The organism is Mycolicibacter senuensis, assembly GCF_002101885.1.
Classification (GTDB): Bacteria; Actinomycetota; Actinomycetes; order Mycobacteriales; family Mycobacteriaceae; genus Mycobacterium; species Mycobacterium senuense.
Map to the genome: position 1 here is coordinate 1 of NZ_LQPS01000035.1, position 57,671 is coordinate 57,671.

General features: G+C 68.6%; 43 protein-coding genes and 1 pseudogene (1 of these 44 running past the window's edge). 30 read left to right on the top strand and 14 right to left on the bottom strand.

All coding sequences use genetic code 11. The features are described from left to right. The 4 genes from AWC24_RS09810 to AWC24_RS09825 all read left to right on the top strand — a co-directional run. On the top strand, positions 1-2,966 hold a 2,966-nt coding region (locus tag AWC24_RS09810), incomplete at its 5' end, for an SDR family NAD(P)-dependent oxidoreductase (protein WP_133055713.1). Then, positions 2,966-8,422, top strand: a complete 5,457-nt coding sequence (locus tag AWC24_RS09815; protein WP_085084403.1) for a type I polyketide synthase — start codon at positions 2,966-2,968, stop codon at positions 8,420-8,422. The genes AWC24_RS09810 and AWC24_RS09815, both read left to right, overlap by 1 nt. Beyond that, positions 8,419-12,834: a type I polyketide synthase gene (locus tag AWC24_RS09820; RefSeq protein WP_085084405.1), complete on the top strand. Its 4,416-nt coding sequence runs from the start codon at positions 8,419-8,421 to the stop codon at positions 12,832-12,834. Before AWC24_RS09815 ends, AWC24_RS09820 begins: the two co-directional genes overlap by 4 nt. 28 nt (positions 12,835-12,862) lie before the next feature. Continuing rightward, positions 12,863-14,116, top strand: a complete 1,254-nt coding sequence (locus AWC24_RS09825) for a phthiocerol/phthiodiolone dimycocerosyl transferase family protein (RefSeq protein WP_085084407.1) — start codon at positions 12,863-12,865, stop codon at positions 14,114-14,116. Here the strand turns inward: AWC24_RS09825 and AWC24_RS09830 are convergent. After that, positions 14,109-14,939, bottom strand: a complete 831-nt coding sequence (locus AWC24_RS09830) for a class I SAM-dependent methyltransferase (RefSeq protein WP_085084409.1) — start codon at positions 14,937-14,939, stop codon at positions 14,109-14,111. The two genes, AWC24_RS09825 and AWC24_RS09830, sit on opposite strands and share 8 nt — an antisense overlap. Positions 14,940-15,003: 64 nt before the next feature. Between AWC24_RS09830 and AWC24_RS09835 the strand changes: the two genes are divergently transcribed. From AWC24_RS09835 to AWC24_RS09860, 6 genes are all read left to right on the top strand, one after another. Next, positions 15,004-15,681 carry a flavodoxin family protein gene (locus AWC24_RS09835; RefSeq protein WP_085084411.1) on the top strand — a complete coding sequence of 226 codons (678 nt, stop codon included), beginning with the start codon at positions 15,004-15,006 and terminating at the stop codon, positions 15,679-15,681. Positions 15,682-15,694: 13 nt separating this feature from the next. After that, the gene (locus AWC24_RS09840) at positions 15,695-16,204 is read left to right on the top strand and encodes a DUF2505 domain-containing protein (protein WP_085084413.1); all 510 of its coding nucleotides are present in this window, start codon (positions 15,695-15,697) and stop codon (positions 16,202-16,204) included. Next, positions 16,201-16,929 carry a nitroreductase family protein gene (locus AWC24_RS09845; protein ID WP_085084415.1) on the top strand — a complete coding sequence of 243 codons (729 nt, stop codon included), beginning with the start codon at positions 16,201-16,203 and terminating at the stop codon, positions 16,927-16,929. The genes AWC24_RS09840 and AWC24_RS09845 overlap by 4 nt, the downstream gene beginning before the upstream one ends. Before the next feature lie 184 nt (positions 16,930-17,113). Further along, a complete protein-coding gene (locus AWC24_RS09850) occupies positions 17,114-18,661 on the top strand; it encodes a hypothetical protein (RefSeq protein ID WP_133055714.1) in 1,548 nt (515 codons plus the stop codon). A gap of 357 nt (positions 18,662-19,018) precedes the next feature. Continuing rightward, positions 19,019-20,659, top strand: coding sequence for a hypothetical protein (locus tag AWC24_RS09855; RefSeq protein WP_085084419.1), 1,641 nt, complete (start codon positions 19,019-19,021; stop codon positions 20,657-20,659). A gap of 153 nt (positions 20,660-20,812) precedes the next feature. Beyond that, positions 20,813-22,168 (top strand): hypothetical protein, encoded by a 1,356-nt coding sequence (locus AWC24_RS09860; protein WP_085084421.1) that lies wholly within the window; start codon positions 20,813-20,815, stop codon positions 22,166-22,168. 53 nt (positions 22,169-22,221) lie between these two features. On the opposite strand, the gene AWC24_RS09865 is transcribed toward AWC24_RS09860, so the two are convergent. Next, entirely contained in the window at positions 22,222-23,265 is a 1,044-nt protein-coding gene (locus AWC24_RS09865) for a PE-PPE domain-containing protein (protein ID WP_085084423.1), read from the bottom strand. 171 nt (positions 23,266-23,436) lie between these two features. Here AWC24_RS09865 and AWC24_RS09870 point away from each other — a divergent pair. Further along, positions 23,437-24,240: pseudogene (locus tag AWC24_RS09870) on the top strand (SDR family NAD(P)-dependent oxidoreductase); the annotation flags it as partial. Positions 24,241-24,315: 75 nt separating this feature from the next. Further along, entirely contained in the window at positions 24,316-25,101 is a 786-nt protein-coding gene (locus tag AWC24_RS09875; RefSeq protein ID WP_085084627.1) for an alpha/beta hydrolase, read from the top strand. 16 nt (positions 25,102-25,117) lie between these two features. Here the strand turns inward: AWC24_RS09875 and AWC24_RS09880 are convergent, their stop codons facing one another. The 5 genes from AWC24_RS09880 to AWC24_RS09900 all read right to left on the bottom strand — a co-directional run bounded on the left by AWC24_RS09880 (position 25,118) and on the right by AWC24_RS09900 (position 30,291). Then, positions 25,118-25,930, bottom strand: a complete 813-nt coding sequence (locus tag AWC24_RS09880; RefSeq protein WP_085084625.1) for a phthiotriol/phenolphthiotriol dimycocerosates methyltransferase — start codon at positions 25,928-25,930, stop codon at positions 25,118-25,120. 70 nt (positions 25,931-26,000) lie between these two features. Then, positions 26,001-26,831: an SDR family NAD(P)-dependent oxidoreductase gene (locus tag AWC24_RS09885; RefSeq protein ID WP_085084424.1), complete on the bottom strand. Its 831-nt coding sequence runs from the start codon at positions 26,829-26,831 to the stop codon at positions 26,001-26,003. After that, entirely contained in the window at positions 26,828-28,186 is a 1,359-nt protein-coding gene (locus AWC24_RS09890) for a cytochrome P450 (RefSeq protein ID WP_085084426.1), read from the bottom strand. Before AWC24_RS09890 ends, AWC24_RS09885 begins: the two co-directional genes overlap by 4 nt. Before the next feature lie 154 nt (positions 28,187-28,340). After that, positions 28,341-29,108: a phthiotriol/phenolphthiotriol dimycocerosates methyltransferase gene (locus AWC24_RS09895; protein ID WP_170307869.1), complete on the bottom strand. Its 768-nt coding sequence runs from the start codon at positions 29,106-29,108 to the stop codon at positions 28,341-28,343. 85 nt (positions 29,109-29,193) lie between these two features. Next, positions 29,194-30,291, bottom strand: a complete 1,098-nt coding sequence (locus AWC24_RS09900; protein WP_234807320.1) for an AurF N-oxygenase family protein — start codon at positions 30,289-30,291, stop codon at positions 29,194-29,196. A gap of 232 nt (positions 30,292-30,523) precedes the next feature. Between AWC24_RS09900 and AWC24_RS09905 the strand changes: the two genes are divergently transcribed. The 5 genes from AWC24_RS09905 to ileS all read left to right on the top strand — a co-directional run bounded on the left by AWC24_RS09905 (position 30,524) and on the right by ileS (position 39,839). Beyond that, the gene (locus tag AWC24_RS09905) at positions 30,524-32,020 is read left to right on the top strand and encodes a flavin-containing monooxygenase (RefSeq protein ID WP_085084430.1); all 1,497 of its coding nucleotides are present in this window, start codon (positions 30,524-30,526) and stop codon (positions 32,018-32,020) included. A gap of 77 nt (positions 32,021-32,097) precedes the next feature. Continuing rightward, positions 32,098-35,169: an MMPL/RND family transporter gene (locus AWC24_RS09910; protein ID WP_085084432.1), complete on the top strand. Its 3,072-nt coding sequence runs from the start codon at positions 32,098-32,100 to the stop codon at positions 35,167-35,169. Between the two features lie 132 nt (positions 35,170-35,301). Continuing rightward, the gene (locus AWC24_RS09915) at positions 35,302-35,886 is read left to right on the top strand and encodes a hemerythrin domain-containing protein (RefSeq protein ID WP_407663419.1); all 585 of its coding nucleotides are present in this window, start codon (positions 35,302-35,304) and stop codon (positions 35,884-35,886) included. 39 nt (positions 35,887-35,925) lie between these two features. Continuing rightward, entirely contained in the window at positions 35,926-36,384 is a 459-nt protein-coding gene (locus tag AWC24_RS09920; protein ID WP_234807321.1) for a hemerythrin domain-containing protein, read from the top strand. A gap of 275 nt (positions 36,385-36,659) precedes the next feature. Next, positions 36,660-39,839, top strand: coding sequence for an isoleucine--tRNA ligase (gene ileS / locus AWC24_RS09925; protein ID WP_085084438.1), 3,180 nt, complete (start codon positions 36,660-36,662; stop codon positions 39,837-39,839). A gap of 41 nt (positions 39,840-39,880) precedes the next feature. Here the strand turns inward: ileS and AWC24_RS09930 are convergent, their stop codons facing one another. Continuing rightward, the gene (locus AWC24_RS09930; protein ID WP_085084440.1) at positions 39,881-40,447 is read right to left on the bottom strand and encodes a class I SAM-dependent methyltransferase; all 567 of its coding nucleotides are present in this window, start codon (positions 40,445-40,447) and stop codon (positions 39,881-39,883) included. Between the two features lie 40 nt (positions 40,448-40,487). On the opposite strand from AWC24_RS09930, the gene AWC24_RS09935 reads away from it, so the two are divergent. Beyond that, complete coding sequence (locus AWC24_RS09935; protein WP_085084442.1) at positions 40,488-41,843, top strand: DNA polymerase IV; 1,356 nt, start codon at positions 40,488-40,490, stop codon at positions 41,841-41,843. A 52-nt stretch (positions 41,844-41,895) separates the two neighbouring features. On the opposite strand, the gene AWC24_RS09940 is transcribed toward AWC24_RS09935, so the two are convergent. Beyond that, positions 41,896-42,837 carry an asparaginase gene (locus AWC24_RS09940; protein WP_085084444.1) on the bottom strand — a complete coding sequence of 314 codons (942 nt, stop codon included), beginning with the start codon at positions 42,835-42,837 and terminating at the stop codon, positions 41,896-41,898. Between the two features lie 41 nt (positions 42,838-42,878). Between AWC24_RS09940 and lspA the strand changes: the two genes are divergently transcribed. Together lspA and AWC24_RS09950 are read left to right on the top strand one after the other, a co-directional pair. Continuing rightward, positions 42,879-43,502, top strand: a complete 624-nt coding sequence (gene lspA / locus AWC24_RS09945; RefSeq protein WP_085084446.1) for a signal peptidase II — start codon at positions 42,879-42,881, stop codon at positions 43,500-43,502. Between the two features lie 33 nt (positions 43,503-43,535). After that, positions 43,536-44,456, top strand: coding sequence for an RluA family pseudouridine synthase (locus AWC24_RS09950; protein WP_085084448.1), 921 nt, complete (start codon positions 43,536-43,538; stop codon positions 44,454-44,456). A 1-nt stretch (position 44,457) separates the two neighbouring features. On the opposite strand, the gene AWC24_RS09955 is transcribed toward AWC24_RS09950, so the two are convergent. Continuing rightward, positions 44,458-45,219 (bottom strand): methyltransferase domain-containing protein, encoded by a 762-nt coding sequence (locus AWC24_RS09955; RefSeq protein ID WP_085084450.1) that lies wholly within the window; start codon positions 45,217-45,219, stop codon positions 44,458-44,460. An 8-nt stretch (positions 45,220-45,227) separates the two neighbouring features. Beyond that, a complete protein-coding gene (locus AWC24_RS09960; protein ID WP_085084452.1) occupies positions 45,228-45,455 on the bottom strand; it encodes a dodecin family protein in 228 nt (75 codons plus the stop codon). A 137-nt stretch (positions 45,456-45,592) separates the two neighbouring features. Here AWC24_RS09960 and dnaE point away from each other — a divergent pair, with 137 nt between their 5' ends. From dnaE to AWC24_RS09975, 3 genes are read left to right on the top strand one after another with little or no spacing between them, the layout of a single operon-like run. Beyond that, complete coding sequence (gene dnaE / locus AWC24_RS09965; protein ID WP_085084454.1) at positions 45,593-49,132, top strand: DNA polymerase III subunit alpha; 3,540 nt, start codon at positions 45,593-45,595, stop codon at positions 49,130-49,132. A gap of 22 nt (positions 49,133-49,154) precedes the next feature. Next, entirely contained in the window at positions 49,155-49,595 is a 441-nt protein-coding gene (locus AWC24_RS09970; RefSeq protein WP_085084456.1) for a hypothetical protein, read from the top strand. Then, positions 49,592-49,966: a DUF5615 family PIN-like protein gene (locus tag AWC24_RS09975; protein WP_085084458.1), complete on the top strand. Its 375-nt coding sequence runs from the start codon at positions 49,592-49,594 to the stop codon at positions 49,964-49,966. The genes AWC24_RS09970 and AWC24_RS09975 overlap by 4 nt, the downstream gene beginning before the upstream one ends. 6 nt (positions 49,967-49,972) lie before the next feature. Here AWC24_RS09975 and AWC24_RS09980 read toward each other — a convergent pair whose 3' ends face one another. After that, the gene (locus AWC24_RS09980) at positions 49,973-50,425 is read right to left on the bottom strand and encodes a PPOX class F420-dependent oxidoreductase (protein WP_085084460.1); all 453 of its coding nucleotides are present in this window, start codon (positions 50,423-50,425) and stop codon (positions 49,973-49,975) included. 54 nt (positions 50,426-50,479) lie between these two features. On the opposite strand from AWC24_RS09980, the gene AWC24_RS09985 reads away from it, so the two are divergent. Continuing rightward, positions 50,480-50,878: a MerR family transcriptional regulator gene (locus AWC24_RS09985; RefSeq protein WP_085084462.1), complete on the top strand. Its 399-nt coding sequence runs from the start codon at positions 50,480-50,482 to the stop codon at positions 50,876-50,878. Positions 50,879-51,429: 551 nt separating this feature from the next. Further along, on the top strand, positions 51,430-52,077 hold the full coding sequence (locus AWC24_RS09995; RefSeq protein WP_085084466.1) for a hypothetical protein: 648 nt from the start codon (positions 51,430-51,432) through the stop codon (positions 52,075-52,077). A gap of 10 nt (positions 52,078-52,087) precedes the next feature. On the opposite strand, the gene AWC24_RS10000 is transcribed toward AWC24_RS09995, so the two are convergent. Then, entirely contained in the window at positions 52,088-52,921 is an 834-nt protein-coding gene (locus AWC24_RS10000) for a class I SAM-dependent methyltransferase (RefSeq protein WP_085084468.1), read from the bottom strand. Between the two features lie 88 nt (positions 52,922-53,009). On the opposite strand from AWC24_RS10000, the gene AWC24_RS10005 reads away from it, so the two are divergent. Next, on the top strand, positions 53,010-53,795 hold the full coding sequence (locus AWC24_RS10005; RefSeq protein ID WP_085084470.1) for an enoyl-CoA hydratase/isomerase family protein: 786 nt from the start codon (positions 53,010-53,012) through the stop codon (positions 53,793-53,795). Between the two features lie 92 nt (positions 53,796-53,887). Continuing rightward, a complete protein-coding gene (locus AWC24_RS10010; RefSeq protein ID WP_234807322.1) occupies positions 53,888-54,358 on the top strand; it encodes a DUF488 domain-containing protein in 471 nt (156 codons plus the stop codon). A gap of 27 nt (positions 54,359-54,385) precedes the next feature. Here the strand turns inward: AWC24_RS10010 and AWC24_RS10015 are convergent, their stop codons facing one another. Beyond that, positions 54,386-54,586: a hypothetical protein gene (locus tag AWC24_RS10015; protein ID WP_085084474.1), complete on the bottom strand. Its 201-nt coding sequence runs from the start codon at positions 54,584-54,586 to the stop codon at positions 54,386-54,388. A gap of 145 nt (positions 54,587-54,731) precedes the next feature. Here AWC24_RS10015 and AWC24_RS10020 point away from each other — a divergent pair, with 145 nt between their 5' ends. The 3 genes from AWC24_RS10020 to AWC24_RS10030 all read left to right on the top strand — a co-directional run. After that, positions 54,732-55,169 (top strand): nitroreductase family deazaflavin-dependent oxidoreductase, encoded by a 438-nt coding sequence (locus AWC24_RS10020; protein ID WP_085084476.1) that lies wholly within the window; start codon positions 54,732-54,734, stop codon positions 55,167-55,169. Between the two features lie 28 nt (positions 55,170-55,197). Next, positions 55,198-56,487, top strand: a complete 1,290-nt coding sequence (gene ilvA / locus AWC24_RS10025; RefSeq protein WP_085084478.1) for a threonine ammonia-lyase IlvA — start codon at positions 55,198-55,200, stop codon at positions 56,485-56,487. Between the two features lie 81 nt (positions 56,488-56,568). Next, positions 56,569-57,671: the 5' portion of a threonine/serine exporter family protein gene (locus AWC24_RS10030; protein WP_085084480.1), read on the top strand. The gene runs 268 nt beyond the window's last position; 1,103 of the gene's 1,371 nt are visible here — the first part of the coding sequence; its start codon is at positions 56,569-56,571; its stop codon lies beyond the right edge, outside the window.

The window sequence follows — 57,671 nt, forward strand, 5'->3', positions numbered from 1 at the left end:
AGCCGGCGTTGGTCAGTCAGGCCATCACCGCCGCGGCACGCGATCACGGCACGTTCATCGAGATCAGCCCCCACCCGTTGTTGACGCACTCGATCATCGAGACGGTCGAGGCCGCAGCAGCCGAACCGGCGACCGTGACGTCGACACTGCGCCGCGGCGACGACGAAACGCTCAGCTTCCACCTGCACCTCGCCGAACTCGGCTTCGGCGGCGCCGGCAGCAAGACCGGTGGCTTCGCCGAACTGCCCCCCGCCCCGTGGCAGCACACCCACCACTGGATCTACGGGCCGGTCGGCGGCGGCCAGCCGACCGACATCCACCCATTGCTCGGCGCGCACGTCGAGATGCTCACCGGCCGCGACCACATCTGGCAGACCGAACTGCGGCCCGAACTGCTGCCGTGGCCGGTCGAGCAGATCCAGGGACAAACCGTATTGCCGGCAGCGGCCCTGATCGAAATGGCGTTGGCAGCGGGCAGCCAAGCACTCGGCAGGCCCGTCGAGTCGATCGCGGTGACCGGCCTGGAGATCGAGCAGCCGCTGGTGCTCGATGGCGGGGTGCAGGTCACCACCCAGCTCAGCGGTGTGGACGCGCAGCCCCGCCTCGAGATCCACGCCCGGGCCGCCGGCGAAGCGTGGTCGCGCTATGCCGTCGCCGACATCACACCGGCACCGGCGGAGCCGGTGGCGGATGCGCCGTCGGGCCAGGGCGTGCTCACGGTGCCCGAGGGCGCCACCACCCATCCCGCCTACCAGCTGCACCCGGCGCTGCTCGATGCCGCGTTGCATGAGCTGGCCGCCTCGATCCCGGCGCCGGAGTCCGACGCGGGTTACGCGCCGACGGCGGTGGCCGCGGTGCGGGTGCTCGGCCGGATGGGCCGTCAACTGCGTTGCCACACCGAGCTGACCAGCCGCGACGACACCGCGGCAGTGTGCCGGATCGTCCTGACCGATGATTCGGGGGCCGTGCTGGCCGAGCTCGCCGGCGTCGAACTGCGTCCGGTCGACCCGCGCTCACTGCGGGTGCCGCTGGAGCAGAAACTGTTCGTCACCGAATGGATCGAAGCCGCGGCGCCGGAGCCCACCGGCGCGCCGGCCGGCAGCTGGCTGCTGCTGACCGAGCCCGACGCCGCCGGCGACGGCGACGGCGGAACGAAGCGCCTGGCGTCGGCATTCGCGGCACGGCTGGCCGGCCCGGACCGCAAGGTCATCACCGCACCGTTCGCCGACCAACCGGCACTGACCGAGGCGGTCGCGCAAGCCGGCGCCGATCCCGCGCACCCGCCGGCCGGCATCGTGGTGGTCCTCGCGCAGCACGGCGCAGACATCGCCGACCCGCAAGCGCTGGCCCGTGCCCGCGACCTCATCTGGACCGCGTCCACCGCGGCCCGGGCGGCAGTGCAGGGCTGGTCGGGGGCCAACGGTGCCCGGCTGTGGCTGGTCAGCCGGGGCGGGCTGGCGGTCGGCGCCGGCGAGCCGGGCGACCCCGCCGTCGGCGCACTCAAGGGCGTGGTCCGCACCTGGCGGTTCCCCGGCGAACTGGCCCGGGTGCTCGCCGATGAACCGGACCTGGCCGCCACCCTGGTCGACCTGGACGCAGCCGACGACGTCGACGCGGTGGCGGGCATGCTGCTGGCCGAACTGCAGGCCCCGCTCCGCGACGACATCATCGGCTGGCGCGCCGGCCAGCGCTACACCGAACGCCTCACCCGGGCCTCGCTCGGCGAGGCCGCGCAGGCCTCCGACGCCGGCCACGCCAAGGTCCGCGCCGACGGCTCCTACCTGCTCACCGGTGGTCTCGGTGGGCTGGGGACGGTCGTCGCGCGCTGGCTGGTGTCGCGCGGCGCCGGGCGGATCGTCCTCAACGGCCGCAGCGAGCCCTCCGAGCAGCAGCGGGCCGTGCTCGACGAACTGGCCGCCGGCGCCGAGGTCGCCTACGTCGCCGGCGACATCAGTTCACCGGGGGTGGCGCAACGCCTGGTCGCCGCCGCCGAGGAGACCGGCCGGCCGCTGCGCGGCGTCGTACACGCCGCCGGTGTGCTCGGCGATGGGCTCGTGACGGCGGTGACCCCCGAGAGCCTGGAGGGCACCTGGTCGGCCAAGGCGCTCGGCGGCGCGCTGCTGCATGCCGCCACCGCGGATCGTCCGCTCGACTGGTGGGTGGGTTTCTCCTCGATGGCCGCCCTGCTGGGGCTACCCGGTCAGCTCGGCTATGCCACCTCCAACGCGTGGCTGGACGCCCTGATGACCTGGCGGCGCGCGTCCGGGCTGGCGGCGACCGCCGTCAACTGGGGCCAGTGGTCCGACGTGGGTATCGGACGCTCGATGAGCCTGAGCGTGCTCGATCCGATCAGCCCCGCCGAAGGCGTCGAGGCACTGGACGCGGTGCTCGACGCCGAGTCCCTCGGGCCCCGGGTCGGGGTGGGCCGATTGCGCATCGACCGGGCCGTTGCCACCTCGCCGGAGTTCCGGGACCTGACCTTCTTCGAAGACCTGGTCGGCGATGCTTCGACGGTGGGTGCCGGGGAGGGCAGCGGCAGCGCCGCGGACCGGGGTGACGCTGGGGCGCCGGACTGGGCGCAGATCCCCGCCGACAAGCGACACGACGAACTGGTGGTCCGGCTGCGGGCTATCCTGGCCCGCGAGCTTCGGACCTCGGCGGCAGCGGTCGACGTGGACCAGCCGTTCCCGGAGATGGGTCTCGACTCGATGATCGCGATGACGGTTCTGAAAGAGACGCAGCAACTGGTAGGGGTGGATTTGTCGGCGTCGATGCTATGGAATCACCCCAGCATTTCAGCTTTGGCGACGCATCTGGTGGGATTGTTGGCATCTCGGTACGCCCCGCAGGACGAAGCAGCACAAGATGACGGTCATCTGACGTTCGACTCCTCCGGCGGTGTGCTGGACGAGTTGTTCGATCAGGTCGAGTCGGCATCGACCGGGAGCGAGAGCGGTAGTTTTTGATGACGGGACCTTCCAAGACGTCGATCTTCAACAGGATGTCGGCCATGGGCGCCGACAAGCGGGGGGCGCTGACCGAGCAGTTCGAGAAGGCGTCCCGGATCGCTGCCGCCGAGCCGATCGCGGTCGTCGGGATCGGCTGCCGGTTCCCCGGTGAGGCCTCCGGCCCGGACGCCTACTGGGACCTGCTGGCAGGCGGCCGCGACGCCATCACCGAGATCCCGCCGGACCGTTGGGATGCCGACGAGTACTACGACCCGGACCCACTGGTCCCGGGGCGCATGTCGTCGAAGTGGGGCGGCTTCATCTCCGATGTCGCCGGTTTCGACGCCGACTTCTTCGGCATCTCCCCGCGCGAAGCCGAGGCGATGGATCCGCAGCAACGGCTGATGCTCGAGGTCGCCTGGGAGGCGCTCGAGCACGCCGGCGTGTCGCCCGAACAATTGGCGGGCATCCGCTCCGCGGTGATGATGGGTGTGTATTACACCGAATACCAAGGGATTTCAGCGTCCAACCCGAATGCGATCGACGGTTACTCGGCTACCGGCAACGCGCACGCCGTCGCGGTCGGCCGGATCGCCTACCTGTTGGGTCTGCGCGGACCGGCGGTGGCGATGGACTCGGCGTGCTCGTCCTCGCTGGTCACCATCCATATGGCCTGCCAGAGCCTGCGAATGCGCGAAAGCGACCTGGCCCTGGCCGGCGGGGTCAGCCTCATCCTGCGGCCCGAAACCCAGATCGCCATGGCGAAGTGGGGAATGCTGTCGCCGCGCGGGAGGTGCCACACCTTCGACGCCGGGGCCGACGGTTTCGTTCGCGGCGAGGGCGCCGGGATCGTGGTGCTCAAGCGCCTGGCCGACGCGATCCGCGACGGCGACCGGGTGGTGGCCGTGGTGCGGGGCTCGGCGATCAACCAAGACGGTAGGTCCAACGGGCTGACCGCACCGAACACCATCGCCCAGAGCGACGCGATCACCCGCGCGCTGCGCAGCGCCGACGTCGCGGCGAATTCGGTGAACCTCATCGAAACCCACGGCACCGGAACCGGCTTGGGCGACCCGATCGAATTCGAGGCGCTCGCCGAGGTCTACGGACGCGGTGCCGACAAGTGCGCGCTGGGCGCGGTGAAGACCAACATCGGCCACCTGGAGGCCGCGGCCGGGATCGCCGGCTTCATCAAGGCCGCGCTGTCGGTGCAACGCGGGCAGATCCCGCCGAACCTGCACTTCTCCAAGTGGAACCCGGCGATCGACCCGTCCCCGACGCGGCTGTTCGTCCCCACCGAGATGACACCCTGGCCGGCGGCCGAGGGCCCGCGACGTGCCGCGGTGTCGTCGTTCGGGCTGGGCGGGACGAACGCGCACGTCGTACTCGAGCAGGGCCCGGACCCGGCACCCGCGCCGGCGCCGGCCGACCCGGTGGCCACCCTGGTGGTCTCGGGCAAGACCGATCAGCGGGTGGCGGCCTGGGCTGCGACGCTGGCCGACTGGCTGGCCGGCCCCGGCGCCGCGGTGCCACTGGCCGACGTCGCCAACACCCTCAACCACCACCGCAGTCGGTACGCCCGGTTCGCCACGGTCTGCGCCCGCGACACCGAGCAGGCGGTGGCCGGGCTCCGCGCGGTCGCCGGCGGCTACCCGGCGCCCGGCGTGGTCGGCGCCCGCGGCGCCCGGGCCGGCAAGGGCACCGTGTTCCTGTACTCCGGTCAGGGATCGCAGTGGGCCGGCATGGGCCGTCAGCTGCTGACCGAGGAGCCGGCGTTCGCCGCCGCCGTGGACGAGCTGGAACCGGACTTCGTCGCGCAGGTCGGGTTCTCGCTGCGCGGCGTGCTGGAATCCGGTGAGCCGGTGGTCGGCATCGACCGCATCCAGCCGGTCCTGGTGGGCATGCAGCTGGCGTTGACGGCGCTGTGGCGCTCCCACGGGGTCGAGCCGGACGCGGTGATCGGGCATTCGATGGGGGAGGTGGCCGCCGCCGTGGTGGCCGGTGCGCTGACCCCGGCCGACGGCCTGAAGGTGATCGCCACCCGTTCGACGCTGATGGCCCGGCTGAGCGGCCAGGGCGCGATGGCGCTGCTGGAGCTCGATGCCGATTCAGCCGAGAAGCTCGTCGCCGAGCACTCCGACATCACCGTGGCGGTGTATGCGGCCCCGCAGCAGACGGTCATCGCCGGCCCGCCCGACCAGGTCGACGCGGTCATCGCGGTGGTCGACGCCCAGGGCAAACTGGCCCGCCGCGTCGAGGTGGACGTGGCATCGCATCACCCCACCGTGGACCCGATCCTGGGCGAGCTGGCCACCGCGCTGGCCGACGTGAAGCCGTCGGCCCCGCAGCTTCCGCTGATCAGCACTGTCGGCCAAACCGGAAGTGACACACCGGGATCATTCGATGCCGACTACTGGGTGCAGAACCTGCGCAACCCGGTGCGGTTCAGCCAGGCCGTCACGGCGGCCGCGGCCGGTCACGGCACCTTCATCGAAGTCAGCCCGCACCCGCTGCTGTCGCATGCCATCAACGGAAACCTGGAGTCGGCGCGGCCCGCTGGCGACGGCATCGTGACCGGCACCCTGTTGCGCGACCAGCCCGAAGCGCTGAGCTTTCACACCAACCTGGCGACCGTCGCGCCGCCGGCGGCCGCGGCGCCGCAACCCGATGGTGGGGTCGGGCGCGCCGAGCTGCCGCCGCGCCCCTGGCAGCACGTGCGGTACTGGGCCGGCGTGACCGCGGCGAACCGGCACTCGGCCGACGCGCATCCGCTGCTGGGCGTACACGTCGAGCTGCCGTCGGGCCACGGCCACGTCTGGCAGGCCGACGTGGGCACCGACGTCGTGGCATGGATGGCCCACCACAAGGTCCATGGCCAGGTCGTCATGCCGGCCACCGGCTTCGCCGAGATGGCGCTTGCCGCGGCCGGTGAGGCGCTGGGCCTGCCCGCGTCCGCGGTCGCCGTGGACCGGGTCGAGGTCGAGCAGATGCTGCGGGTCGACACCCGGACCGAGGTGACCACCCGACTGCTGCCCGACGGTGAGGGCTCCGACGAACTGCGGATCGAGATCCACTCGCGCGCGCCCGGCGGCGCCTGGTCGCGCCACGCTGTCGCCCGGGTCGCGGCAGCCGCCCCGGAGTCGGCCGCCGCGCAGCGCCCGGCATCCGGCGGGGGCGGAACCGCGTTGTCACCGGCGGACCTCTACACCGCGTTGCGCCGCACCGGTCTGCAGCATGGACCGGCGTTCGCCGCGCTGACCCGCATCGTCCGCAAGCCGGGCGGCGGCTCGGAGGCCGAGATCGTGTTGCCCGACGAGGCGACCGCGCACCGGGGCTATCGGATCCACCCGGTGATGCTCGACGCGGCGCTGCAGTGCCTGGCCGCGGCGCTGCCCGACGAGTCGCTGAGCGGATCGGGCCCGGCGGCCGAGGAAGCCACCTACCTTCCGGTCGCGGTGGAGAGCATCCGGGTCTTCGGCGAGGTGGGCCGGCGGGCCCGCGGCTACGCCGAACTGGTGAGCCACGACGACGGCGGCATCCTGGGCCGGGTCACCTTGACCGACGACACCAGGACGATCACCGCCGAGCTGTCCGGCATCTACCTGCAGCGCGTGCAGCGTCGCACGGTGCCGTTGCCCCTGAGCCAGAAGATCTTCGACACCGAGTGGATCGACGCCGACGTGCCAGGGGCACCCCCGGCGGCCGCCGACGGCAGCTGGCTGGTGCTGACCGAGGGCGACGAAAGTCGGGCGTTCGCAACCGAATTCGCCGACCGATTCGCCTCGGACAATCGCCGGGTGATCACCGCGGACCTGACCAGCGAGCCGGCCGTGCGGGAGGCCTTCGCCCAGACCGCCGGCGACCCGGACCGGCCGCCGGTCGGGGTGCTGGTCTTCGCCGACAACGGTTCCTTCGACGCGGCCGCTGCGGCCGAGCGCGGCCGCGAGCTGGCCTGGTCGGTTGCCGCCACGGTGCGCACCGTCGTCTCCGGCTGGCACGGCACCGCACCCAGGTTGTGGCTGGTCGGCCGCAACGGCCTGACCGTAGGTGCGGAAGAGTCGAACGAGCAGGGCGACCCGTCCATCTGTGCGCTCAAGGGGCTGGTGCGGGTGCTGGCCTACGAGCACCCGGACCTGCGGACCGGTGTCGTCGACCTGGACGCGGCCGCGGATCCGGCGGCGGCGCTGATCACCGAACTGGGTCTGGCGGGCACCGACGACGTGGTGGCCTGGCGCGGGGAGCGGCGCTACGCAGAACGCCTCAAGCGGGCCACCCTGGAGGCGACCGGCGCCCCGGCCGTGCGCTCCGATGGCGCCTACGTCCTGACCGGTGGCCTGGGCGGCATCGGCCTGGTCGTGGCGCGGTGGCTGATCGACCACGGCGCCGCGCGCATCGTGCTCAACAGCCGCTCGCAGCCCTCCGACGAGCAGCGCGGGGTGCTCGACGAGCTCGCCGAACGGGCCCAGATCGCGGTGGTCTCCGGTGATCTCGCCGCCCCGGGTGTCGCCGAGAGCCTGGTGGCCGCCGCGACGGAGACCGGGTATGCGCTGCGCGGTGTCGTCCACGGCGCCGCCGTCATCGACGACCAGATCGTGGTCGGTATCGATCACGACACCCTCGAGCGGGTCTGGACGCCGAAGGCGACCGGAGCGCTGCGCCTGCACGAGGCGACGGTGGGAGAGCCCGGCCAGGACCTGGACTGGTGGGTCGGGTTCTCCTCGACGTCGTCGCTGCTCGGGGCACCCGGACAGGCCTCCTATGCCGCGGCCAGCGCCTGGCTCGACGGCCTGGTGGCGTGGCGGCGGGCCGCCGGACTGCCGGCGATCACGATCAACTGGGGCCAGTGGTCCGGCGTCGGAGTCGCCCAGGAGCTCAAGTTCAGTGCGCTGGACCCGATCGACCCGGCCGAGGGCATGGAGGCGCTGGAGGCGATTCTGGGCGGCGACCTGGCCCGGGTCGGGGTGGCGCGGTTGCGCCTGGACCGGGTCGCCGCGGCGTTCCCGGAACTGCAGCAACTCGGCTACTTCGCGACGCTGGCCGCCGAGCTCGACCTCGACAGCGAGGACGACGACTGGCCCGGCCCGGAGGGCCTGAAGCAACTCGACGCCGCCGAGGCCGCCAAGGCGGTCGTGGGCCGGCTGGGTTCGCGGATCATGGCCATCATGGGTTATCCCAAAGGCAGTGCGATCGACCCCGCCCGGCCGCTGACCGAGCTCGGCATGGATTCGCTGATGGCGGTGCGCATCCGCAACACCGTCCGCGGCGACTTCGGGGCGGAGCCGCCGGTTGCGCTGCTGCTGCAGGGCGCCTCACTGACCGACCTGGCCGCCGACCTGATCCGCCAACTGGGCCTGGCCGCGCAGGAGAATGCCGACGGCGCCGGCGATGTCGGCGGTGTCCGGAGCCGCGCCCAGCAGCGTGCCGCGGCACGGCAACGGGCGGCGTCGCGGCGAAAAGTAGGAGACCGAACGTGAGCACCCACAACGAACTGCCCCCCAACGCGATCGCGGTCGTCGGGATGGCCGGGCGGTTTCCCGGCGCCCGCAGCCTGACCGGGTTCTGGAACAACCTGCGCAACGGTACCGAATCCATCGTCACGCTGTCCGAGGACGAGCTGCGCACCAACGGCGTGAGCGACAAGGCGCTGGCGAACCACAACTATGTGCGGCGGGCGGCGTTGCTGGAGGGTATCGAGGAGTTCGACGCCGGCTTCTTCGGTTTCACACCGCTGGCCGCACGCACTATGGACCCGCAGCACCGGCTCTTCCTGCAGACCGCCTGGCACGCCCTGGAAGACGCCGGCTACCGGCCGGGGGAACTCGAGGGGTCGGTCGGGGTCTACGGGACCAGCACCACCAGCGGCTACCTGCTGCACAACCTGATGTCGCACTACGACCCGAACCTCATCATCGGTCAAGGTGTCAGCTTCGAGATGGTCAACCTGTCGTTGCAGAACGACAAGGACTATCTGGCCACCCGGGTGGCCCACCAGCTCAACCTGCGGGGCCCGGCGCTGTCGGTGCAGACGGCGTGCTCCTCGGCGCTGGTCGCGGTGCACCTGGCCTGCCAGAGCATCCTGGGCGGCGAATGCGACATGGCGCTGGCCGGCGGTTCGTCGCTGCGGATTCCGCACCACGTCGGCTACTGGCACGAACCCGGCTCGATGGTCTCGGCGACCGGGCACTGCCGGCCGTTCGACGTGCGCGCCGACGGCACCATCTTCGCCAGCGGTGTCGGCGTGGTGGTGCTGAAGTCCCTGGAGGCGGCCGTGGCGGACGGTGACCGCATCCACGCGGTGATCCGCGGTTCGGCGCTCAACAACGACGGCGCCACCAAGATGACCTACGCGGCACCCACCGCCGCCGGGCAGGCCGACGTGATCGCCGAAGCGCACGCGGTCGCCGAGGTCGACGCGTCCACCATCAGCTACGTCGAATCGCACGGGACCGGCACCCCGCTGGGCGACCCGATCGAAATCGAAGGCCTGCGACAGGCTTTCGCCGTCTCCGACGAGCAGCGCTCGGGCCCCTGCTATGTCGGATCGGTCAAATCCAACATCGGGCACCTGGAATCGGCGGCCGGCATCGCCAGCCTGATCAAGACCATCCTGTGCCTCAAGCACCGAGCGATACCCGGCACGCTGCACTACACCAGCCCCAACCCCGAACTGCACTTGGACTCCGGGCCGTTCCGGATCCGCAGCGAGTACGGGCCCTGGGAAACCGAGCAGTCCGTCCGCCGAGCCGGGGTCAGTTCCTTCGGGGTCGGCGGCACCAACGCGCACGTCATCGTCGAAGAATGGCCGGAAGAGTCGCCGGTGGGCGCGGCACCCCAGCCCGGCCCTCAGGTGCTGCTGCTGTCGGCGCGCACCGCCGAGGCACTGCAGCAGGGGCGCTCGGAGCTGGCGGCCGAACTGGCCGGTGCCGACGCCGAGGCGCCCAGCCTGCCCGACGTCGCCTACACATTGGCCCGCCGGCACCCGGAGAACCTCCGGTTGGCCGCCGTGGTCGCCGACCGGGCCGACGCGGCCACCGTGCTCGGCGCCGAGGAGAGCGAGAACGTCTTCGTCGGCGAGGGCTTGGACCGCCCAGCCGATGCGCCCGACACCGACCGGGTGGTGTTCTTGTTCCCGGGCCAGGGCGCACAGCACATCGGGATGGCCCGCGGGCTCTACGACACCGAACCGGTGTTCGCCGAGCACTTCGACCGCTGCATCGCCGGCTTCGACGCAGAGTTCGGCTTCGACCTGCGCGCGGTGATCTTCGAGGGCACCTCCCGTGACCTCGAACGCACCGATCGCACCCAACCGGCGCTGTTCACGGTCGAATACGCGCTGGCGAAGCTGGTCGAAAGCTACGGGGTGCGCCCGGCGGCGCTGGTGGGCCACAGCATCGGCGAATACGCCGCGGCCACCATCGCCGGTGTCTTCGACCTCGACACCGCGATCAAAGTGGTCGCCATGCGGGCCCGGCTCATGCATGCCGCGCCGCGCGGTGTGATGGTGGCGGTGCCACTGAGCCCCGACGCGGTCGGCGCCTACCTGACCGCCGACGTCGACCTCGCCGCGGTCAACGACCCGGACGGTTGCGTGGTGGCCGGCGCCGAAGACGCCATCCGCGCGTTCACCGAGGCGCTCAAGCAGGCCGGGATCAACGCGCGCCGGGTGCGCACCTCGCACGCGTTCCACTCCCGGCTGATGGAGTCGATGATCCCGGAGTTCACCGGTTTCCTGTCCCGGCAGACGTTGCGCGAACCGCAGATCCCGCTGCTGTCGAACCTGACCGGCACTCAGATGGCGGCCAGCGAGGCCACCAATCCGGCGACCTGGGCACGCAGCGTGCGGGCGACCGTGCGCTTCGCCGACGAGATCGACACCCTGCTGGGCGACCCGCACCGCGTCCTGGTGGAGGTGGGCCCCGGGGCCACGCTGACCGCTTCGGCGGCCCGCCATCCGAAGTTCGCCGGCGGGCACCGAACCGTCCGGCTGATGCGCCACCACGCTCAGAACCGCGACGACCGGGACACCTTCCTGCTGGCGCTCGGCCAGTTGTGGGCTGCCGGCGTCGAGGTGGACTGGTCTGGCCTGCGCGGCGACTACCAGCCCAAACGTGTCACGGTTCCGGGTTATCCGTTTGAGCGCCAACGGCATTGGCTGGAGCACAACGCCGGCGCCACCTGGGTGTCCGGGGCCGCCTCGAACAACGGTGCCGCGGCGACCGGCTCGTCCGGAGCCGACGGCGCCGGCGGCTCGGCCGGGGCGTCCATGGACGCGACGCTGCAACGCATCTGGGCGGTCTGCCTCGGTGTCAGCTCGGTGGACCGCAACGCCAATTTCTTCGACATCGGCGGCGACTCGCTGGTGGCGATCAGCGTCGCGATGGCCGCCTCCCACGAGGGACTGGACCTGACCCCGCAGGACCTCTACGACAACCCGACGGTGTCGGCGCTGGCCAAGGCACTGACTGCCCGCTACGCCGCGGGCGGGTTGGCCCGCCAGTCACCCGGCGAGGTCGAGCACCCGCCCGTTCCGCCGAACATCACGTACTTTTTGGAGCACGGTGTTCGCGAGCACGGCCACTGGCGCATCCCGCTGATTCTTCGGCTGCGCCCCGATGTCTCCGTCGACGACGTCCGCGCGGTGCTCACCGCGGTGGTCAATCACCACGACGCCCTGCGGTTGCGCATCACCGAGCGGGCCGGAACCTGGGAACAGCAGGTAGCCGAACCCGGCGAGTTCGGCGAGATCAGCACGCATTCGCTGCCGGAGGGTCTCACCGCCGAGCACGATGCGGTGCGCACCATGCTGGCCGAGCACATCGGCGAACAGGATCTGTCCTGCCCGCCACTGACCGCCCTCTACATCCGGGGTGCCGCAGGCGACGTGTGCTATCTGGCGCTGAGCCTGCACGCGATCGTCGGCGACGAGGCATCCCGCGACATCCTGCTGACCGACATCTTCACCGCGTTCGGTCAGCAGCTGGCGGGCAACGACATCGAACTGCAGCCGGTCGGCGTCGGATGGGCCGAATGGTCGCAACGCTGCGCGGGGCTGGCCACCCACCCGGCGGTACTGGAGAGCCGCGAATTCTGGTTGCGGACAACACAAGCCGCAACCCTGCGGCTGGGCGCCGACGTCGCCGAGCCGCCGGGGACAGCCGATCTGGCCAAGCTCACCTCGGCGCTGGCGGCGGCCGACGTCAGCGAGATCGACGACGCCCGGCGCCGGCTGCGGCTGCCGATCGACGAGATCCTGCTGGCCGGGCTGAGCCGCGCGGTGGCAGCGGCCGTCGGCGAGGGCACCGTCGCCGTCGACATGGCGGGAACGGGCCGTTCGGTGCTCAAACCCGATGTCGACCTGCGGCGCACCGTCGGATCGTTCACCACGATCTACCCGGTCACGCTGAACTGCTCGATCGCCGGAGGGTCGGGCGCGCGCGGGCTGCTCGACGAGATCCACCAGACCCTGGGGGCGGTACCGCACTACGGGATCGGCTACGGGCTGCTGCGCTACCTGTATGCGCCGACCGCGCGGTTGTTCGGCTCGGCGGCTCCGGCCCAGATCCACTTCGCCTACGTCGGGGCGATCCCCGAGCTGCCGGCCGCGCAGGACGCGCCCGTGCAGTTCGACCCCGACACCGCGATGCCGGTGCGCGAGGCGCTTGCGGGCCTGGGACATGCGCTGGAGCTGCGGGCCTACCGCTCCGCTGGGGTGCTGCACCTGGACTGGTGGTATGACAGCCGCCGCATCGAGGAGACCACGGTGCGCGCTATCGCCGACGCGTTCTCGACGGCGGTGATGGATCTGGTCGCCGAAGCCATCGCCGAAGACGAGATGGCCTCGGCCGACGCCGAAGACGGGGAAATGACCCTGGTCGAGCTGTCTTAGCCGTTCAGGATTAGGAGAGAACCGGAAAGTGTTTGCCACGTCGGTCATTCGGAAGCTCGCGACCAGTGAGGAGATGCTCGCCGAGACCCACAACTTCGTGGGCCTAGCCGCGCACGTCACCGGTCCGGTCGACATCGACCTGCTCTCGGAGGCCTACGAGGCGCTGCTGGAGGCCCATCCGATCCTCACCGGGCGGCTGGAGCGACTGCCCGACGGCCGGCATCAGTTCGTCACCGACGACCTGATGCCCGACGGCATCGAGGTGATCGAACTCGCTCGCCCCGACGCCCAACCGCCGGCCCCGCATTTCGATCAGACGGAGTCGCTGGTTGCGCTGCGGGTGATCATCGCCGACGGACAGGCGCAGCCGACCCTGTATGTGCATCACGCGGTCGCCGACGGTCACCACATGTACGCGCTGATCGAAGAGATGCTCTCCTACTACACCGACCTGGTCACCACCGGAAGGGTCGGCGCGATCAACGTCGAACCGGCGCCGCAGTCGATCGAGGCGGTGCTGGCCGACCGCGGGATCGAGAAGCAGCAGCGCTCCGGCATCGAGCGGTTCATGCCGGCGCTGTTCGGCTACGACCTCCCGCCGACCCGCCGGGCCGTAGCGACTGAGACGCCGTCGTCGCCGGTGCGGGTTCCGATGGCGTCGTGCCGGCTCTCGGAGAGCCAGACCAACGACGTGGTCGCCTTCGGCCGCGCCCACGACCTGAGCCTGCACGCGGTGCTGTCGGCGGCGGTGCTGATGGCCGAATGGCAGTTGCGGGGCAAACTGAGCATCCCGGTGCCCTACGTCTACACCGTCGACCTCAGATACTTTCTCTCACCGCCGGTTTCGGCCACCGGATGCACCAACCCGATCGGTCTGGCCACCTATCTCGCCGAGATCGACGCCAAGACGGACTTGGTCGCGATCGCCCGGGACATCGCCGAGAACTTCCAGAACGACCTGGACGAGGGCGTCGTCCAGCAGTCCCGGCTGCACTTCAGCCCGCAGTACGTCGGAAATCCGCCCGGCCTGCCCGATGTCGTGGTGCTGAGTAACAACGGCTTGGTTCCACCGGTGCGGACACCACCGGGTGTGGAGGTGACCAGCACCCACGGCGAACTGTATTTCGCGGTGAGCGCCGGGATCGACATCTATTTCACCCAGATCTTCGCCGGCCAACTCAACATCGAATACCACTCGCACGGGCCCGAGCCGGAACGCTCGGTGGAGGCGATCCGCTCGCTGCTGTGCGAGATCGCCGAGCGGCATGCGAGTGTCAGCTGAGGCGGCCGAAAGCGTAGCGGTGATACTGCAGCATCTTCCGCAGCGGCGGCACCGCGCGAGCCACCCGGCTGGGGCGCCGGAAACCGGCCGGCACCCGGTTGAAGGTCTCGGCGTCGAAGAGGTTGGCGGCGGCCAGCAACCGGAGCCCGCTCACCGACTCCAGAATGTCGTTGGGGCTGTTGACGGCCCAGTGCAGCGTGGCACCGGACTGACGCTGCAGCCGGTGGCTCTTCTGCGACTTGATCCCGAACCAGTTGTAGAAGTCGATCTGCAGTTCGCCGGCGGGGAACCTCTCGACGACGCTCTGCAGCAGCGCCACCCCGTCGGATTCGGTCAGATACATGCTGATGCCCTCGGCCAGCAACAGCACCGGGCGATCAGCGGGAATCTCCTCCAGCCAGGACGGGTCGGTCGCCGAGGTCGCCATCAGGTGATAGCCGGGGCGGTCGGGGTAGATCTGCTCGCGCAACGCGATCACCGGCGGCTGGTCGACGTCGTACCAGGCCACCTCCGGGCCCGGATCGATCCGGAAGACCCGGGCATCCAGGCCGCAACCCAGGTGAATGACGGTGGACCGCGGGTGAGCCGCCAGGAACTGGCGCGCCCAGATGTCGTACTGGGCGGTGCGCACCGTCACCAGGGGCGCCCACCGGCCGGGAGCTTTGAGCGCCTCCCAGTCGAAATCGATGCGCTCGACCGCCTCCTTGGCGTATTGGTCGCCCAACACCGGGGAGTCGAAATCGGCGTCGAGGGCCTTGAGGTACAGCGTCGTCAACATGGTCTGTGCGGCGCCGTGCAGGTCGACGGGGATCTTGTCTGCCACGTCGGCGAGCCTAATACCCTGGACGGGAACCGGATGCATCGCACGGTCGAAGGAGGAGGCGGATATGGCGGGTGAGGCCAACGGCCGTGGGCAGGCGCCGCGGGTGCTGCTGCTGTACTACAGCTACACCGGACAGGCGCTCAAGGTGCTCGAGGCCGCCGGTGAGGTGTTCGCCGAGCGGGGCTGCGAGGTGACCAAGGCCGCTATCGAGTTCACCGATCCGCGCTACGCGCAGCGATTCTCGCGGTTCCCGATGCGCCGGGTGTGGCCGGACATGCTCAGCGTGCTGAAAGCCCAGCAGCAGGGCGAGACGGGCCAGATCCGCACACCCGACGCGGTGCGCGACGGCGACTACGACCTGATCTGCATCGGCTCACCGACCTGGTGGAAGGCGCCCGCCATGCCGATCCGGTCGTTCCTGCAAACCGACGAGGCGCGAAAGCTACTGGACGGCAAGCCGTTCGCGGTGTTCACCGTGTGCCGGGAGTACTGGCAGGAGAACTACGCCGAGGTCTGCCGGCTCGGTGAGGAGTGCGGTGGCCGTTACACCGACGAGATCCACTTCACCTATCCCGGCGACCCGCTGCGCTCGATGCTGTCGCTGACCAGTTACCTGGGCAGCGGGCGTTACCGCAACCGCTACCTGGGGCTGCGCCTCCCGCCCACCAACGTCCAGCCCGAGCAACTCGACCGGGTGCGCACGTTCGCGGCGGGCCTGGCGAGCCGGCTGTTCGGCAAGTAGAGGAAAGGTAGGCATGCCCCGTTCCTTCGACATCGTGTTCGAGTCGCCGGCGACCGTCGAACAGGTGCAGTCCGCATTCGGCTCGCGCGACTACTGGCTGGCGCGAATCGACGCCTTCGAGGGCGAGAAGACCCTGGACTCGCTGACCGTCGACACCACCGGCACGGTCCGGGTCGTGGTCACCGAAGACCTGCGTCACGGTGCGTTGCCGGGCATGCTCACCAAGATCTACCGCGGCGACCTCAACATCGTGACCACCGAGGTCTGGACGCCCACCGGCGACGGCCGGGTGAGCGGCGACATCGACGTGGCGGTGGTCGGGGCGCCGGGCCGCGGCGGGGGAACCGCATTGCTGCAGCCGGCCGGCAGTGGTTCGCGGATGGACCTCACCGGGACCATCGAGTTCAAGATGCCGCTGGTGGGCGGCCCTATCGAGAGCTTTTTGGCGAAAGAGTTCGCCCAGGGGATCCCCGAGATCCAGCGATTCACCGCCCGGTGGCTGACCGAAGGGGCCGGACGATGACGGCGCCGGACGCCCCGCGTTTCACCCCGGCCAACGTACCCGCTGCGGCCGAGGCGCTGGCCCGGCTCGACATGCCGCTGGGCGAGGCGATGATGACCCAGCGTGCGGTGCGCCGGGTCTACTCCGAACCGGTCGACGACGCGGTGGTGCTCAAATGCATCGAGCTGGCGCTGCGGGCCCCCACCGGCAATGACGGGCAGAACTGGGAGTTCATCGTCGTCCGCGACCGCCGCGTCAAGGAGGAACTGGCCAAGCGCTATCGGCAGGCGTGGAAGATCCAGCGTGACGTGGTGTTGCGGCGCCGGCTCAAGACCGACGAATCGATCGCCGGCATCGCACGGGCGATGGAGTGGCAGATCGACCACTTCGCCGAGATCCCGGTGCTGGTGGTGGCCTGTCTGCGGTTGGGGGCCCGCGAAGGGCGACTGCCGGTGGTGCGGATGCCGCACATCGCCGAGTCGGCCTACTGGGGGTCGATCTATCCCAGCGTCCAGAACCTGCTGCTGGCGGCCCGGGCGATGGGACTGGGCGCCTCACTGATCACGCTGCCGTTGTGGAGTCAACGGGCGGCGCGGCGCATCCTGGGCCTGCCGCGCGAGATCACGCCGTGCTGCATCGTGCCGCTGGGCTGGCCCCGCGGGCGTTACGGTCCGACCACCCGCCGGCCGGTCGGGGAGGTCGCCCATCTCGACGGCTACGGTAACCGGGCTTGGCTGGAAGAATGATCCGTTTTCGGATGCAATGGTCCGCGTTCGGAGCCGAAAAGGCATCCTATCCGTCGGTGACGATTACAAAGTTCTGTTTTAATTGTGTAGCGCAAACCGAGTGATGTAGATTCACCCGATCCTGTGTAACACATTGGGCGGGGGGCTCATGGACGCGGCGAAATACACATCTGATCCGAAGGCTGTGCTCGCAGCGGGAGCGCTCGCCGCCGCGCTGGTCACACCGGTGGCGGCCACGCCGGCGGGCTCGGTCACCGCGGCGCGGGACCTGGCACTGGTCAGCGCCGGAGATTCGCTGCTCAACATTCCGCTGAACCTGTTCCAGGTCATTGCCAACATTCCCAGCACCGAACTCGGCGCGATGACCGTTCTGGGCAACTCGCTGATCTACAGCGGCAACTGGTGGTCGCCGAGCGCCACCAACATCTGGGGGGAGGATCCGGGTGATCCGGGCCATTTCATGGCCTCGATCGACATGGCATTCCCGTTCACCCAGATCTCCGGGCAAGGCAGCCCCGCCCCGGGCGCTCCCGGCTTCGACTGGGATGAGGCGGCCGCCGGCCACCTGGGGCTGGGCCAGCAGTTCACCCTGCTCGCCGATGCCGAGATCCCGACGAGCGCCTCCAGCGATGCCGACTACAGCGCACCGCTGCTGCCGTCGAGCGAGATCACCGGCTCGTCGTTCCTCGACCACAACGCCTGGTTCTTCGCCGCGCTGTCCGGTATGCAGCCATTCCCGCTGTTCGATAACTGGTTCGGTGTGCCGCTGTCGGATCTGATGGCCGGCTATACCTTTCCCACGGTCATCAACCCCTCGATGGGCATCGGTGTCGATAGCGAGGGAAACCCTGACGGCTCGGTACCCGGTGATCCGCTGCTGGGTTTCCCGGGCACCCACCCGGCCACGCCGGACGACCTCGCGAACCTGCCGCAGGACGCCGCGACACAGTCGCAGGGGATCCATGTGGTGCCCGGCACCGATGAGGTCGTCAACGGCAACGGCAACCCGGTGCACCTGATGCCGTGGTCCAACGAAACGTTCAAGCTGGACCTGCTGTATCCATTCCAGAACTTCTACGACAGCCTGCAGGCCCCGGTGGACCCGGAGAGCTATCTGAGCGGATTCCATATCCCCACGTTCGATGAGGCCGGCCGGGCACTGCAGACCCTTGCCGCGGGCATGATCATCGCCTTCGACCCGTCGTCGCCCGGCGACCCCTTCTGCGGGGCCACCTGCCTGGCGTACCCGTCGACCACCCCGCTGGCGCTGGTGACCGGCCTCGACAAGATGTGGCCGGGAAACCCCTACCTGCAGAATTGGCTCGCGCTGGCCAACGCCGACAATCCGCTGAATGCGTACTACGGAATGGCCAACGGGCCCACACCACACCAGGTCGACGTCAACGACGCGGTGTCGCAGTCGCTGCAGCAGTGGTTCGATGTCGGCAACGCGTCGCCGGATGACCCGCCGGCCAACGTCGACACCCCGATCGCGTTCGCGCCCTCGCCGATGATGCAGCAGCTCATCGACTTCATGGAACAGTCGGGTGTCCAGCAGCTTTTCGCCGACTGGGCGCAGGTGGCCGGCTACCAGCCGGTGGACTTCGACAGCCTCACCCCGGTGCTGGGAGCCGGCCCCGACGACCTCGGTGGCGCCGCGGTGGGCGGTGCGGACGGATTCGCCGGCTTGCTCGACGCCGTCGGGCTGGGGGACCTGGCAGCGCTGCTCTGAATCGGCCCGGGCAGGGGCGCCACCGGGTGCAGGCGGTCACCCCGTGCGGTATGGTCCGGCAGGATTCGATTGGTGCGAAACTTCGCGGCGGCAACGCCGGGAGTTGCTCGTCGGGGTCAGAGACGGCGACCGAAGCTGGTCGAGCGCTCTCCTCGAGTAGAAGATGCGCCGAAGACCATCATGATGTATCACTTAGCGGACGATGTTCCACAGCCCATGTAAATTTACCGGTACTCGCTTAGACACCGGGCCGCGCCGCCGCTATGCTGGCACGGTTCGGTGGGGACTCAAGGGGGACATGTGAAGAATGGTGTGACGCGGAAGCGTCGTTATACGAACGCGGGTAGACACCGAGCGGTGCCCGAGCGTCGCCACCCGATCACCGGTGCCCACCGCGCGGTCCTGCAGCGCCGTCACATGACAGCGGGTGCCGCCGTCGCCGCAGCGAGCGCCGTTGCCATGGCCCCCGTCGCGCCGGTTGCGCCCTGGGATGCCGGCCTGACCGCCGCCGAGCGGGCGGTGCAGCTGGCCGCCGAGGCCTCGTTCCTGAACATCCCGTTCAACCTGTTCCAAGACATCGTCAACATCCCGTTCAACAACGTGCAGGCCACCAACGTCCTGAACAACTCGTTCTTCTTCACCGGCAACTGGTTCACGCCGAGCGCCACCAACATCTGGGGTGAGGATCCGGGCGACCCGGGTCACTTCATGGCGGTCGTGGACTACATGTTCCCGTTCGCCCCGCAGATCTCCGGTGCCTTCGACCCGGCGATCGACCCGGAGGCGCTGGAGAACGGCACGGCGGGCATCGGTCAGCAGTTCGCGATGTTCGCCGCGGCGCTGCTGCCGGTCAGCGCATCGTGTGACTCGATCCAGTGTTTTCCGATGTCCCCGGTGGAGCCGATCACCGGGGTGACCGCCATAGACGCCATGCTGAACTTCTTCATCAAGTTCAGTAACTTCCCCAACGACGACAACCAGCTGGATCTGTTCAAGTACTGGCTGAAGGTGCCGATCCAGGACATGCTCGACGGCTACAAGTTCCCCGACAGCCCGTTCAGCGACCCCGACAACCCGACCTCCGCCGGCATCGCCAACCCGGACGCCGGCGTGGGTGAGGGTGGGGCAGTGCCGGGTTCACCGTTCGACGCGGTCCCGGGAGCCGACGCCCAGCCCGGCTTCGGGTACCCGGGCACCGTCGATGGCGGTCTCGATGAGTACGGCAACCAGATCAACCTGATGCCGTGGGCCGGCCTGACCTTCAAGCTGGACCCGTTCGCGCCGTTCCAGCGCTGGTTCGACAGCCTGATGGCGCCGGTCGACTGGAGCGTCAACGGCGACGACCCGCTCACCGGCTTCCACTTCTCCAGCCCGGAGGAGATCTTCCAGGCGATGAAGGCACTGATCGCCGGGATGGTCGTCGACTTCAACCCGTACGTCCCCGGTAGCCCGATGTGCCCGGGGCTGTGCAATATGGCGCCGGTCTCCCCGCCGTGGGGAGTGACGAGCCTGGACCTGGTCAAGTCGATCCAGAGCATCGGCGCCCCCAACCCACTGATCCAGCAGTGGATCGACCTGACCGAGCAGGAAGCCGCCAACGCCGTCGGCAACGCCAACGGATCGACCGACGAGCAGGTGATGGCCGGTATCTCGGCGCTGCAGACCGGGATCTTCACCTTCGACGCGGACACTCATAACGAGATCATCGATTGGCTCGGCGAGATCAACCCCTGGTTGCCCAACCTGGTCGTCAACGGCGGGCTGATGACCGACCCCGGCCTGCTGGGGCCGTGGCCGATCAACCCCGAGACCGGCTACTACACGCCGCCGACCTACAACCCGGACCTGGCGCTGGACATGCAGGAGATCGGCGAATACGGCGGCAAGAACTCACTGCTGCTGTGGAACGACTTCATCATGTTCCTCGACCCGAGCGGCGGGCTCAACACCACGCTCGAAGACCTGTGGGCCGAGATCGCGAGCTGGTTCACCTTCTAGACCGGCACGTGAAGTAGACCGGCCGTTGCCCTTCCCGGGCGGGGGAGCGCTATCGGTTGCACTTATGTAATTCTTTGGTAGATTGCATAAACCTACTTAGGTCATGCCCGCGTCTGGCATGGCATTTCCCCTCGTCATCGGAGGTCCGCCCGGATGGTTGCTGCCCTGCGCTCATACTTCAGTGCTGGGCTGGCGATCACCACGGCGGGCCTGGTGGCCATCGCCCCGGTGCCGCCTCGCGTGCCGGCTCCCGACACCGCCGTTACTCATCCGGCGCCACACCTGACCGCCGGCGAATCGTTGCTGAACGTTCCGCTGAACCTTTTCCAGGACCTGGTCAACGTTCCGGCGAACTACATCCATGCGCTGGACACGACGGCGAAGTCGCTGTTCTACAGCGGCCCGTGGTTCGTCGGCAGTCCGACCAACGCCTGGGGTGAGGACCCCGGCGACCTGGGGCACTTCGAGTTCGTCGCTCAACTGCTGGTCCCGTTCCCGGAGCTGTCCGGAGCCGGCCACGAAGGGGACTTCTTCCATCCGGGTCTCGGTCAGCAGTTGTCCATGCTGGCCAACGTGCAGATCCCGGTAGATCTGAGCTGCGCGGGCATGGACTGTCTGCCGGTGATGCCGACCAGTCCGATCACCGGCTTCACCTGGATCGACCAGACCGTCTGGAGCCTGCTGATCGCCACCGGCCTACAGAAGTTCCCGTTGATTCAGAACTGGTTCCAGGTTCCGTTCGCCGACATGATGAACGGCAATTCCTATTACTTCGACCCCAACGGCCCGGGCATGGAGAACATCGGGTTCGCTCATGACGGGTTCTACTGGGAGGGCACCCGCACCCTGGAGGAGCTGGGGCTGAACCCGGAGGACTACCCCGACATCGACCCGGACGCCCCGCTGCAGCCGTGGACGGGCAGCTACTACGAGATGGACTTCGACCAGCCGTTCATCAACTTCTTCGACAGCCTGATGCAGCCCTTCGACTTCGACAAGTTCCAGCTTCCCGACTTGGTGGAGTTCGGCAGGGCGCTGCAGGCCGTCTTCGCCTCATTCCTGGTCGCGTTCAACCCCTTCATCCCGGGCAGCCCGTTCTGCCCCGGGCCGTGCCTGCTGCCCGAGCCGGGCGGTGACCTCTTCAACCCGGAGGACTGGAACACGCCCAGTTACTACCTGCTGGCCAAACTGGTCGGGGACCTGTGGCCGGGCAACCCGGTGATCGACGAATGGCTGGCCGCCTATGACGGCGGCACCGCCAATGTCTCGACGCCGGAGATCATCGAGTACGAGGCCTGGCTGTGGCGGCTGGGCACGGTGCTGCTCGACCTCAAGAACCCGCTGCCCGACGACCCGGTGATCGACACCACCGGATTCCTGCCGACCGTCGATCAGGTCCAGGACTTCCTCGGCGACTATCTGTTCAACATCGCCGACAACATCGGGATCATCGGGCCCTTCGACATCCAGGGCCTCTGGGACGCCGTCTTCGACGTCACCGCGGCGTGATCGCCGGCACCGGCCGGGGACGACCCGGCCGGTCCGGCGCACGGCCGGGCGTGCTAGTCCCCGATCAGGCCTGACAGGTCGGGCAGGTAGGGGTACAGGTCGGGCAGCTCGGTCTCGGGAAGCATTCCCAGCTGGACCTGGGCGGCCGTCCACCCCTGCTCGAAGCCCAGCTCGAGGTTTTGCGACACGACGTCCCAGTCGATCGTGGGCATGCTCCACGACACCGGCGTCAGGACGTCGGCGGGATCGCTGCGGTCATAGCCCAGGTCGACCAGCACCCGCAGGGCCGGCTGCACCAGGTCGGCCATCGCCGGCCCGAAGAAAGGCACCCAACGGATCCCGTCGAGCAGCGGCAGGTTCTGCGTCGGGATCAAGAAGTAGTCGGTGTTGACGTCCTCGGAAGTCGGAAGCTGCACCGCGTCTTGAACCGAGTCCGGGTTGAACGTCGTCGGCCACCCGGGCAGCAGTGCCGGGTGCAGGCTGACGTAACCGGCCATCGCGTTCGCCAGGGCGAGGAAGTTCAGCGGGTACTTCGGGAAGTCGGTCGCTCCGCTGTACTCGATGGTGTAGATGTCGGTGTGGTAGATCCCGTCGGCAGGCGTCATCGGCATACCCGAGTCGAAGCGGGTGAAGAAGCCGCCGTTGGGGTTGCCGAGATTCTCCAGCAACACGAAGCTCAAGTAGTCCGGATCCGGCTGCTGATCGGCGGGCAACCCGAGCAGGTTCACCAATTCCTGAGTGGCCACCGCGGCGCTCATCGAGTAGCCGAACACCGTCACGTTGTCGCCCTCGGCCAGGTGCGCCCTGATCGCCTCGTCGATGTCGGCGGCACCCTGAATGATTCCGGGTCCGTAATCGGTCTGCGGTGTGGTCACCCCGATGGGGGTATAGCCCGGAAACGTCGGCTGTCCCGGAAACGGGTTCTGCGGGTTGAGGAAATCGGCCATGACCTGGTCGATATAGGAATCCTTCGGCGTCGGCTGAAACGCCGAGCCCATGATCAGTGCGGTGTCCTCGCCGAGGGCCACCCCGGCACCGAGCGCCGACGTCATTCCCAGTAGCCCGGCGCAGCCCCCCGCCACCAGGCCGACCGTCATCCACCGATTTCTAGAGCGTGTCATCAACGTCCCCCATTTACATCACACACATGTCCGCGTCAGCGTACACAGGAAGTCGTCCCAGTGCCCGCCGAGGTAGAGAAAAGTTTCGCGGACGTCAAATAGTTTGCCGGAGGAGGCCGCCGGCGTGCCGGGCGATAGGGTGGCCGGGTGGCTCTACCAGCACCGGGTCCCGACCGCGCGGCCATCGTCACCGGCGCCTCGTCGGGGATCGGTGCTGCGGTGGCGCGGGAACTGGCCCGCCGCGGCCACCAGCTGATCGTGGTGGCGCGTGGCGCCGACCGGCTGCACGCGCTCGCCGCCGAACTGAACCCACATCCCGTGCACGTGCTGCCGGCGGATCTGTCCTGCCGCGCCGAACGCGCAGCGTTGGCGGACCGGATCGCCGACCTGGAACTGGTCCCCGACATCCTGGTCAACAACGCCGGCCTGTCGTTGGTGGCACTGGCCGCCAACACCGACCCGGCAAGCCAACTGAATCTGGTCGAGGTCGACGTGGCCGCCGTCGTCGATCTGTGCAGCCGATTTCTGCCGGGCATGGTGGCACGAGGACGAGGTGCCGTGCTGAACGTGTCGTCGGTGGCCGGCTTCGGTCCGCTGCCCGGCCAGGCGAGCTACGGCGCGGCCAAAGCGTTCGTCGCCTCCTACACCGAGAGTCTGCGCAGCGAGCTGCTCGGTACCGGTGTCAGCGCCACCGCGCTGTGCCCGGGACCGGTCGACACCCGATTGGACGTCGCTGCGGGGTTCCGCGAGGGCGAACGCAAGCAGGTCTTGCCCGCGGTGATGTGGAAGTCGGTGGACAAGGTTGCTCGCGCAGCGGTCGACGGCATGGCCGCGGGCAAGGGCCGGGTGACACCCGGTTGGGCGAACCGGTTGCTGGTGACCGCCTACCGGATCGTGCCGCACGGCCCGCTGCTACCGTTGCTGGCGCGGCGCACTCCGCTGTCGACTCGCAGCGCGGGTGAGGGGAACACCGGGATTCCGTCGACGTCACGGAGCGGTCGATCGCCGGACAGGGGGAGCAGTGTCATGCTTGAGGTCATCGACAAGGGCTGCGTGAGCGAAGATCATCCGGCGCCGCTGCTGTTCGTCCACGGCGCTTGGCACGCCGCCTGGTGCTGGGACGAGAATTTCCTCGGATACTTCGCCGACCTGGGTTACCGCGCGGTCGCGGTCAGTTTTCGCGGCCACGGCGGCAGTGCGATCGACAAGCCGCTGCGAAGCTGCAGCGTCGAGGACTACGTCGAAGACGTCAGGTCGGTGGCCGACGGTCTGCCCGAGGCACCCGTGGTGATCGGCCACTCGATGGGCGGGCTGATCGTCCAGAAGTACCTCGAGGACCGTCCCGCGCCGGCCGGGGTACTGATGGCGTCGATTCCCCCGCAGGGCAATTACGGATCCAGTCTGCGCTGGCTGCGCAACCACCCCTGGCAGGCCGTCAAGATGGTCGTCACCGGCAAGTCACTGCGCTACATCAATACGCCGGAACTGGCCCGGGAGAAGTTCTTCTCCGATCAGACCCCCGAAGACCGGGTGCTCGAGTGTGCGGCGCGGCTACAGGAGGACAGCGCCCGCGTGAGCATCGACTGCCTGATGCTCAATCTGCCGCGCCCGGCGCGCATCACCGCGCCGCTGTTGGTGCTGGGAGCCGAACAAGACGGTGCGCACACCCGCAAAGAAGTGCAGGCGACGGCGCGCGCCTATGGCACCGAGGCGGAGTTCTTCCCCGGCATGGGCCACAACATGATGCTCGAGCCGGGCTGGGAATCGGTGGCCGAACGAATTCACAACTGGCTCGTCAGTCGCGGACTGTAGCCGCCGTCCGGGTCGGTCAGTCCTTGGCGAAGCAGTACAGCCGGTAGACGAACTCGCCGTTGCGCAGCGCGCCGTTGAAGGTCCAGTCCGTCGCGGCGCTGGCGAAGCGGGCCATGCTGCCGTGGTGAGCGATCATGTCCTGCTTGCGGGCCAGGTTCTGCTCGTTGCCACGCAGTACCGCCATGCTGATGTCCTCCTGGGTCACCAGTCGCAGGCTGGTGTTGGCCAGCTCGGCGTCCCACCGGGCCAGCTCGCTGCGGCGGCGGAAGTCGGTGTAGAGGAAATGCCCGCCCGGCGCCAGCACCCGCGCCGCGTCGTCGAAGAACCGGGCCGGATGCGGGTACAGGTGTGATGCCTCGACCTGGAACACCACGTCGAACGACCCGTCGTCGAAGGGCAGGTTCTGGGCGTCGCCCTGCACGAAGTCCATCCCGGGCAGCTGGTGGCGCTGGCGGCAGAATTCGATGGCGGTCTCGTTGAGGTCCAAGCCGGTGTAGGACGCCGGCTTGAAGGTGCGCGCCACATATGACGCGCCGCCGCCGTGGCCGCAACTGACCTCGAGCACCTTCTTGCCGGCCAGGTCCACCTGTGCGGCGGTGCGGTGGTACTGCTGGATGAAGAACCGGTTGGGTTCGTCGGAAGCCTCCAGCGGCACCGCCATCGGCGGGTCTTCCTCGTAGCCGTAGTTCAGGAACAGCCAGTCGTCACCGCTGAGCAGCTTGGTCTGGGTGGCGAACCGCTTGGTCACGAACGACGTGAACAGCAGGTGGTAGACGAACGGGTTCGTCATTACGCGGTGGGTAACCGGGTTGAATATCAGACGGTTCATCGTGGCCACCGAGGGAGTATGTCACGGAAGAGGTTTGCGGCCGGTGATGGGGTCAGCGGCCCCCGACAGCTCACTCCCGCAACCCGCGCATCAGGATTCGATCCCACATCCGGTCGCTCAGCAGCGCCCGGGCGAGCACGGTGACTTTGCCGGAGAGCCCGACGATATAGCGGGGCCGCGGGTTCTTCGCCCGGACCACCCGCTCCACGGCTCGGGCGACGGCCTCGGGTCCGATCATCACCCCGCGCTTCGCCGACAGCTGACGGGTGTTCTCGGCGTAGCGACGTTTGAAGTCGCCGTAGGGATCGTCGGCGGCGTAGGAATGCTGCGCCTCCTGCTGTGCGGTGACGAACGGAGTGTGCACCACCGTCGGGTCGAGCAGGACCACCCGCACGCCGAACGGCGCCACTTCGGCTCGCAGCGACAACGACAACGCCTCCATGGCGTACTTGACCACGTGATAGCCGCCGGCACCCGGGCTGGCGAAACGCCCGCCAATGCTGCCGATGTTGACGATGACGCCGGTCCCACGCTCACGCATGCCCGGCAGTACGCATTGGGACAAGTTCAGTGCGGCAATGACATTGGTCTCAAACAGCTTGCGCAGGTCCGGCAGCGCCAGCTGCTCGAGGGGACTGGTCAACGGGAATCCCGCGCAGTTGACCAAGACGCTCACCGCGCCGTGGTCGGCGCTGATCTCCGCGACGAGCCGCTGCGCCGCGGCCTCGTCGGTGACATCGAGGGCGCGGGCGTCCAGTCCTCGTGCCGCAAGACGTTGCAGCGCTTCGGGATTGCGGCCGACGGCGAAGACGCGGTAGCCGGCGGCCCGCAGCCGGTCGGCGGTCGCCTCCCCGATCCCGCTCGTCGCCCCGGTGACCAGCGCAACCGGCTGGGCCGTCATCGGCTGCCGGTGGACCGCAGGTCGGTCGCGGTCCCGGCGGCGCCGGCCTCGGCGGCCACCAGCTCGACGGGAAGGTGCTCGAGGCCGCGCATCGTCGCGTTCACCAGGTAGCGGTACTCGCCGGCCAGCCGGATCTCCTTGACGTGCGGGATCAGCTGCGTCAGCACCCGGCTCACCTCGATGCGGGTCAGGTGGGTGCCCAGGCAGTAGTGCGCCCCGCCGCCGAAGGCGAGGTGGTCGGTCGGATTGCGGTCCAGGTCGAAGGTGTCGGGGTCGGGGTAGTGGCGTGGATCGCGGTTGCCGGCCGCGTACAGCACCAGCACCCGGGCGCCCGCCGGAATGGTGTGGTCGCCGACCCGGTAGTCGCGGGTCGCGGTCCGGTAGAACCCTTGCACCGGGGAGACCAACCGCAGCTGCTCCTCGATCGCGGCGGGGATCAATTCCGGGTGTTCGCGCAGCCGGGTGTAGACGTCCGGGCGCTGCGCCAGTGTCAAAAACAGGCCCGAGATCAGGTTCGTGGTGGTCTCACTGCCGGCGCCGACGAGCATCGAGGCGCTCCAGAACACCTCGTCATCGGAGAGGGTGTCCTCGCCGCTGGGCGCGGCCAGCATCGAGATCAGGTCGTCGCCGGGTGCGGCGCGGCGCGCTTTGATCATCGGGTCGAGGCTGCGGTGCATCGCGATGACGGCCTGGCTCGAGCGCATGTTCAGCGCCATCCCGCGCGGGGTCAGCGGTGCGAACGCCGCCTCGTTGATGATGTCGGCCCACTCCAGGAATTGGTGGCGGTCCTCCTGGGGAATCGCCAGCATCATCGTGATCAGCCGGTTCGGCAGCGGTTTGGCCAGGTCGTCGACGATCTCGACGCGGCCGCGTTCGATCATCGCGGCGACGAGTTCGTCGGCGACGCGATTGATGTTGATCTCCCACGCCTTCATCGCACGCGGGGTGAACGCCCGCGAGACCGACCGGCGCAGCCGGGTGTGCACCGGCGGATCGGTGGCGTTCATCGTCTGCAGGCGAACCCGGAAGCGGGCCTGGCTCTGCGCCGACGACAACGCCTCGTCGTCGCGCAATGCCTGCCGCACCGCGTCGTAACCCGGGATGATCCAGATGCCGCGTTTGCGGCTGTACCAGACCTGCGGCCCGCTGAGCAGCGTGCGGTATCCCGGGTAGGGGTCGCGCATCGTTTCGCGCGCGAACGGGTCGAAGTCGGTCAGCGGGGCGGTCGGGCGGCCGGTCAGCGCGTACCGGTAGGCGGTCGCCCGGTCCCGGGCCACCCCGACCAGTCCGTCGATGCCGATCCTGAGCAGGCTGGCGCGAAAGCGAAGGCGACGCGTCAGTTCCTTCTGGTCCATCTGGCTAGCCCCTCGTCAGGATCGTCGGGTTGGGAGCGCGAGTGCCGCCACCCTAACCCGCTTTCGTCCGACGCCTAAGGGACGTCGGTCACCAAAGAAGCGCCGGAGCCCAAGACCTCGGTCCCGGTTTGCTCCGGCGCTTCGACGGGTGTCCTCAGTCCTTGACGAGGTCGAAGATGCGGTAGGTGATCTCGCCGCGGTCCAGGTCGCGGTAGAACAGCGAACCCTCGACGACGGCGAATTCCCGGGCGAAGCGGCGCAGGAAGAACGGCATCCGCTCGTTGATCAGGTCGTTGGAGCGCGGCGAGTTGGCCGCCAGGCCGCGTACGACCTCGCGGCTGATGTCACGCTCGTTGACCAGCCGCAGCGGCGGTGTGGCCAGCGTCCGCTGCCAGGACTCGATGTCCTCCTTGGCGCGGAAGTCGGTGTGCAGGAAGTGCCCACCGGGACGCAGCACCCGGCCCACCTCGCGAACGAACTGGGCGAAGTCCGGGTAGATGTGGGAGGCCTCGACGTTGACCACCGCGTCGAACGAATTGTCCGGGAACGGCAGGTTCAGCGCGTCGCCCTGTACGAACTCCAGACCCGGCACCTGGTGGCGCTTCTGGCAGAAGGCGACGCCGTCGGGGTTGAAGTCCAAACCGGTGTAGGAGGCCGGTTTGAGGGTGCGAGCCAGGAAGGATGCACCGCCGCCGTGGCCGGAGCTGACCTCCAGGACCTTTTTGCCGGCCAGGTCGATCTGGGTGGCGGTCTGGTGGTAGAGCTGGATCGAATACCGGTTCTCTTCGTCGGCCGCATCGAGTTCCAGGCCCAGCGGCGGGTCCTGTTCGTAGCCCCAGTTGAGGAAGACGACGTCGTCGTGTCCCATCCGCTTGGTCATGAACGGGTACCAGTATTTGAAGGCCTTCTTGTAAATCGGCATCGCCGAGATCCGGTAGACCAGATCGGCGCCGACTTTTTCCAGAGTCTCAGACGGAGAACGAACCATACCGGAAGTATGTCACAGCTCAGCGGGTGCTTTGGACCGCGGTGACTTGCGCAGCCGGCTGTGCGCGCTGCGGTTCGCCGCGGTAACGCGACGGGGCCCCGTCGATCTTGCACAGCCGCCACATCAGCCGTCCGGCGGGCGTCATCAACCCGATGTCGCCGCAGAGCATCCGGATGTCGGCGAAGGTGTCCCGCAGGGCCTGCTGGGACTCGGGGGAACCGGTCAGCAGCTGTTTGCGCACCGAACGCGGCACGTCGAACTGCCGGAAGAAGCGGCGCGGCGGCTCCACCATGGGCTTGGCCAGCAATCGCATCACGAAGGGCACGTACACCGACATCCACAGCCGATTGATCCGCCACACGTGCGGGACGCGCTTGCGTAGATACGCGTCGGCGAACGAGATGTGCCGGGCCTCCTCGGCGACGTGGATGGCCATCACCTTCTCCACGACCGGATGCCCGGAGCCGGCCTCGCGCAACGCGTTGGTCTGCAGCACGTCGACCGGCACCTCGCCGGCGAGCACACCGAAGAAGAACACATTGGGGAACGGTCCGGCGTACAACGGCATCAGCGGCGAGAGCCAGCGCATCCACCACTGCATCCCGGGCACGTCGAAGCCGATGCGGTTCACCAACTCCTGGAACATCAGCACGTGGTTGCACTCTTCAACCGACTCATGCAGGCAGTAGCGGTGCTCGGGAGAGCCGTTGGGCACCCGCGAGCTGTACTGGACCAGACCGCGAATCAGCATGCTCTCGAACTGCAGGGTGACCTTGGCGATGTTGGCCTGCCGCCACATGCCGATCTCGATCTGCTTGCTCAGCGGCTGGCTGCGGTACCAGGTGGTGCGTCCCAGCGGGTCGTCTTCGAGCACCCAGCGCGGGTCATCGGGCGTGATCGCATACTCGGGCGCGTCCCACTGGATGTCGGTGAACGGATCGAAGCGGCGGCGTACCGAACTTTCGGACAGGCTCGTCAGCGTCGCCATGTACTGGGCGTCGTCGGTGACATCCATGTTGCGGCGGTATCGGGCCAGGGCGCGCACGACGAGGACGAATGCCGAACCAGCGATCAGCAGACCGGCAAGCGGTCCGACGATGTCGATCCAGATCGGCACGAGCGACCTCTCCCATCGTTGGCGTCATGCGCTCGAAAACTGCGCGACTGGGCCGAAGCTTACCGCCGAGTCTGGCAAATCACTAAGACAAGTCACGGTGTTGTGGTGTGATTGCCGCCATCTCGCGACCACGCAGCGGCCATTACTTTACCTTCCACCGGCATTGCCCGCAGGCCGGGACGACCTGCGCGCACAGCGGCGAGTCGCAGCGTTGCGGTAGCGTGTCCTCCTTATGGGGACCCAGCAATACCAGCACTACCAGGCCGTCATCGTGGGTGCGGGCTTCGGTGGAATCGGCGCGGCGATCCAACTCAACCGGCTGGGCTACGACAACATTCTGATCCTCGACCGCGAGGACGGCCTGGGCGGTACCTGGCGGGTCAACCACTATCCGGGCCTGTCCGTCGACCAGCCCTCGACCACTTATTCCTACTGGTTCGAACCGAACCCGTACTGGTCACGCCTTTTCGCGCCGGGCAACGAGGTGCGGGCCTACGCCGAGCATGTCGCGGACAAATACGACGTCCGCCGCTACATGCGCTTCAACGCATGCGTCGACGGCGCCCAGTGGGACGAGGAGACCCAGGTGTGGCGGGTGGCGCTGGCCGGTGGCGAGACCCTGACGGCACAGTTCCTCATCGTCGCCACCGGTTTTCTGTGCCAGCCGAAGATCCCCGAGATCCCCGGCATCGACACGTTCGCCGGCAAGATCATCCACACCGCCGCCTGGGATCACGACTACCCGATGGCCGGCCGGCGCGCTGCGGTCATCGGCACCGGATCCACCGGGATCCAGGTCATCCCCGAGCTGGCCAAAGAGGTCGCCGAGCTGACGGTGTACCAACGCACCCCGATTCTGGTGACACCCAAGTCCGACGTGGTGTTCCCCCCGGTCGTCCAGCGGATGTTCGCCCGGGTGCCCTTCACCCAGCGAATCGTGCGGTGGATCACCGATAACGTCACGGACTTCATGATGGTCTTGACGATGTGGCGCTACCGGCGTTTCAGGTTTCTCAACAAGGCGATGGCCGCCCAGTCCGCCCTGCATCGGCTGATGTCGGTGCGCGACCGCGAACTGGCCCGCAAGATGAGCCCCGACTTCGACTTCGGCTGCAAGCGTCCGTCGATCTCCAACGACTACTACCCGACGTTCACCAAGCCCAACGTGCATCTGGAGACGGCCGGTATCGAGCGGATCGAGCCGGACGGCATCGTTTCAGCCGACGGCGCCAAGCGTGATGTCGACACCTTGGTGCTGGCGACCGGTTACGACGTGTGGGAAGGCAACCTGCCCGCGATCGAGGTGGTCGGCCGCGGTGGGCGCAACCTGGGCAAGTGGTGGCGCGAGACGCGCTTCCAGGCCTACCAGGGCATGACGGCGCCGCAGTTCCCGAATTTCATCCACATGGCCAGCCCGTTCGCCTGGGTGGGGTTGTCCTGGTTCAACACCGTCGAGTACCAGATGCGGCACATGAACCGGTTGTTCGGTGAGTTGCAGCGGCTCGAGGCGCGTACCTTCGAGGTCACCGAAGAGGCCAACACCCGGTTCTATGAGCGGATGATGGACCTGCTCGACAGTTCGGTGTTCCATCGCGGCAACTGCGCGACGTCGAACTCCTATTGGTTCAACCACAACACCGGCGAGGCCCCGCTGTTCCGGCCGACCTCGGTGCGCAGCGCGGTGAAGGAGCAGGACCACTTCCCGCTGTCGGACTACCTGATCGGGTAGCTTCTGCTGCTGCGGTCGGTGAACTGGGGCTACAGTGATCGCTTGGGGGAGATCGTCTGGTGAGGGGCCTGGGATAAGTGACGAATACGCACTTGAGCCATAGCCGGCCGGCCGCGGCAGGGTTCGTCCGCAGGTTCGCGTGGCCGATCATCCTGGGCTGGGTGGCACTCACGGCGCTGGTGAGCCTCGCGGTCCCGCAGCTGGAGCAGGTCGCCAAGGACCATCCGGTGTCGTTGAGCGCCAAGGACGCGCCGTCTATCCAGGCGATGGCGCGGCTGGGGCACGTGTTCCAAGAGTCGGACACCGACAGTGCGGCGATGATTGTCCTGGAAGGTGAGGAACCGCTCGGCGACGCCGCCCACCGCTACTACAACGAGCTGATCGCCCAGCTCAACGCGGACACGAAGCATGTCCAGCACATCCAGGACTTCTGGGGCGACCCGCTCACCGCGGGCGGCGCCCAGAGCGCCGACGGTAAGGCCGCACTGGTACAGCTGAACCTCGCCGGCAACCAGGGCGAGGCGCTGGCGAACGACTCCGTCGAAGCGGTCCGCGACATCGTGAACCGCACGCCCGCCCCGCCGGGGGTGCGCGCCTACGTCACCGGCCCGGCTCCGATGGTCACCGACATGAACACCAGCGGCGACCGTGCGGTGCTGAAGATCCTGGTGGCCACGGTGTCGGTGATCTCACTGATGCTGTTGTTGCTGTATCGCTCATTCAGCACCGTCGCGCTGCTGTTGGCCGTGGTAGGGATCGAACTGGCGGCCGCCCGCGGGATCGTCGCGTTCCTGGGCCATGTCGGGCTCATCGGGCTGTCCACCTTCGCGATCAACATCCTGGTGACGCTGGCGATCGCCGCCGGCACCGACTACGGCATCTTCTTCATCGGCCGCTACCACGAGGCCCGGCATGCCGGCGAGGATCCGGAGACCGCGTATTTCACCACCTACCGCGGGGTCGCCCATGTGGTGCTGGCATCGGGCTTGACGATCGCGGGCGCCACGTTCTGCCTGAGCTTCACCCGGCTGCCGGTCTTTCAGACGATGGGCGTCCCGTGCGCGGTCGGCATGCTGGTCGCGGTGGCGATCGCGCTGACCCTGGTCCCCGCGGTGCTCACGGTCGCCAGTCGCTACGGCCTGCTGGAACCCCGGCGCAAGATGTCGGAACGCGGCTGGCGCAAGGTGGGCACGGCGATCGTGCGCTGGCCCGGACCGATCTTCGTGGCCGCCGGTGCGGTCGCACTCATCGGTCTGCTGGCGCTGCCCGGTTACCAGGTGAGCTACAAGGACCCCTCGTTCATCCCCAAGGACACCCCGGCCAACCTCGGCTGGGCCGCAGCGTCGCGGCACTTCCCGGAGTCTCGCCTGCTGCCGGAGGTGCTGCTGGTCGAATCCGATCACGACATGCGCAACTCGGCGGACTTCCTGGTGCTCAACAAGGTGGCCAAGAGCGTCTTCGCGGTCGAGGGTGTCGCGCTGGTGCAGGGGGTGACCCGGCCGGAGGGGACCCCGCTGGGGCATACCTCGATCCCGTTCCTGCTCAGCATGCAAAGCGCCGGCCAGATGCAGAACCTGGACTTCATGAAGAACCGGGTGGCCGACATGCGCAAGCAGGCCGACGATCTGGAGGGCACCATCGCCTCGCTGCAGCGGATGTACGGGCTGATGCAGCAGCTGGGCACCAATACCCATGAAGCGACCGGTGTCTCATACGAGGCGATGGATCTGGCCCAGCAGATGCGCGCCCACATGGCCGATTTCAACGCCAATTCCAAGCTGTTGCGGGAATCCGTCGACACCAACGACTGCCGCGGGGACCCGACCTGCCTGTCGCTGCGGTCGGCTTACGCGTCGATGGACGGCGCGACCCAGCTCACCGACAAACTCAATGAGCTGGCGCCGGTGATGAGCAACGTCGACGTGGTGACGCCGCAGCTACTGGAGATGATGCCGGCGCAGATCGCTGCGTTGCGCAGCCTGCAGACCATGATGCTGACCCTGCACAGCACCATGTCCGGGATGATGGCGCAGGTCGAGGAGGTCGGCGGTGACTCGGCCGCGATGGGCCAGGACTTCGACGCGGCCAAGAGCGATGACTCCTTTTATCTGCCCCGGGAGGCGTTCGACAACCCGGATTTCAAACGGGTGATCCAGCTCTTCCTGTCGCCGGACGGTCACGCCGCGCGGTTCTTCGTCACCCACGACGGCTATCCGGCGACCCCGGAAGGCATGGCGCGGGTGAACCTGATCAAGAAGGCTGCCACCGAGTCCCTCAAGGGGACGCCGTTGTCGACCGCCCAGGTCTACGTCGCCGGTACCGCAGCGCTCTTCAACGACTTGCAGGGAATCGCCGACTACGACCTGTTGATAGCCGGGATCACTGCGCTGGCAATCATTTTCATCATCATGTTGTTGATCACGCGTAGCTTCATCGCCTCGCTGGTGATCGTCGGGACGGTGCTGGCCTCGCTAGGGGCATCGGTCGGGCTGTCGGTGTTGGTCTGGCAGTACATCTTCGGCATCCACCTGCACTGGCTGGTGATGGTGATGTCGGTGATCGTCCTGCTGGCGGTGGGTTGTGACTACAACCTGCTGCTGGTCGCCCGATTCAAAGAGGAGCTCGGTGCCGGAATCAAGACCGGCATCATCCGGGCGATGGGGGGTACCGGGAAGGTGGTCACGGCCGCCGGACTGGTGTTCGCGTTCACCATGGCCTCCATGCTGGTCAGTGATCTGCGGGTGGTGGGCCAGGTCGGTACCACGATCGGGCTCGGCCTGCTGTTCGACACCCTGATCGTCCGCTCGTTCATGATGCCGTCGATGGCGGCGCTGCTGGGCCGGTGGTTCTGGTGGCCGTTGAACGTGCGGGAGCATCCGGCGCGGGCGCCACGCGCGGTGGCGCCGGTCATGGCGGGGGCTGCTGCGCCGGCGGCCGGCGATTCCGGCTCGGCCGCCGCGCATGTCGCACCGGCCGCGGACGGCACCGCGGCGACGGCCGAACCAGTCGACGCGCACGAGTGGACGTTCGAGGACATGGTGGCCACCGCGTTCCCGGAACTGTCCGCGCAACCGGCCGAGCCGGCTGAGGACCGGCACACCGAGGTGCTGGCCTCCACCCCACCGCCGGAGGACGAAAACGAGCACTGAGCTGTCGGTGATCCGACGCTAGCCAGCACCCCGCCCGATGGGCTAGATTTAAACAAGTCTGACTTGTAAAAAACATAGGGCGGGTTGCGGCTTCGGTTCGGGCGGCGTCCGCACCGGCAGAGGAGGCTGCGGATGGGCATCGCGGATCGGACGGTGCAGTCCAGCCGGCAAGGGCCGCTGCCGACTTCGCCCACAGCGTCGAGGCCGAGCTGGCCTGAGGGGAGTGCCGAAATCATGTCCACCGCAACGCTTTCGGTCGCACTCGAACGCGAGCATCAGGAAGTCGATGCCGGGCTCGAGGCTTTCCTGGCGAAGCTGGCTGCCGGCAGCGTCGACACCGACGCCCTGCACGGCACACTGGCCGCGCTGCGACGCCACATCTACCTGGAGGAACAGCTGCTGTTCCCGCCGATCAGCAAGGGCGCGCAGATGATGTCGGTGTTCGGGATGATCCGCGGCCACGGCGAGATCTGGCGCACCATGGACGCCCTCGACGATCTGGCGACCGGCCCGGGCGATGCTGCCGACCGCGATGAGTTGCGGGAAGCCTGCCGACGGCTGTTGACTCTACTGGCCGACCACAACAAGGTGGAGGAACCGGTGATCTACCCGGCCGCCGACACAGCCTTGGCGCCGGAACAGGCCGCCGAGGTCGCCGACTTCCTCGCATCCGGCCGGATGCCCGACGGCTGGGTTTGTGCGAAGGCCGCTATGTGAGGTGGTAAGGAGACCGCAATGCCCCCAGAGGAATCCCGAGTGGCCGTATCGGCTGCCCTGGAGCGCGAGCATCAGCAGATCGACGCCGGTCTGGAAGCCTTCCTGATCGACCTTCGCGGCGGCCGGGTGGACGCCGCCGGCCTGAGCACGGCTCTGGAAGGGCTGCGCAAGCACATCTACCTCGAGGAGCGGATCCTGTTCCCGCCGATCCGGCAGGCCGGCATGGCGATGCCGGTTGCGGTCATGATGACCGAGCACGCCGAGATCTGGCGCACGATGGACGCGCTGGTCGGACTGCTGCCCGACGGCGACACCGCGGCGCTGACAGCGGTCTCCCGGCTGCTGCTCGATCAGCTTGCGGTGCACAACTCCAAAGAGGAGCAGGTCATCTACCGTGCCGCCGACACCGGGCTGGAACCCGAACAGGCCGCGGCGGTGACCGAGTTCATCGAGACCGGCCTGCTCCCCGACAGCTGGGAGTGCCTGGAGGCGGGCTAGCGTCCGGTGGCGGAGTCGGGGGCCGGGCCGCGTCCGGCGAAGCGGCGGCGCTCCGTACAATCGGCTCAGCGGCAATGATCCGGCCATCACCGGGGAGCCTTCGGAGGAACGGGCCCGGCGCTGCACCGCCGGGCCTCATTAGAACCGAACGGGTCGGCCCGTCACAGCCTGGTTGAGCGGTCGCGCCGGCAGCGCGGCAAGCGGGGTGGTACCGCGGTGCTCGCGCAACCCGCGCGGCGTCGTCCCCGGGCCGGGCGCTTGGGAGACGACACAGCATGAGCGAACGCAGCTATCCGAAACCGGCCGCCGGTGCCCCCGACTTCCCGGCGGCCGAGCTCGAGGTCCTCGACTACTGGGCGGCCGACGACACCTTCCGGGCCAGCATCGCCCGCCGTGACGGCGCGCCGGAATACGTGTTCTACGACGGGCCGCCGTTCGCCAACGGGCTGCCGCATTACGGGCACCTGCTCACCGGCTACGTCAAGGACATCGTGCCGCGCTACCGCACCATGCGCGGCTACAGGGTGGAACGCCGGTTCGGCTGGGACACCCACGGGCTGCCCGCCGAACTCGAGGTGGAGCGCCAGCTCGGCATCACCGACAAGTCGCAGATCGATGCCATGGGCATCGCCGCGTTCAACGAGGCCTGCCGGGAATCGGTGCTGCGCTACACCGCCGAATGGCAGGACTACGTCACCCGGCAGGCCCGCTGGGTCGACTTCGACAACGACTACAAGACCCTCGATCTGCCGTTCATGGAATCGGTGCTGTGGGCGTTCAAACAGCTGTGGGACTCCGGCCTGGCCTACGAGGGCTATCGCGTGCTGCCGTACTGCTGGCGCGACGAGACGCCGCTGTCCAACCACGAACTGCGGATGGACGACGACGTCTACCAGAGTCGACAGGACCCGGCGCTGACCGTCGGGTTCCGGGTCGCGGGCGGGGCGGCGGGAGAGGGGGCGGCAGAGGGGCTGGCCGGGGCGGCAGAGGAGCTGGCCGGTGCGCACCTGCTGGTGTGGACCACCACGCCCTGGACACTGCCGGCCAACCTGGCGGTGGCCGTCAACCCGGAGGTGACCTATGTGCAGGTAGCGGTCGGGGAGCGCCGGTACCTGCTCGCCGAGGCCCGGCTGGGCGGCTACGCGCGCGAATTCGGGGAAGAGCCACAGCTGTTGGGCAGCTACCGCGGTTCGGAGTTGATCGGGCTGCGGTACCTGCCGCCGTTCCCGTACTTCATGGCGGAGGCAGATGCATTTCGGGTGCTGGCCGCCGACTTCGTGTCGACCGACGACGGCACCGGCATCGTGCACCTCGCGCCGGCCTACGGCGAGGATGACAAGAACATCACCGACGCGGCCGGCATCACCCCGGTCACCCCGGTCGACGCCGGGGGCCGCTTCGACTCCAGCGTCGCCGACTACGCCGGCCAGCACGTCTTCGACGCGAACAAGGCGATCATCGCCGATCTCAAGGCGGGCGCGGGCCCTGCTGCCCCCAATGGCGCGGTGCTGCTCCGTCACGAAACCTACGAACACTCCTACCCGCACTGCTGGCGATGCCGCAATCCGCTGATCTACAAGGCGGTGTCGTCGTGGTTCGTGCGGGTCACGGAGTTCCGCGACCGCATGGTCGAACTCAACGAGCAGATCACCTGGTATCCCGAGCACGTCAAGGACGGGATCTTCGGCAACTGGCTGCGCGGCGCACGCGACTGGTCGATCTCCCGAAACCGCTACTGGGGCACGCCGATCCCGGTCTGGCGCTCCGACGACCCGGCTTACCCCCGGATCGACGTCTACGGCAGCCTCGAGGAGTTGGAACGCGATTTCGGGGTGCGCCCCGACAACCTGCACCGGCCCTACATCGACGAGCTGACCCGGCCCAACCCCGACGACCCGACCGGCCGTTCGACGATGCGACGCATCCCCGACGTGCTCGACGTGTGGTTCGACTCCGGGTCGATGCCGTACGCCCAGGTGCACTACCCGTTCGAGAACCGCGACTGGTTCGACGGTTCGGCGGCCGAATCCGCGCACTACCCGGGCGACTTCATCGTCGAGTACATCGGCCAGACCCGCGGCTGGTTCTACATGATGCACGTGCTGGCCACCGCGCTGTTCGACCGGCCGGCATTCAAAACCTGTGTGGCACACGGCATCGTCTTGGGCTCCGACGGGCAGAAGATGAGCAAGTCGCTGCGAAACTATCCCGACGTCAACGAGGTGTTCGACCGCGACGGTTCCGACGCCATGCGGTGGTTCTTGATGGCGTCGCCGATCCTGCGGGGCGGCAACCTGATCGTCACCGAGCCGGGCATCCGCGAGGGCGTCCGCCAGGTGATGCTGCCGCTGTCCAACGCCTACAGTTTCCTGGCCCTCTACGCGCCCGAAACCGGTGTGTGGCGCACCGATTCACCGCACGTACTCGACCGCTACATCCTGGCGAAGCTGGCCACGCTGCGCGACGACCTGACCGCCGCGCTGGACGGCTGCGACATCTCCGGGGCGTGCGAGGAACTGCGCCAGTTCACCGAAGCGTTGACCAACTGGTATGTGCGGCGCTCCCGGCAACGGTTCTGGGACGAGGATCCGGGCGCCATCGACACCCTGCACACCGTGCTGGAGGTGACCTGCCGGCTGGCCGCACCGCTGCTGCCGCTGACCACCGAGAAGATCTGGCGCTCGCTGACCGGGCAACGGTCGGTGCACCTGACCGACTGGCCCGAGGCCGGCAGTCTGCCCGTCGACACCGAACTGGTCGCCGCGATGGACCAGGTGCGCGACGTGTGTTCAGCCGCATCCTCGCTGCGTAAGTCGCACCAACTGCGGGTCCGGTTGCCGCTGCCCAAACTCACAGTCGCCGTCGACGACCCGCAGCGACTGGCGCCGTTCTCCGGGCTGATCGCCGACGAGCTCAACGTCAAGGCCGTCGAGTTGACCGAGGACATCGACCGTTACGGCCGCTTCGACCTGGCGGTCAACGCCAAGGTGGCCGGTCCGCGGCTGGGCAAGGACGTGCAGGCCGCGATCAAAGCCGTCAAGGCGGGGGAGGGCGTGGTCAACCCGGACGGCACCCTGAGCGCCGGACCGGTGGTGCTGCTCGACGGCGAGTACACCTCGAAACTGGTTGCCGCCGATCCCGAGTTCACCGTGGCGCTGCCCGACGGCGCCGGGCTGGTGGTGCTCGACGGCACGGTGACCGAGGAACTCGAAGCCGAGGGCTGGGCCAAGGACCGCATCCGCGAACTGCAGGAACTACGCAAGAACACCGGCCTGCAGGTCTCCGACCGGATCAGCGTGGTGATGTCGGTTCCCGGCCCGCGGCTGGGGTGGGCACAGGCCCATGCTGAACTCATCGCCGGCGAGATCCTGGCCACCGGCTTCGAATTCGGCGAGCCGGGCGCCGATGCCGCCGAGATCGGCGACGGGGTGCGGGTGACGATCACCAAGGCCTGAGCAACGCCGCCGGGGTGCTCGCCGGTCAACGGCCGGCAGGGTCAGGGCTTGACGGCGCGCCAGCGTTGGCGTCCGGCTGCGGTCACCACGTCGACGTCGGTGAATCCGCTGCGCCGCAACCGGTCCGGCAGCGACTCCGGCGGCACCGGGTTGTAGGTGTCCCGGATGTGCAGCAACCGGAAGTGCCAGGACGGCACGCCGTCGCTGCCGGCGAACACCCCGCCGGGCCGCAGCACCCGGAACGCCTCGGCGAACAGCCGGTCCTGCAGTTCCGGCGTCGGCACGTGGTGCAGCATCGTGAAGCACACCACCGCGCTGAACGCGGCCGCGGGCAGACCGGTGGCGGTGCCGTCGCCGTTGATGATGCGTGCGCGCGAGCCGTATTCGCCCTGCAATCGCTCGGCGAGTACCGGATCGATCTCCACAGCGGTGTAACGCGGGGCCCGATCGATCAGCACCTTGATATTGGCGCCGTAGCCCGGGCCGATCTCGAGGACGTCATCGCCCAGGTCGACCTCGGCCAGCGCCCAGGGGACCATCTGCTCTTCGACTTGCCGGGCCCACCGCCGCGAGCTGCAGCAGCGGCGGTGCAACAGGTTCATCGCCATGTGGACCACCCTAAGCCGCGGCGCAATACCATTCATCGGTGTGGACGCCCGGTGGGTCCTGCACCTGGACATGGACGCATTCTTCGCCTCCGTCGAGCAACTGACCCGCCCGACGCTGCGCGGCCGCCCGGTGCTGGTCGGCGGGCTGGGGGGCCGCGGTGTGGTGGCCGGCGCCAGTTACGAGGCGCGGGTCTTCGGGGCGCGCTCGGCGATGCCGATGCACCAGGCGCGCCGGCTGGTGGGCGCCCCGGCGGTGGTGCTGCCGCCGCGTGGGTCGGTGTACGGGGTGGCCAGCCGCCGGGTGTTCGAGACGGTGCGCGCGGTGATCCCGGTCGTCGAGCAGTTGTCCTTCGATGAGGCGTTCGGCGAACCCGCCGAGTTGGCCGGCGCCGACAGCCAGGACGTGCACCGGTTCTGTCAGCGGTTGCGCCGCCGGGTGCGCGAGGAAACCGGCCTGGTGGCGTCGGTGGGGGCGGGCTCGGGCAAACAGATCGCCAAGATCGCCTCCGACCTGGCCAAACCCGACGGAGTGCGGGTGGTGGGCCGCGCCGAGGAACGCCTGCTGCTGGACGGGCTGCCGGTGCGCCGGCTGTGGGGTATCGGCCCGGTGGCCGAGGAGAAGCTGCACCGGCTCGGGATCTCCACCATCGGCGAGCTCGCCGCGCTGACCGACAGCGAGGTCGCCGACATCCTCGGCGCCACCATCGGGCCCGCCCTGCACCGGCTGGCCCGCGGGATCGACGACCGCCCGGTCGCCGAACGTGCCGAGGCCAAACAGATCAGCGCCGAATCCACCTTCGCCACCGACCTGACCACGCTGGAGCAGCTGCGAGCCGAGGTCGGCCCGATCGGCGAACACGCCTACCGCAGGCTGCTGCGCGACGGGCGGGGCGCCCGCACGGTGACGGTGAAACTCAAGAAGGCCGACATGAGCGTGCTGACCCGCTCGGCGACGCTGCCCTATGCGACCACCGACGCCGCCGTGCTGACCTCGGCGGCCGGCCGGCTGCTGCTCGACCCCGCGCAGATCGGCCCGATCCGGCTGCTCGGGGTGGGATTCTCCGGGCTGACCGATGTCCGTCAGGAGTCGCTGTTCCCGGAGCTGGCGTTCCCGGAGGCCACCGCCGTGGGTTCACCGGAACCGGCGCCGGAACCGGTTGCACCGCCGACCGCGGCGTCGTGGCGGGTCGGCGATGACGTGACCCACGTCGAGCTGGGGCACGGCTGGGTGCAGGGGTCCGGCCACGGGGTGGTGACGGTGCGATTCGAGACCCGCAGCTCCGGCCCGGGCCCGGTGCGGACCTTTGCCGTCGACGAGCCCGGGATCGCCGGCGCCGATCCGGTCGCCAGCCTGGACTGGCCCGACTATCCCGTCGTCCCCGACGAGCCCGGCTGAGTCCCCGAAACCGGGCATGCCCGGCACCGACAGCCGGGCCGCCCGGCCGGGCTCAGCCCCACCGCTGGATGGCCGCACCGGCCGGCAGGCCCGCGGACAGCGCCGCCATCAGCAGCACCCGCGCCTGCGGCGGGCGAAGCCGGGGCACCATGACCGCACCGGCGTCGACCAGTGCCCGGCCCGGTCCGTAGGCCGCCCCGACCCGCGCGCCGGGCACCCGGCTGGACACCGCGACGGCCACCCCGTCGCGGCAGTGCCGGCGCACCCCGTCGATCACCGCTGTTCCGGCGTTGCCCGACCCCAGCGCCTCCAGGACAATTCCGCGCGCGCCCGCGGCCACGCAGGCGTCCAGCGCTGCCGCGTCCGCGCCGGCGTAGAGCGCGACGATGTCGACTCGGGGCGGGGCGGTCACCGGCAGTTGCGGCCGCACCTTTTCGCCGTCCAGGGACACCCGATCGCCGGCCACCGTGCCCACCCGTGCGCCACTGAAGCCGGTCAGGTCGGAGGTGGTGGTCTTGTGCAGCCCGAGCGGGGCCAGCACCTGCCCGGCGAAGCACACCAGCACACCCAGACCGCGGGCCGCGGGGTCGGCGGCCAGCCGCAGCGCGTCACGCAGGTTGCCCGGCCCGTCGGCGTCGAGGGCATCGGCGCTGCGTTGCGCCCCGGTCAGTACGACCGGGGCGTCGCCGGTGTAGCCCAGCTCCAACCACAGCGCGGTCTCCTCGCAGGTGTCGGTGCCGTGCGTGACGACCACCCCGTCGGCACCACCGTCGACGCCGGCCCGCACCGCGGCGAGCATCCGGCCCCAGTCGGCCGGGGTCAGCTCCGAGCTGTCGCGCGACATCAGGTCGACCACCGTGACCTCGGCGGAGCCGGCGCCGATCCCGGCGACCAGCTCCGCGCCGTGGACGGTGGGCCGGCGCACCCCGCCGTGGTCGGTGCTGGCGGCGATGGTTCCGCCGGTGGTGATGACCGTGAGGCGCTTGGACACCATGCCGCGATCATGCCGTACCCGCGTTAAGGAATGATGGGGGCGTGACTGAGGAGACAACCGACTCGACCGGGCCGGCCACCGACGCGGCGCCGGCGCCGGCCGCGCCCCGCCGACGGCTGGGCCTGCTGCTGTCGGTGGCCGCGGTCGTGCTGATGGTCGACGTCGTCACCAAGGTGCTCGCGGTGCGGCTGCTGACCCCCGGCCAGCCGGTGTCGATCATCGGCGACACCGTCACCTGGACTCTGGTGCGCAACTCTGGTGCCGCATTCTCGATGGCCACCAGCTACACCTGGGTGCTGACGCTGATCGCCAGTTCGGTGGTGCTCGGCATCATCTGGATGTCGCGCCGGCTGGTGTCGCCGTGGTGGGCGGTCGGGCTGGGAATGATCCTGGGCGGCGCGCTGGGCAACCTGGTGGACCGGTTCTTCCGGGCGCCCGGCCACCTGCAGGGCCACGTCGTCGATTTCCTGTCGATCGGTTGGTGGCCGGTGTTCAACGTCGCCGATCCCGCGGTGGTCGGCGGTGCGATCCTGCTGGTCACGCTCTCGGTGTTCGGTTTCGATTTCGACGTGGTGGGCCGCCGTCGCGCCGGCGATGATGCCGGTAGTGACGATGCCGGTCGTGACGATGCGGGCCGTGACGACGCCGAGGAGCAGCGCGCGTGAGCACCACCGGCAGCGACCGGGTTCGATGCGGTCGTGACTGAACGCTCCATGCCCGTGCCCGAGGGGTTGGCCGGCATGCGCGTCGACGCCGGGCTGGCCCGCCTGCTGGGGCTGTCCCGGACCGTTGCCGCGACGCTGGCCGAGAACGGCGACGTCGAACTGGACGGGACGCCTGCCGGAAAGTCCGACCGGCTGGCCGCCGGCGCGTGGTTACAGGTGCGGCTACCCGAGGCGCCGGCCCCGCTGGAGAACACCCCGGCCGAGGTCGAGGGCATGGCGATCCTGTACTCCGACGCCGACATCGTCGCGGTCGACAAGCCCGCCGGGGTGGCCGCCCACGCATCCGTGGGCTGGACCGGACCCACCGTGCTGGGCGGGCTGGCCGCGGCGGGCTACCGGATCACCACCTCCGGAGTGCCCGAACGCCAGGGCATCGTGCACCGGCTGGACGTCGGCACCTCCGGGGTGATGGTGGTGGCGATCTCCGAGCGGGCCTACACCGCGCTGAAACGCGCATTCAAGGCGCGCACCGTCGAGAAGCGCTATCACGCACTGGTGCAGGGCCATCCGGATCCGTCCAGCGGCACCATCGACGCACCGATCGGCCGGCACCACGGCCGCGACTGGAAGTTCACCGTCACTGCCGACGGTCGGCACAGCATCACCCACTACGACACGCTGGAGGCGTTCGTCGCCGCCAGTCTGCTCGACGTGCATCTGGAGACCGGCCGCACGCACCAGATCCGGGTGCATTTCGCCGCGCTGCGGCATCCCTGCTGCGGCGACCTCACCTACGGCGCTGATCCCACGCTGGCGAAGAAACTCGATCTGGAACGCCAGTGGCTGCATGCCCACTCGCTGGCCTTCGCCCACCCCGGTGACGGCCGCCGCATCGAGATCACCAGCGAGTACCCGGCCGATCTGCGACACGCCCTGGACGTGCTGCGGCGCTGAGTCAGTTCTTCCTGGCCTCCACCAGCACCCGGGTGGCGTGCGCGACGAACGGGCCCTGGGTCTCGATGATGTCGTGCATCTCGCGCAGCCGGTCGCGGTGGTCGTCGACCGCGAAGTCGGGCACCGTCCAGATCACCTTGCGCAGAAAGTAGATCACCGCGCCGACGTCGAAGAACTCGGCCCGGAGTCGCTCGAGGCGCAGGTCGAGAATCTCCATGCCGGCGGCTGTCGCGCCCGCGCGCACCGCCTCCGGCTCGTATTGGGCGCCCTTGCCGGGCATCGGCCCGAGAAAGAACTCGCTCAACTCCAGCATCGTCGCCGGGCCGATCTGCTGGGCGAAGTAATGACCGCCGGGCCGCAGCACCCGGGCGATCTCGGACCACCACGTCTCCAACGAGTGCCGGCTGCTGACCAGGTCGAAGGCTTCGTCGCCGAACGGCAGCGGCGGCCGGTCCGGCACGGTCACCACCACCACGCCGCGCGGATGCAGCAGCCCGGTGGCGCGTGCGGCGTTCGGCGGCCACGACTCGGTGGCGGCCATGGTGGGGGGGAACGTCCCGAACCGCTCGATGCCGGCCAGCACCTCGCCGCCGCCGGTGTGCAGGTCGACGGCAGCCGAGACGCCCGACAGTCGCCGTGCCAGCTGACGCTGGTAGCCCCAGGACGGCCGCTGTTCGGTGGCGCGGCCGTCGAGCCAGGAGAACTCCCAGCCGTCGACCGGTGCGGCGGCGGCCTCGGTCACGAGGTCGTCGAAGCTTCGCATCGGCGCGGTCAGTCCGGGTCGCGCGACGATTTCGGCGGCCGGATCTTGAAGGAGATCCGCAGCTTGGTGCGGTAGATGATCCCGCCCTTGTCATCGAGGGTGAGATCCTGCTCGACGACCTGGGCGACGCGGATGTCGTCGATGGTCTGCTTGGCCCGGTGCACCGCTTCGGCCGCGGCGTTCTCCCAAGACGACGGGCTGGTCCCGATGATGTCGATCACCCGGTACACGCTCATGTGTGTGTCTCCTCCGCTTCGAACGAACCTCAACGTAGTGCACACCGGCGGCCGCTGTCGCGCGAAACGCCCGCCGGGAAGACACACCCGGCGACACGCCCGACTCGGTCGGTGGCCGGCCATAGACTGGCGGACCTATGGGATCTTCGTTTGTACACCTACATAACCACACCGAGTACTCGATGCTCGATGGCGCGGCGAAGATCGCCCCGATGCTGGCCGAGGCGCAGCGTCTGGAGATGCCGGCGATCGGGATGACCGACCACGGAAACATGTTCGGCGCCAGCGAGTTCTACAACGGCGCCACCAAAGCCGGTATCAAACCGATCATCGGGGTGGAGGCGTACATCGCGCCCGGTTCCCGCTTTGACACCCGCCGGGTCCACTGGGGGGACCCCGGCCAGAAAAGCGATGACGTCTCCGGCAGTGGCTCCTACACCCACCTGACGATGGTGGCCGAGAACGCCACCGGGTTGCGCAACCTGTTCAAGCTGTCCTCGCTGGCCTCGTTCGAGGGCCAGCTCGGCAAATGGTCGCGGATGGACGCCGAGATCATCGCCGAGCACGCGGAGGGGATCATCGCCACCACCGGCTGCCCGTCCGGGGAGGTGCAGACCCGGTTGCGGCTGGGCCAGGACCGTGAAGCGCTGGAGTCGGCCGCCAAATGGCGGGAGATCTTCGGGCCGCAGAACTATTTCCTGGAGGTGATGGACCACGGGCTGGCCATCGAACGCCGGGTTCGCGACGGGCTGCTGGATGTCGGACGCAAGCTCGGCATCCCGGCGCTGGCCACCAACGACTGCCACTACGTCACCCGCGACGCATCCCAGAACCACGAGGCGCTGCTGTGCATTCAGACCGGCAAGACGCTGTCGGATCCCACCCGGTTCAAGTTCGACGGGGACGGCTACTACCTGAAGTCGGCCGCCGAGATGCGTGCGCTCTGGGACGACCAGCTGCCGCAGGCGTGTGACTCCACCCTGCTGATCGCCGAGCGGGTTCAGTCCTACGCCGATGTCTGGGCGCCGTCCGACCGGATGCCGGTGTTCCCGGTTCCCGACGGCCACGATCAGGGGTCATGGCTTCGCCACGAGGTGGCGGCCGGGCTGCAAAGGCGCTTTCCGGCCGGGGTGCCGGCCGAATACACCGATCGGGCCGCCTATGAGATCGATGTCATCTGCGGCAAGGGATTCCCGTCCTACTTCCTGATCGTCGCGGACCTGATCGACTACGCGCGTTCGATCAACATCCGGGTGGGCCCGGGCCGCGGCTCGGCCGCCGGATCGCTGGTGGCCTACGCGCTGGGCATCACCAACATCGACCCGATCCCGCACGGGTTGCTGTTCGAACGCTTCCTCAACCCGGAACGGCCGTCGGCTCCCGACATCGACATCGACTTCGACGACCGCCGGCGCGGCGAGATGGTGCGTTATGCCGCCGAGCGGTGGGGCAGCGACCGGGTCGCCCAGGTGATCACCTTCGGCACCATTAAAACCAAAGCGGCGCTGAAGGACTCGGCCCGCGTCCATTACGGACAGCCGGGTTATGCGATCGCCGACCGGATCACCAAGGCGCTGCCGCCGCCGATCATGGCCAAGGACATCCCGCTGTCGGGTATCACCGATCCCAACCACGAGCGGTACAAAGAGGCCGCCGAGGTTCGCACGCTGATCGACACCGATCCCGACGTGCGCACCATCTACGAGACCGCCCGCGGCCTCGAGGGCCTGGTCCGCAACGCCGGGGTGCACGCCTGCGCGGTGATCATGAGCTCCGAGCCGCTCATCGACGTGATCCCGCTGTGGAAACGGCCGCAGGACGGCGCCATCATCACCGGTTGGGACTATCCGTCGTGCGAAGAAATCGGCCTGCTGAAGATGGACTTCCTGGGCCTGCGCAACCTGACGATCATCGGGGACTGCCTGGAGAACATCAAGGCCAACCGGGGCATCGATCTGGATCTCGACTCGGTGCCGATGGACGACCCGGCCACCTACGAGCTACTGGGCCGCGGCGACACCCTGGGGGTGTTCCAGCTCGACGGCGGTCCGATGCGTGACCTGCTGCGCCGCATGCAGCCCACCGAGTTCAACGACATCGTCGCGGTGCTGGCGCTGTACCGGCCCGGCCCGATGGGCATGAACGCCCACAACGACTACGCCGACCGCAAGAACAACCGCCAGGCGATCAAGCCCATCCATCCCGAACTCGAAGAGCCGCTGCGTGAGATCCTCGCCGAGACCTACGGTCTGATCGTCTACCAAGAGCAGATCATGTTCATCGCGCAGAAGGTGGCCTCCTACACGATGGGCAAGGCCGATGCGCTGCGCAAGGCCATGGGCAAGAAGAAGCTGGAGGTACTGGAAGCCGAATACAAGGGCTTCTACGACGGGATGACGGTCAACGGGTTCTCCGAGAAGGCCGTGAAAGCGTTGTGGGACACCATTCTTCCCTTCGCCGGCTACGCGTTCAACAAGTCGCACGCGGCCGGCTACGGTCTGGTGTCCTACTGGACGGCTTATCTGAAGGCCAACTACCCGGCCGAATACATGGCCGGACTGTTGACGTCGGTCGGTGACGACAAGGACAAGGCCGCGATCTACCTGGCCGACTGCCGCCGACTGGGCATCACCGTATTGCCGCCGGACGTCAACGAATCCGAGTTGAACTTCGCCTCGGTGGGTTCTGACATCCGCTATGGCCTGGGCGCGGTGCGAAACGTCGGCGCCAACGTGGTCGGGTCGTTGATCGCCACCCGAACACACAAGGGCCGCTTCACCGATTTCTCCGACTACCTCAACAAGATCGATATCGCAGTCTGCAACAAGAAGGTCACCGAATCGTTGATCAAGGCCGGTGCCTTCGACTCGCTGGGGCATCCGCGCAAGGGTCTGTTCCTGGTGCACACCGACGCGGTCGACTCGGTGCTGGGCACCAAGAAGGCCCAGGCTATGGGACAGTTCGACCTGTTCGGCGGCGGTGATGGCGAAAGCTCCGGCGCGGACGCGGTTTTCGGGATCCGGGTGCCCGATGAAGAATGGGCCGACAAGCACAAACTGGCCCTGGAGCGGGAGATGCTCGGGCTCTACGTCTCGGGGCACCCGCTCAACGGCATCGCCCATCTGCTGGCCGCGCAGGTCGACACCGCGATCCCGGCGATCCTGGAGGGCGACATCGCCTCCGACACCCAGGTGCGGGTGGGCGGGATCCTGGCATCGGTGAACCGCCGGGTGAACAAGAACGGTCTGCCCTGGGCGTCAGCGCAATTGGAGGATCTCACCGGCGGCATCGAGGTGATGTTCTTCCCGCAGACCTACTCCGCCTATGGAGCCGAGGTCGTCGACGACGCCGTGGTGCTGGTCAGCGCCAAGGTGAACATCCGCGACGACCGGATCTCACTGATCGCCAACGAGCTGGTGGTGCCGGACTTCTCCGCCAACGCCGCGGATCGCCCGCTGGCGGTCAGTCTGCCGACCCGGCAATGCACGATGGACAAGGTCAGCGCACTCAAACAGGTGCTGACCCGCCACCCCGGCACGGCCCAGGTGCAGCTGCGGCTGATCAGCGGGGAGCGGATCACCGTGCTGGAACTGGACCCGTCGCTGCGGGTGACGCCGTCGTCGGCGCTGATGGGTGACCTCAAGGCGCTACTAGGGCCGGGCTGCCTCGGCGGCTGATACATCTGACTACAATGTAGTCATGGCTGCTCCGACCTCCGTCCGGTTCGACGCCGACGTCGCCGCCCGGCTGGCCCGGTTCGTTGCCGCCCGTCCCGGCTTGAGTGCCTCCGCGGCGACGAATCAGCTGGTCGACGAGGCGCTTCGGTGCCAAGAGCACCCCTTGGTGGTGTTCCGGGACGGCCCGGCCGGCCGCCGGGCTCGACTGATCGGCGGGCCGGATGTCTGGGAGGTGGCCCGCGCGCTGCGTAGCGCGCGCCTCAGCGAGCCCGACCTGGGCCCGGCGGCGTTGGTGGAGTTGGTCAGTGACACCAGCGGGGTCGACCCGATGCTGATCCGCGCCGCGATCGCCTACCAGGCGGCATTCCCGGCTGAGGTCGACGGCTGGATTGGCCGCGCCGAGGCCGAAGCAGCCGAAGCCCACGACCGCTGGGTACGTGAGCAGGAACTGCTCGGCCAGTGACGCCGAGGCTGCTTCTCGACGAGATGTTCCACCACCGCATTGCCACCGACTTGATCGCGCGCGGCCACGACTGCCTGGCGGTTGCCGGACACCCGGATCTCCGGGAAGCCTCGGATGCTGACCTGCTGCAACAAGCCGTCGACGAGGATCGAACCTTGGTCACCAACAATGTGGTCGATTTCGAACGGCTCCGGCGCCAACGCAGCGCCGGCGACGAGCCCGTTCCGCCGCTGATCTATACCTCCGACACGGCTTTTCCCCGCAACCGCCGGTTTATCGGTCGCCTGGTCGCGGCCCTGGATCAGGCGTGCGCCGGCGATGCGGTCGCCGCGGCCGGTGGTGTCTTGTGGTTACGCGGCGTCGAGGAGTAGCGGCGCTCAGAGGGCATTCAGTGTCACCGCCACGATGGCACTGTCGGGCCAGAGGGCGCGGCTGCGCGCCCGACGCAGTTTTTGGCGCAGCGGCAACTCCCGATGCACATTGGTCACGCCCGGGACCTGGATCATCGGAATCACGTTCCACTGCCAGCCGTAGCGCCGGTGCAACCTGCGATTGGCGGCCTCGGCCTCGTTGCCGGAGAGAATCGTGGCCCGGCCGGCAACCGTGATGGCGCCGGGGCGGCACCGGCCGCGGTAGTCGCAGGGGACCACCTCGACATCGGGGTGTAGCGCCAGTCGCCGGGTCTTCGGGCCGATCTTGGTCCGGAACACCACGGTGTCGCCGTCCAGCGCGAACCACACTGGGGTGGCCACGGGCGAGCCGTCGCGGCGGAAGGAGCGCAGCAGGGCGTAACGGGCGCGGTGCAGTGCGTCGAGTCGTTGGTCGGGCATGACGCCAGTGAACAACCTAGAGTTGACTTTAAGTCAAGGCGTCGAGGAGGTCGCATGTCCGGCTCGCTGACCATCGGCGAGGTCGCCAGCCGCAGCGGTGTTGCCGCCACCACGCTGCGCTACTACGAGCAGGTTGGCCTGTTGGCACCGCCGCGGCGGGTGGGCGGCCAACGTCGCTACGACCCCGCCGTGCTGGCGCGACTCGAGATCCTCGGACTGTGCAAGTCGGCGGGTTTCGCTTTGGCCGAGATCCGGCTGTTGTTCGGCGACGACGCCCCCGGGCGCCCGGTGACCCGCGCGCTGGCGCGGGCCAAGCTCGCTGAGATCGACGCCCAACTGGAGGCGTTGGAGCGTGCCCGCGGGGTTATCGAGTGGGGCATGCGGTGCACCTGCCCGTCCATCGACGCCTGTAGCTGCGGTGTTCACCCACCGCCCAGCCTCGGCGTGCGCTGAGCGGCTGCCGGCCCCTGCACGCAGCTGAACCTTAACGTAACGTTCAGGTCTGTTTCCGATAACAACACCGCATCACCGGTGTAACGTCTGAAACTTCACGCACAACTGTGTGACCCGGGGGGAGGGGCCATTCGTGATGCCTGGAGACGTCGGCCGAGCTGGGTTCTGCATCCAGTACGCCGGCGATGCGGTCTCGGCCTACTTGTGGAATAGTCTCGATAACTTGAGTTATGTCGCGGCGCCCGACCACCAGGCCCCGGCGATTCCGTGGGCCGGTCCGGACGCCCGCCCCGGCGGGTACGTAGCGGTGGCGTAACCGTGGAGCAGCACATAAGGTGTCGAAGTTGAGCAAACCGGACGCTCAGCGTGAACAAAAAAATACGTCAGATTCGGATGTGAGTCGGGTAACGCGAGTGTAACGTTCGTCACCTGAGCTTCACAGGTACACATTTGCAACAAGCTTAACGGAGGCAGTCATGTGGAAATCGCGTCGTCTTCTTACCCTGCTCGGGGTAGGCGCCGCTGCTGGGTTCGCCGCACTGGTGCTGCCTATGTCCACCGCTCACGCGGACCCCTTCACGGACAACGACGGCAACATCTACGAGACGTGTGACGGAGTGGTCTGCCTGGTGATGGACGACATCCGGGCGGGCAATTGGACGTACGAAGGTATCCGCCCGTTCATCACCGACTGGAAGGCCGACCAGCCCTACCTGGTGCAGTACAACGGTGAGGACGTCGGCAGCTACACCGTCAAGATCGAGGACTACTGGAACTCGTTCTACTCCAGCTCCGCGTACCAGTTCGGAAACTTCGTCGCCAACCCCGCCCTGGCCGACGATTTCGACCTGAAGAGCCTGGGCAATTTCGGGTATCTGGACGGCGCTTCGATGTACCAGGTCACCATCGGCGACTTCACCAACCTGACGATCAACGACGTGGGCCCGCATGACATGAACTACTGGGTCATGTCCTTCGGCGACATCAACTACAGCGTGGTGACCGACCCGATCAACGGCGTATCGGCGGGCCTGATCCAGATCGCCGAGGCAGCCCCGGCATTCCTCTGGAACAGCCTGTTCCACTCCGACATCGAGCTGGCCGCCGTGCCGGACTACCTGCTCCCGGCGGACCCGTTCGCCAGCCTCGACTTCAACCCGTCCGACTACCTCGACCTGGGCTCGTTGCTGGGCATGTAGCCCGGCGGCTTCAGAACTTGTAACGCAGCACCCGGGCCTTGCCGGCCACCGACTTGAACCGGCCGGCAACCTGGGTGAGCGTGCGGGCCGCACCGGGGAACGAGTCGACCTCGGCGGCATGTGCCAGGCAGGCCTGCTCGACCAGGCGCAGCCTCGGCTCCCACCGCTCGGGGGTGTGCGGGTCGCGGAAGCCGGGGTTGGCCCACACGTGGCGCAGCAGGCTGAACATGCCTCGCGGCGCGAGCTTCATCGACAGTGAGCTGAGCGGCCCCACCCGGCCGTAGTCGTTGAACGCCAGCTCACCGCTGGCGAAATGGTCGATGAGCTGGCCGAACACCGCGGTGACCTGCGCTTCGGTGAGAAACGCGAACAGGCCGTCGGCGATCACCATGGTGGGCCGACCGACCGGGATGCCGGACGTCCAATCGGCAGCGGTCAGATCGGCGGCGATGACGTGCTCTGCGGGCTGGGCCGGCAGCAGTTTGTCGCGCAATGCGACCACCCGCGGGAGGTCGATGCTGTACCAATCGACGCCCGACGGCGGCTGTACCCGGGCCAGCGGTTCGTTGAGACCGGCCCCCAGATCCACCACGACGGCCTGCGGGTTGGCGGTGGTGTACCGGCGGACCCGATCGTCGAGCATCTTGGCGCGCAGTGCGGTTTGGCGCACCACACCGGCCGGGATCCGCAACCCGGCGAAGTCGTAGTCGATCAGGCCGACGACCCGGTCGGAGAACGCGTCGCCGAGGATCGGCGTCTCGGCACGGTAGTCGAGGGCGCGCGCATACGCGGTGAGAAACGCGGTCTGCTCGACCTGGCTGAATTCGGTGACGGCAATCGGCATGGGGCCACCGTAAGCGATCAAGCGGCCGCCCGGCCGTGCCCGGGCAAAGCCGGGTCGCCGCGGTGGCGGCGCCGCTAACGTCGACACCATGGAATCGCAGCAGGCCGCCACCGTCGCGGCGACGGCGGACGGTGCGCTCGGCTCGATCACCTTGAATCGCCCGGACAAGCTCAATCCGCTGAGCACCGTCACCCTGGAGGAGTTGGTGGCCGCGGCCCGCTGGTTCGACGCCCGGCCCGCGGTGAAGGTCGTGGTCATCTCCGGCAGCGGCCGGGCGTTCTCCGCCGGGGCGGACCTGGCCGCGTTTGCCGCCGCCGCCGACGGCGCCGCAGCCCTGCGGGAGGCCGCCGACGCCGGACGGCGGATGGCCGAGGCGATCGAGGCGATGCGGGCGGTGACGGTGGCACGGCTGCACGGTCACTGCATCGGTGGTGGCGTCGTGCTGGCCGCGGCCTGTGATCTGCGGGTGGCCGCTGCCGATACCCGGTTCTCGATACCGGAGGTCGATCTGGGTATCCCCCTGGCATGGGGCGGTATCCCGCGATTGGTCCGCGAGATCGGGCCGGCGTTGACCAAAGAACTGGTGATGACCTGTCGGCCGTTCGGCGCCGACGAGGCGAAGGCGGCCGGCTTCGTCAACCGGGTGGTCGCCGAGGCGGACCTGGACGACGAGGTCGAGGCGTTGGTAGGCCAGTTGGCCGGCAAGTCCGCGCTCACCCTGGGCGGCACCAAGCGCCAGGTGAACGCGGTCACCGAGGGCATGGTGGGGACCGCACGCAGCTGGAACGACGCCGACGCGCTGGTCACCGCGGTGCACGACACCGAATCGCAGGCCTCGGCGATGGCGTATCTGGAACGGGTCCAGCGCCGCTGAGCACGCCCGGCGCGGCCGTCTGAAAGGGGAGTACCACGGCGATCTTCACCTTCGGGCACGGCACCGCGGACGCAGCGGAGATCACCACGCTGTTGACCGGCGCCGGGGTGCGCCGGCTGGTCGACGTGCGCACCGCACCGGGCAGCCGACGCAATCCCGACAGCGCACGCGAGGCGATGCAGCAGTGGCTGCCCGAAGCCGGCGTCGGCTACCGGTGGGAGCCGCGGTTGGGCGGTTGGCGCCGGGGCAGCGGCGACAGCCCGGATGTCGGACTGCGCAATGCATCATTCCGCTCGTACGCGGGCTATATGCGCTCGGATGACTTTCGGGACGGCATCGCCGACCTGCTGGCCGAAGCGGCCGGCGAACAGGTCGCGGTGATGTGCGCCGAGACCGTGTGGTGGCGCTGCCACCGAAAACTGATCGCGGACTACCTCACGTTGATCCACGGCGTAGAGGTGTGTCATCTGATGCACGACGGAAGGTTGCGGGAGCACCGGCCCATGGCGGAGGCGCGGATCGACGGTGATGTGCTGGTGTACGACGGCCCGCCGCCGGACTGAAACACGCTCCCGGGCGATGCGGTGGGATCAGCCCTGCGTCAGGCCCAGCACCAGCCATACCGCGGTGCAGACGCCGGCCGCGCTCAGCACTGCGGCCGCGGCACTGGTCGTGGCCGCGCCGACGACCAGCAGGGTGACCAGGCCGACCGCCAACGCGATCAGTTTGTAGGCCGGCCACGGCACACCGGCGATCGGCACCTGGTGCCGTGGGCGCTCGGCGGTCGTCATAGCGTTAACGGTACGCGATAACCAATTGTTAGACCACCCGAAACTTCATGGACGGCTGGCCGTGTCGCGACGGTGACCTGGGCTGATGGCGATGGCCCGCGTCGCCCGGCTCCGCCGCGCTTGCGACCGGCGTTAGGCTGCACCCATGGCTCTGAGCGGAGAATACGCACCCAGCACGTCGGATTGGGCCCGGCAGAACGCCGAGCAGTACATGGCTTCCGGTGGCACCGAGGGCACCGAGATGAAGGGCAAGCCGGTGGTGCTGCTGACCACCGTGGGCGCCAAGACCGGCAAGCTGCGCAAGACCCCGCTGATGCGGGTGGAGCATGACGGTCACTACGCGATCGTGGCGTCGCTGGGCGGCGCCCCGCAGAACCCGGTCTGGTACCACAACGTGGTCAAGAATCCGCGGGTCGAACTGCAGGACGGCACCGTCACCGGCGACTACGACGCCCGCGAGGTGTTCGGCGACGAGAAGGCGCAGTGGTGGGAGCGCGCGGTGGCCGCCTGGCCCGACTACGCCGACTACCAGAAGAAGACCGACCGCGAAATCCCGGTGTTCGTGCTGACCCCGGTGGGGTGAACCCGCTGCTGGGTGGCACCATATTGCGGTGTCCGCCGAACTGCACCAGAACCGACGTGGCTCCAACGCCTGCCCGCTGAAAGCGGCCGATATCGACGCGGCCGCCCAGCGGATCGCCGACGTGGTGGCGCCCACTCCGCTGCAGCTCAGCGACCGGCTCTCGGAGATCACCGGTGCCACGGTGTACCTCAAGCGCGAAGACCTGCAGTCGGTGCGGTCCTACAAGTTGCGCGGCGCCTACAACCTGCTGGTGCAGTTGACCGCCGATGAGATCGCCGCCGGCGTGGTCTGTTCCTCGGCCGGCAACCACGCCCAGGGCTTCGCCTACGCCTGCCGGTCACTGGGCATTCGCGGACGGGTGTACGTGCCGGCCAAGACGCCCAAGCAGAAGCGTGACCGGATCCGCTACCACGGCGGGGAATTCATCGAGCTGATCGTCGGCGGGGCGACCTATGACATGGCCGCGGAGGCGGCGCTGGACGACGTGGCCCGCACCGGGGCCACGCTGGTGCCGCCCTACGACGACCTGCGAACGATGGCGGGTCAGGGCACCATCGCCGTGGAGCTCCTCGACCAGCTCGACACCGCACCGGATCTGGTCGTGGTTCCGGTCGGCGGCGGCGGCTGTATCGCCGGGATCACCAGTTACCTCGCCGAGCGGACCGCCGAAAGTGCGGTACTGGGGATCGAGCCGGCGGGGGCGGCCTCGATGATGGCCGCGCTGGCCGCCGGCGAATTGGTGACCCTGGATACCGTCGACCAGTTCGTCGACGGCGCCGCCGTCAAGCGCGCCGGCGCCCTGCCCTACGCCGCGCTGGCCGCCGCCGGCGACATGGTGTCGGTCACCACCGTCGACGAGGGCGCGGTGTGCACCGCGATGCTCGACCTCTACCAGAACGAGGGGATCATCGCCGAGCCGGCGGGGGCGCTGTCGGTGGCCGGGCTGCTCGAAGCCGACATCACCCCCGGTTCCACCGTGGTCTGCCTGATCTCCGGCGGAAACAACGACGTGTCGCGCTACGGCGAGATCCTGGAGCGTTCGCTGGTCCACCTCGGCCTCAAGCACTACTTCCTGGTCGATTTTCCCCAGGAGCCGGGCGCGTTGCGGCGGTTCCTCGACGAGGTCCTCGGACCCGGGGACGACGTCACGCTGTTCGAATACGTCAAGCGCAACAACCGCGAGACCGGCGAGGCCCTGGTCGGCATTCAATTGGGCTCGGCGGCGGATCTGGGTGGGCTGCTGGGCCGGATGCGCTCCTCGCAGATTCACGTCGAGCCGCTGGAGCCCGGCTCGCCGGCGTATCGCTATCTGCTCTGAGGGGCGGATCCGGCAGCACGGCGTGACCCGGGGTCCCCGAGCGGGTAGCCGGCGGGCATGGTGTCATCGGAGACGATGCGTATGGATGAGACCGATGTTCGCCGGGTGCTCGACATCGCCCTGCGGTTCGGACAGCTGCTGTTGGGATCGCAGGCCGGCACCGCCGATGTGGCCTCGAGCATGCTCGCGATCGCGACCGCCTACGGGCTGCCACAGACCCAGGTGGACATCATGGCGAACTCGATCCGGGTGTCGGTGCCGCGCGGGGTGCCGGGCGCCCCGGTCACCGCGATGTATCTGGTGCAGTCGCGCTCCCTGGACTACACCCGGCTGCAGCTGGCCACCGACCTCGCCGAGCATGTCGTCACGAGCACGCCCGATCCGGAATGGGTGCAGCAGCAGCTGGACATCGTGAGCCGTGCCGACCATCCCTATCCGCGCTGGGTGGCCACCGCCGGCTGGGCGGTCATGGCCGGCTGCTTCTCGGTGCTGATCGGCGCCGGGCCGGTGATCGCGGTGATCTCGGCGGCCACCACCGCACTGATCGACCGGGTCGGCCGGGTGCTCAACGGCTGGCGGCTGCCACTGCTGTTCCAGCAGGTGGTCGCCGCAGCGGTGGCCACCGGCGTGGCCATCTGCCTGCACGCCGTCGGCTGGCTGCCCGCCGGCGCGTCGGTGTCACCGGTGGTGGCGGCCAACATCGTGGTGTTGTTGTCGGGGCTGGCCACCGTCGGTTCCGTGCAGGACGCCATCACCGGCTACCAGCTCACGGCCGTCTCGCGCGGGATGGACATCCTGCTCTCGTCGGCGGGCATCCTGGTCGGCGTGTCCATCGCGGTGCGGATCGGGGACTGGTTCGGCGCCCAAGTCCGGGTCAGCGCCGAGATACCGGTCGCGGTGCTGAGCATGCCGGTGTATGTGCTGGCGGGCGCCATGGGCGCGGGGGCCGCCGCGATCGCCGGTTACGCACAGCTCAAGGCGGCGCTGGCGGCAGGCCTTGCGGGGGCGACCGCCACGCTGCTGGTCTTCGGACTGCGGCTGGTGGACGCCGACCCGATCGCCGGCTCCTTCATAGCGGCCGCGGCGACCGGTCTGGTCGGCACCCTGCTCGCGCCCCGGCTGCGGGTGACGCCGCTGGTGATCATCATGGCGGGCATCATCCCGCTGGTTCCCGGACTGACCGT

Coding starts and splice junctions, on each gene's coding strand:
- AWC24_RS10015 (WP_085084474.1), bottom strand. CDS start 54,586: ATGACGACCGCCGAGCGCCCACGGCACCAGGTGCCGATCGCCGGTGTG.
- AWC24_RS09880 (WP_085084625.1), bottom strand. CDS start 25,930: ATGAACCGTCTGATATTCAACCCGGTTACCCACCGCGTAATGACGAAC.
- AWC24_RS09905 (WP_085084430.1), top strand. CDS start 30,524: ATGGGGACCCAGCAATACCAGCACTACCAGGCCGTCATCGTGGGTGCG.
- AWC24_RS09985 (WP_085084462.1), top strand. CDS start 50,480: ATGTCCGGCTCGCTGACCATCGGCGAGGTCGCCAGCCGCAGCGGTGTT.
- AWC24_RS09875 (WP_085084627.1), top strand. CDS start 24,316: ATGCTTGAGGTCATCGACAAGGGCTGCGTGAGCGAAGATCATCCGGCG.
- AWC24_RS09995 (WP_085084466.1), top strand. CDS start 51,430: ATGTCCACCGCTCACGCGGACCCCTTCACGGACAACGACGGCAACATC.
- AWC24_RS09940 (WP_085084444.1), bottom strand. CDS start 42,837: ATGGTGTCCAAGCGCCTCACGGTCATCACCACCGGCGGAACCATCGCC.
- AWC24_RS09895 (WP_170307869.1), bottom strand. CDS start 29,108: ATGCCGATTTACAAGAAGGCCTTCAAATACTGGTACCCGTTCATGACC.
- AWC24_RS09960 (WP_085084452.1), bottom strand. CDS start 45,455: ATGAGCGTGTACCGGGTGATCGACATCATCGGGACCAGCCCGTCGTCT.
- AWC24_RS10000 (WP_085084468.1), bottom strand. CDS start 52,921: ATGCCGATTGCCGTCACCGAATTCAGCCAGGTCGAGCAGACCGCGTTT.
- AWC24_RS09970 (WP_085084456.1), top strand. CDS start 49,155: ATGGCTGCTCCGACCTCCGTCCGGTTCGACGCCGACGTCGCCGCCCGG.
- AWC24_RS09885 (WP_085084424.1), bottom strand. CDS start 26,831: ATGACGGCCCAGCCGGTTGCGCTGGTCACCGGGGCGACGAGCGGGATC.
- dnaE (WP_085084454.1), top strand. CDS start 45,593: ATGGGATCTTCGTTTGTACACCTACATAACCACACCGAGTACTCGATG.
- AWC24_RS10020 (WP_085084476.1), top strand. CDS start 54,732: ATGGCTCTGAGCGGAGAATACGCACCCAGCACGTCGGATTGGGCCCGG.
- AWC24_RS09865 (WP_085084423.1), bottom strand. CDS start 23,265: ATGACGGTCGGCCTGGTGGCGGGGGGCTGCGCCGGGCTACTGGGAATG.
- AWC24_RS09890 (WP_085084426.1), bottom strand. CDS start 28,186: ATGGACCAGAAGGAACTGACGCGTCGCCTTCGCTTTCGCGCCAGCCTG.
- AWC24_RS09860 (WP_085084421.1), top strand. CDS start 20,813: ATGGTTGCTGCCCTGCGCTCATACTTCAGTGCTGGGCTGGCGATCACC.
- AWC24_RS09915 (WP_407663419.1), top strand. CDS start 35,302: ATGGGCATCGCGGATCGGACGGTGCAGTCCAGCCGGCAAGGGCCGCTG.
- AWC24_RS09840 (WP_085084413.1), top strand. CDS start 15,695: ATGCCCCGTTCCTTCGACATCGTGTTCGAGTCGCCGGCGACCGTCGAA.
- AWC24_RS09930 (WP_085084440.1), bottom strand. CDS start 40,447: ATGGCGATGAACCTGTTGCACCGCCGCTGCTGCAGCTCGCGGCGGTGG.
- AWC24_RS10005 (WP_085084470.1), top strand. CDS start 53,010: ATGGAATCGCAGCAGGCCGCCACCGTCGCGGCGACGGCGGACGGTGCG.
- AWC24_RS09845 (WP_085084415.1), top strand. CDS start 16,201: ATGACGGCGCCGGACGCCCCGCGTTTCACCCCGGCCAACGTACCCGCT.
- AWC24_RS09980 (WP_085084460.1), bottom strand. CDS start 50,425: ATGCCCGACCAACGACTCGACGCACTGCACCGCGCCCGTTACGCCCTG.
- ileS (WP_085084438.1), top strand. CDS start 36,660: ATGAGCGAACGCAGCTATCCGAAACCGGCCGCCGGTGCCCCCGACTTC.
- AWC24_RS09835 (WP_085084411.1), top strand. CDS start 15,004: ATGGCGGGTGAGGCCAACGGCCGTGGGCAGGCGCCGCGGGTGCTGCTG.
- AWC24_RS09815 (WP_085084403.1), top strand. CDS start 2,966: ATGACGGGACCTTCCAAGACGTCGATCTTCAACAGGATGTCGGCCATG.
- AWC24_RS09955 (WP_085084450.1), bottom strand. CDS start 45,219: ATGCGAAGCTTCGACGACCTCGTGACCGAGGCCGCCGCCGCACCGGTC.